At 68.0% G+C, this 55,438-nt stretch carries 49 protein-coding genes and 1 pseudogene; 33 read left to right on the forward strand and 17 right to left on the reverse strand.

Annotated elements, in window-relative coordinates:
• The 4 genes from lpxK to AC3WLN_RS11580 all read left to right on the forward strand — a co-directional run.
• The coding region (gene lpxK, locus AC3WLN_RS11565; RefSeq protein ID WP_492481281.1) for a tetraacyldisaccharide 4'-kinase at nt 1-912 on the forward strand (912 nt) is incomplete at its 5' end.
• A gap of 391 nt (nt 913-1,303) precedes the next feature.
• The gene (locus tag AC3WLN_RS11570; protein ID WP_492481283.1) at nt 1,304-3,394 is read left to right on the forward strand and encodes a hybrid sensor histidine kinase/response regulator; all 2,091 of its coding nucleotides are present in this window, start codon (nt 1,304-1,306) and stop codon (nt 3,392-3,394) included.
• 67 nt (nt 3,395-3,461) lie between these two features.
• The gene (locus AC3WLN_RS11575) at nt 3,462-3,650 is read left to right on the forward strand and encodes a type II toxin-antitoxin system ParD family antitoxin (protein ID WP_492481285.1); all 189 of its coding nucleotides are present in this window, start codon (nt 3,462-3,464) and stop codon (nt 3,648-3,650) included.
• Complete coding sequence (locus tag AC3WLN_RS11580; RefSeq protein ID WP_492481287.1) at nt 3,647-6,154, forward strand: PAS domain-containing protein; 2,508 nt, start codon at nt 3,647-3,649, stop codon at nt 6,152-6,154. The genes AC3WLN_RS11575 and AC3WLN_RS11580 overlap by 4 nt, the downstream gene beginning before the upstream one ends.
• A 216-nt stretch (nt 6,155-6,370) precedes the next feature.
• On the opposite strand, the gene AC3WLN_RS11585 is transcribed toward AC3WLN_RS11580, so the two are convergent.
• The 3 genes from AC3WLN_RS11585 to AC3WLN_RS11595 form a co-directional block, all read right to left on the reverse strand.
• Nucleotides 6,371-7,282: a flagellar motor protein MotB gene (locus tag AC3WLN_RS11585; RefSeq protein ID WP_492481289.1), complete on the reverse strand. Its 912-nt coding sequence runs from the start codon at nt 7,280-7,282 to the stop codon at nt 6,371-6,373.
• A 34-nt stretch (nt 7,283-7,316) separates the two neighbouring features.
• The gene (gene motA / locus AC3WLN_RS11590; protein WP_492481291.1) at nt 7,317-8,174 is read right to left on the reverse strand and encodes a flagellar motor stator protein MotA; all 858 of its coding nucleotides are present in this window, start codon (nt 8,172-8,174) and stop codon (nt 7,317-7,319) included.
• Between the two features lie 481 nt (nt 8,175-8,655).
• The gene (locus tag AC3WLN_RS11595) at nt 8,656-8,790 is read right to left on the reverse strand and encodes a hypothetical protein (protein ID WP_492481293.1); all 135 of its coding nucleotides are present in this window, start codon (nt 8,788-8,790) and stop codon (nt 8,656-8,658) included.
• 72 nt (nt 8,791-8,862) lie between these two features.
• Between AC3WLN_RS11595 and AC3WLN_RS11600 the strand changes: the two are divergent.
• The 4 genes and pseudogenes from AC3WLN_RS11600 to AC3WLN_RS11615 all read left to right on the forward strand — a co-directional run.
• Nucleotides 8,863-9,096: pseudogene (locus tag AC3WLN_RS11600) on the forward strand (hypothetical protein); the annotation flags it as partial.
• A gap of 632 nt (nt 9,097-9,728) precedes the next feature.
• Nucleotides 9,729-10,679, forward strand: coding sequence for a HamA C-terminal domain-containing protein (locus tag AC3WLN_RS11605; RefSeq protein ID WP_492481294.1), 951 nt, complete (start codon nt 9,729-9,731; stop codon nt 10,677-10,679).
• Complete coding sequence (locus tag AC3WLN_RS11610) at nt 10,676-13,294, forward strand: DEAD/DEAH box helicase (RefSeq protein ID WP_492481296.1); 2,619 nt, start codon at nt 10,676-10,678, stop codon at nt 13,292-13,294. The genes AC3WLN_RS11605 and AC3WLN_RS11610 overlap by 4 nt, the downstream gene beginning before the upstream one ends.
• Nucleotides 13,263-13,604 (forward strand): DCL family protein, encoded by a 342-nt coding sequence (locus AC3WLN_RS11615; RefSeq protein WP_492481297.1) that lies wholly within the window; start codon nt 13,263-13,265, stop codon nt 13,602-13,604. The genes AC3WLN_RS11610 and AC3WLN_RS11615 overlap by 32 nt, the downstream gene beginning before the upstream one ends.
• Nucleotides 13,605-13,834: 230 nt before the next feature.
• Here the strand turns inward: AC3WLN_RS11615 and AC3WLN_RS11620 are convergent, their stop codons facing one another.
• Nucleotides 13,835-14,056: a DUF2093 domain-containing protein gene (locus AC3WLN_RS11620; RefSeq protein ID WP_463776078.1), complete on the reverse strand. Its 222-nt coding sequence runs from the start codon at nt 14,054-14,056 to the stop codon at nt 13,835-13,837.
• 162 nt (nt 14,057-14,218) lie between these two features.
• On the opposite strand from AC3WLN_RS11620, the gene AC3WLN_RS11625 reads away from it, so the two are divergent.
• The 5 genes from AC3WLN_RS11625 to AC3WLN_RS11645 all read left to right on the forward strand — a co-directional run bounded on the left by AC3WLN_RS11625 (nt 14,219) and on the right by AC3WLN_RS11645 (nt 17,898).
• Nucleotides 14,219-14,644, forward strand: a complete 426-nt coding sequence (locus AC3WLN_RS11625) for a cytidine deaminase (RefSeq protein WP_492481299.1) — start codon at nt 14,219-14,221, stop codon at nt 14,642-14,644.
• Nucleotides 14,637-15,470, forward strand: coding sequence for a purine-nucleoside phosphorylase (locus AC3WLN_RS11630; protein ID WP_492481301.1), 834 nt, complete (start codon nt 14,637-14,639; stop codon nt 15,468-15,470). Before AC3WLN_RS11625 ends, AC3WLN_RS11630 begins: the two co-directional genes overlap by 8 nt.
• Complete coding sequence (gene deoC / locus AC3WLN_RS11635; protein WP_492481303.1) at nt 15,467-16,210, forward strand: deoxyribose-phosphate aldolase; 744 nt, start codon at nt 15,467-15,469, stop codon at nt 16,208-16,210. The genes AC3WLN_RS11630 and deoC overlap by 4 nt, the downstream gene beginning before the upstream one ends.
• Nucleotides 16,207-17,520, forward strand: coding sequence for a thymidine phosphorylase (gene deoA, locus AC3WLN_RS11640; protein WP_492481305.1), 1,314 nt, complete (start codon nt 16,207-16,209; stop codon nt 17,518-17,520). Before deoC ends, deoA begins: the two co-directional genes overlap by 4 nt.
• A gap of 93 nt (nt 17,521-17,613) precedes the next feature.
• A complete protein-coding gene (locus tag AC3WLN_RS11645; RefSeq protein ID WP_492481307.1) occupies nt 17,614-17,898 on the forward strand; it encodes a hypothetical protein in 285 nt (94 codons plus the stop codon).
• Nucleotides 17,899-18,028: 130 nt separating this feature from the next.
• Here the strand turns inward: AC3WLN_RS11645 and AC3WLN_RS11650 are convergent, their stop codons facing one another.
• The 3 genes from AC3WLN_RS11650 to dnaK form a co-directional block, all read right to left on the reverse strand.
• The gene (locus tag AC3WLN_RS11650; protein WP_463776073.1) at nt 18,029-18,664 is read right to left on the reverse strand and encodes a class I SAM-dependent methyltransferase; all 636 of its coding nucleotides are present in this window, start codon (nt 18,662-18,664) and stop codon (nt 18,029-18,031) included.
• 178 nt (nt 18,665-18,842) lie between these two features.
• The gene (dnaJ, locus tag AC3WLN_RS11655; protein WP_492481309.1) at nt 18,843-20,006 is read right to left on the reverse strand and encodes a molecular chaperone DnaJ; all 1,164 of its coding nucleotides are present in this window, start codon (nt 20,004-20,006) and stop codon (nt 18,843-18,845) included.
• Nucleotides 20,007-20,160: 154 nt separating this feature from the next.
• On the reverse strand, nt 20,161-22,074 hold the full coding sequence (gene dnaK, locus AC3WLN_RS11660) for a molecular chaperone DnaK (RefSeq protein ID WP_492481311.1): 1,914 nt from the start codon (nt 22,072-22,074) through the stop codon (nt 20,161-20,163).
• A gap of 428 nt (nt 22,075-22,502) precedes the next feature.
• Here dnaK and AC3WLN_RS11665 point away from each other — a divergent pair, with 428 nt between their 5' ends.
• A complete protein-coding gene (locus AC3WLN_RS11665) occupies nt 22,503-23,474 on the forward strand; it encodes a hypothetical protein (RefSeq protein WP_492481364.1) in 972 nt (323 codons plus the stop codon).
• Between the two features lie 10 nt (nt 23,475-23,484).
• Here the strand turns inward: AC3WLN_RS11665 and AC3WLN_RS11670 are convergent, their stop codons facing one another.
• On the reverse strand, nt 23,485-24,093 hold the full coding sequence (locus AC3WLN_RS11670) for a YqgE/AlgH family protein (protein ID WP_492481313.1): 609 nt from the start codon (nt 24,091-24,093) through the stop codon (nt 23,485-23,487).
• Between the two features lie 218 nt (nt 24,094-24,311).
• Between AC3WLN_RS11670 and AC3WLN_RS11675 the strand changes: the two genes are divergently transcribed.
• Nucleotides 24,312-24,794 (forward strand): peroxiredoxin, encoded by a 483-nt coding sequence (locus AC3WLN_RS11675; protein WP_492481315.1) that lies wholly within the window; start codon nt 24,312-24,314, stop codon nt 24,792-24,794.
• 90 nt (nt 24,795-24,884) lie between these two features.
• On the opposite strand, the gene thrB is transcribed toward AC3WLN_RS11675, so the two are convergent.
• From thrB to AC3WLN_RS11690, 3 genes are all read right to left on the reverse strand, one after another.
• Complete coding sequence (gene thrB / locus AC3WLN_RS11680) at nt 24,885-25,865, reverse strand: homoserine kinase (protein WP_492481317.1); 981 nt, start codon at nt 25,863-25,865, stop codon at nt 24,885-24,887.
• Nucleotides 25,866-25,955: 90 nt separating this feature from the next.
• Nucleotides 25,956-26,957 (reverse strand): 4-hydroxy-3-methylbut-2-enyl diphosphate reductase, encoded by a 1,002-nt coding sequence (gene ispH, locus AC3WLN_RS11685; RefSeq protein WP_492481319.1) that lies wholly within the window; start codon nt 26,955-26,957, stop codon nt 25,956-25,958.
• A 136-nt stretch (nt 26,958-27,093) separates the two neighbouring features.
• Nucleotides 27,094-28,518 (reverse strand): aminotransferase-like domain-containing protein, encoded by a 1,425-nt coding sequence (locus AC3WLN_RS11690; RefSeq protein WP_492481321.1) that lies wholly within the window; start codon nt 28,516-28,518, stop codon nt 27,094-27,096.
• A gap of 119 nt (nt 28,519-28,637) precedes the next feature.
• Here AC3WLN_RS11690 and AC3WLN_RS11695 point away from each other — a divergent pair, with 119 nt between their 5' ends.
• The 5 genes from AC3WLN_RS11695 to AC3WLN_RS11715 all read left to right on the forward strand — a co-directional run bounded on the left by AC3WLN_RS11695 (nt 28,638) and on the right by AC3WLN_RS11715 (nt 33,907).
• A complete protein-coding gene (locus AC3WLN_RS11695) occupies nt 28,638-28,964 on the forward strand; it encodes a YjiS-like domain-containing protein (protein ID WP_492481322.1) in 327 nt (108 codons plus the stop codon).
• Between the two features lie 199 nt (nt 28,965-29,163).
• Nucleotides 29,164-31,077, forward strand: coding sequence for a monovalent cation:proton antiporter-2 (CPA2) family protein (locus AC3WLN_RS11700; protein ID WP_492481324.1), 1,914 nt, complete (start codon nt 29,164-29,166; stop codon nt 31,075-31,077).
• Nucleotides 31,070-32,506, forward strand: a complete 1,437-nt coding sequence (locus tag AC3WLN_RS11705; protein WP_492481326.1) for an MATE family efflux transporter — start codon at nt 31,070-31,072, stop codon at nt 32,504-32,506. The genes AC3WLN_RS11700 and AC3WLN_RS11705 overlap by 8 nt, the downstream gene beginning before the upstream one ends.
• A gap of 147 nt (nt 32,507-32,653) precedes the next feature.
• Complete coding sequence (locus AC3WLN_RS11710; protein ID WP_492481327.1) at nt 32,654-32,809, forward strand: hypothetical protein; 156 nt, start codon at nt 32,654-32,656, stop codon at nt 32,807-32,809.
• A gap of 378 nt (nt 32,810-33,187) precedes the next feature.
• Nucleotides 33,188-33,907, forward strand: coding sequence for a spermidine synthase (locus AC3WLN_RS11715; RefSeq protein WP_492481329.1), 720 nt, complete (start codon nt 33,188-33,190; stop codon nt 33,905-33,907).
• A 29-nt stretch (nt 33,908-33,936) separates the two neighbouring features.
• Here AC3WLN_RS11715 and AC3WLN_RS11720 read toward each other — a convergent pair whose 3' ends face one another.
• On the reverse strand, nt 33,937-34,224 hold the full coding sequence (locus tag AC3WLN_RS11720) for a hypothetical protein (protein ID WP_463776061.1): 288 nt from the start codon (nt 34,222-34,224) through the stop codon (nt 33,937-33,939).
• 257 nt (nt 34,225-34,481) lie between these two features.
• On the opposite strand from AC3WLN_RS11720, the gene AC3WLN_RS11725 reads away from it, so the two are divergent.
• Nucleotides 34,482-35,555: a DUF6662 family protein gene (locus AC3WLN_RS11725; protein WP_492481331.1), complete on the forward strand. Its 1,074-nt coding sequence runs from the start codon at nt 34,482-34,484 to the stop codon at nt 35,553-35,555.
• 25 nt (nt 35,556-35,580) lie between these two features.
• Here AC3WLN_RS11725 and AC3WLN_RS11730 read toward each other — a convergent pair whose 3' ends face one another.
• Complete coding sequence (locus tag AC3WLN_RS11730; protein WP_492481333.1) at nt 35,581-36,396, reverse strand: oxidoreductase; 816 nt, start codon at nt 36,394-36,396, stop codon at nt 35,581-35,583.
• 109 nt (nt 36,397-36,505) lie between these two features.
• Nucleotides 36,506-39,541, reverse strand: a complete 3,036-nt coding sequence (locus AC3WLN_RS11735) for an FAD-binding and (Fe-S)-binding domain-containing protein (protein ID WP_492481335.1) — start codon at nt 39,539-39,541, stop codon at nt 36,506-36,508.
• Nucleotides 39,542-39,673: 132 nt separating this feature from the next.
• Between AC3WLN_RS11735 and AC3WLN_RS11740 the strand changes: the two genes are divergently transcribed.
• Nucleotides 39,674-40,720: a threonine aldolase family protein gene (locus tag AC3WLN_RS11740; RefSeq protein ID WP_492481337.1), complete on the forward strand. Its 1,047-nt coding sequence runs from the start codon at nt 39,674-39,676 to the stop codon at nt 40,718-40,720.
• Between the two features lie 40 nt (nt 40,721-40,760).
• On the opposite strand, the gene AC3WLN_RS11745 is transcribed toward AC3WLN_RS11740, so the two are convergent.
• Nucleotides 40,761-41,489, reverse strand: a complete 729-nt coding sequence (locus AC3WLN_RS11745; RefSeq protein ID WP_492481339.1) for a GntR family transcriptional regulator — start codon at nt 41,487-41,489, stop codon at nt 40,761-40,763.
• 249 nt (nt 41,490-41,738) lie between these two features.
• Here AC3WLN_RS11745 and AC3WLN_RS11750 point away from each other — a divergent pair, with 249 nt between their 5' ends.
• The 10 genes from AC3WLN_RS11750 (at nt 41,739) to AC3WLN_RS11795 (ending at nt 51,626) form a co-directional block, all read left to right on the forward strand.
• Nucleotides 41,739-42,914: a pyridoxal-phosphate-dependent aminotransferase family protein gene (locus AC3WLN_RS11750; protein ID WP_492481340.1), complete on the forward strand. Its 1,176-nt coding sequence runs from the start codon at nt 41,739-41,741 to the stop codon at nt 42,912-42,914.
• Between the two features lie 287 nt (nt 42,915-43,201).
• The gene (locus AC3WLN_RS11755; protein WP_492481342.1) at nt 43,202-44,494 is read left to right on the forward strand and encodes an MFS transporter; all 1,293 of its coding nucleotides are present in this window, start codon (nt 43,202-43,204) and stop codon (nt 44,492-44,494) included.
• A 67-nt stretch (nt 44,495-44,561) separates the two neighbouring features.
• Nucleotides 44,562-45,797, forward strand: coding sequence for a CaiB/BaiF CoA transferase family protein (locus AC3WLN_RS11760; RefSeq protein ID WP_492481344.1), 1,236 nt, complete (start codon nt 44,562-44,564; stop codon nt 45,795-45,797).
• Nucleotides 45,794-46,579 (forward strand): enoyl-CoA hydratase, encoded by a 786-nt coding sequence (locus AC3WLN_RS11765; RefSeq protein WP_492481346.1) that lies wholly within the window; start codon nt 45,794-45,796, stop codon nt 46,577-46,579. The genes AC3WLN_RS11760 and AC3WLN_RS11765 overlap by 4 nt, the downstream gene beginning before the upstream one ends.
• Nucleotides 46,580-46,592: 13 nt before the next feature.
• Nucleotides 46,593-47,123 carry a gamma carbonic anhydrase family protein gene (locus tag AC3WLN_RS11770; protein ID WP_492481348.1) on the forward strand — a complete coding sequence of 177 codons (531 nt, stop codon included), beginning with the start codon at nt 46,593-46,595 and terminating at the stop codon, nt 47,121-47,123.
• 249 nt (nt 47,124-47,372) lie between these two features.
• Nucleotides 47,373-47,942, forward strand: a complete 570-nt coding sequence (locus AC3WLN_RS11775) for a helix-turn-helix transcriptional regulator (protein WP_492481350.1) — start codon at nt 47,373-47,375, stop codon at nt 47,940-47,942.
• A 259-nt stretch (nt 47,943-48,201) separates the two neighbouring features.
• Nucleotides 48,202-48,444: a hypothetical protein gene (locus AC3WLN_RS11780; RefSeq protein WP_492481352.1), complete on the forward strand. Its 243-nt coding sequence runs from the start codon at nt 48,202-48,204 to the stop codon at nt 48,442-48,444.
• Nucleotides 48,445-48,739: 295 nt separating this feature from the next.
• Nucleotides 48,740-50,161, forward strand: a complete 1,422-nt coding sequence (pyk, locus tag AC3WLN_RS11785; RefSeq protein ID WP_492481354.1) for a pyruvate kinase — start codon at nt 48,740-48,742, stop codon at nt 50,159-50,161.
• Between the two features lie 299 nt (nt 50,162-50,460).
• The gene (locus AC3WLN_RS11790) at nt 50,461-51,114 is read left to right on the forward strand and encodes a FecR family protein (RefSeq protein WP_492481356.1); all 654 of its coding nucleotides are present in this window, start codon (nt 50,461-50,463) and stop codon (nt 51,112-51,114) included.
• Nucleotides 51,115-51,230: 116 nt separating this feature from the next.
• Nucleotides 51,231-51,626, forward strand: a complete 396-nt coding sequence (locus AC3WLN_RS11795) for a DUF3307 domain-containing protein (RefSeq protein ID WP_492481358.1) — start codon at nt 51,231-51,233, stop codon at nt 51,624-51,626.
• 28 nt (nt 51,627-51,654) lie between these two features.
• On the opposite strand, the gene AC3WLN_RS11800 is transcribed toward AC3WLN_RS11795, so the two are convergent.
• The gene (locus AC3WLN_RS11800; RefSeq protein WP_492481360.1) at nt 51,655-53,781 is read right to left on the reverse strand and encodes a CHASE2 domain-containing protein; all 2,127 of its coding nucleotides are present in this window, start codon (nt 53,779-53,781) and stop codon (nt 51,655-51,657) included.
• A 176-nt stretch (nt 53,782-53,957) separates the two neighbouring features.
• Between AC3WLN_RS11800 and AC3WLN_RS11805 the strand changes: the two genes are divergently transcribed.
• Nucleotides 53,958-55,226 (forward strand): EAL domain-containing protein, encoded by a 1,269-nt coding sequence (locus AC3WLN_RS11805; protein WP_492481362.1) that lies wholly within the window; start codon nt 53,958-53,960, stop codon nt 55,224-55,226.
• A 41-nt stretch (nt 55,227-55,267) separates the two neighbouring features.
• Here the strand turns inward: AC3WLN_RS11805 and AC3WLN_RS11810 are convergent, their stop codons facing one another.
• On the reverse strand, nt 55,268-55,351 hold the full coding sequence (locus AC3WLN_RS11810; RefSeq protein WP_492481366.1) for an MFS transporter small subunit: 84 nt from the start codon (nt 55,349-55,351) through the stop codon (nt 55,268-55,270).
• Nucleotides 55,352-55,438: the final 87 nt, after the last annotated feature.

Raw genomic sequence — 55,438 nt, forward strand, 5'->3', positions numbered from 1 at the left:
CTCTACGGCCGGCACACCGCCGCGCGCATGGACCGCCCCGGCGCCGCGCCCCCCTGCCCCGTCCTCTGTATCGGCAACTTCACCCTGGGCGGGGCCGGCAAGACTCCCACCGCCCTGGCGCTCGCCGCCCTGCTGCGGGACCTCGGGGCGAAGCCGGCCTTCCTCACCCGGGGCTATGGCGGGCGCCTCGCCGGGCCGGTGCGGGTCGACCCGGCGCGCCAGTCCGCAGCCGAGACCGGCGACGAGCCGCGGCTGCTGGCGCGGGCCGCCCCGACGGTCCTCGCCCGCGACCGCCTGGCCGGCGCCGCGCTCTGCCATCGCGACGGCGCGGACGTCATCGTCATGGATGACGGCCTGCAGAACCCGAGCCTCGCCAAGACGCTGTCGCTGGCCGTGGTCGATGCCGGCGCCGGAATCGGCAACGGGCTGCCCTTCCCGGCCGGCCCCCTGCGGGTGCCCCTCGCCCGGCAATGGCCCCACATCCACGGCCTGGTGCTGATCGGCGAAGGCCCGCGCGGCGGGCCCGTGGCCGAGGAGGCGGGCGCGCGCGGCCTGCCCGTCCACCGCGCCCGCCTGGTCCCCGGCGCCGACCTGACGGGCCGCCGCGTCCTCGCCTTCGCGGGCATCGGCCGCCCCGAGAAGTTCTTCGCCAGCCTCGAGGAGGCCGGCGCCACCCTCGCCGGCCGCCGCGCCTTCCCGGACCACCACCCCTACACCGCCGCCGACGAGGCCGCCCTCGCGGCCGAGGCGGCCCGCCTCGGCGCCGCGCCGATCACCACCGAGAAGGACCACGTCCGCCTCAGCCCGCGCTTCGCCGACCGCGTCGCGACCCTGCCCGTGACCCTCGTCTTCGCCGACGCGGCGCCGCTGCGGGGGCAGTTGCGCAGGCTCCTCGCCGGAGCGGCGGGCTAGGGAGAGGGCCCGCGCCGCAGCTTTCGCCGGCCTCTCGGTCGGGCGCTCTCGGGCGGTGACCCCGGAGGCGGGTCGTCGCGGGAAACCCGGTCGTCCGCGACCCCGCCGCTGCGACCGATCGGTCGCTTGTCATCTCCGGAAAGACGCGCCATCAGGCGTCCATGACCGTACGCAACGCCGCGTCGATCTCGCTCCGTCCCGAACGGCAGCTCCGTCCCGTGCGGCATGCCGTCGCCGAACGGATGCTGGCCTTCGGGCGCGACGGCACCCTCGGCGCGGTCGTGCGTGGAGGCCCGTGCCGCCTCGACGCGCGTGAAGGGGACGTCCCTCGACATCGGACCGCCCCGAGGACCGGACGCCCCATGGAGGCGACGGAAGGATTCCTGGTCGCATGAGCGGTTCGCGCGCTCCGTCCCCGGCCGATGCGCCGGCCGGCGCGGTCATGGACCGATCGATCGGTTCGTTCGACTGGTCGGCCACGCCCCTCGGGCCTCGCGAGGCCTGGTCCGCCGGTCTCACGGCCATCTACGAGATGATGATGGCCTCCCCGCTCGCCATGTGCGCCGCCTGGGGGCCGGACCTGACCCTGATCTACAATCGGGCCTACGTGGACTTTCTCGCGTCCCGGCATCCGGCGGCACTCGGTCGACCGCTGAAGGAGGTGTGGCACGACGTCTGGAACGACATCGAACCCTTCGTCGCGCGGGCCCTGGCGGGGGGGCACGTCCAGCGGACCGACATGCACCTCGTCATGACACGCAGGGGCTATGCGGAGGACACCTACTGGACCTTCGCCTACAGCCCCCTGCGCGACGGGGCGGCGACGCCGGGGTTCCTCAACATCGCGTTCGAGACGACGGCGGGCGTCCGCGCGCAGCAGCGGCGCGATGAGGCCGAGACCCGCCTGCGGCGCCTGAACGCGACCCTCGAGCAGCAGGTCGCGGACCGCTCGGGCGAGCGCGACCGTCTCTGGAACCTGTCGGCCGACATGCTGGCCCGCGCCGACTACGAAGGCATGATGTCGGCGGTCAGCCCCGCCTGGACCCAGGTGCTCGGCTGGTCCGAGACCGAGCTCCTGTCGCGCCCCTACGCGACCTTCATGCATCCCGACGACATGGACCGGACGCTGGCCGCCCTCGCCCGCATGGGCGAGACCGGCCTGCCGGCCCGGTTCGAGAACCGGATCGCCACCCGCGCGGCGGGGTGGAAGCCGATCGAATGGACGGTGACGCCCGAGCCCGGCGGCCGCAACTTCATCGCCGTCGGACGCGACCTGAGCCTCGCGAAGGCGCGCGAGGCCGAGCTCGCGGTGGCGCAGGAGGCCCTGCGCCAATCGCAGAAGATGGAGGCGGTGGGCCAGCTCACCGGCGGGGTCGCCCACGACTTCAACAACCTGCTGACGATCATCCGGTCGTCGGTGGATTTCCTGCGCCGCCCCGAATTGCCGGACGAGCGCAAGCGGCGCTACCTCGATGCCGTCTCCGACACCGTGGACCGGGCCGCCAAGCTCACCGGGCAACTCCTCGCCTTCGCCCGGCGCCAGACCCTGAAGGCCGAGGTGATCGATGTCGGGCAGCGCCTGCGCACGATCAGCGACATGCTCGATCCCGTCACCGGCGCGCGCATCCGCCTGGTGACGGACCTGCCGGACCGGTCCTGCTTCGTCCGGGTCGATCTCAATCAGCTCGAGACCGCGCTCATCAACATGGCGGTCAACGCCCGCGATGCGATGGAGGGCGAAGGGACCCTGACCCTGCGGCTGGCCTGCGGCAGCGCCATGCCGTCGATCCGCGGGCACCGGGGCAGCAAGGGCCCCTTCGCCGCGATCGCGCTGCAGGACACCGGCTCCGGCATCGCCGCCGACCAGCTCTCCCGGATCTTCGAGCCGTTCTTCACCACGAAGGCCGTGGGCAAGGGCACCGGCCTCGGCCTGTCGCAGGTATTCGGCTTCGCCAAGCAGTCCGGCGGCGACGTCGACGTCGACAGCACCCCGGGCGTCGGCACCACCTTCACCCTGTACCTGCCCGAGGTCCTGCCGGAGGAGCCGCCGCGGGACGAGGCCGGCCCCGGCGAGGGGCCGGCCCCGCTGGGGCGGGGTCAGCGCATCCTGGTGGTCGAGGACAATATCGGGGTCGGCCAGTTCGCCACGCAGATCCTCGACGATCTCGGCTACCAGCCGACCTGGGTCGCCAATGCCGAGGAGGCGCTGGACCGGCTCGGCAGCGACGGCGCCGGGTTCGAGCTGGTCTTCTCCGACGTGGTGATGCCGGGGATGGGGGGCGTGGCGCTCGCCAGGGAGCTCCGGCGCCGGCTGCCCGAGCTGCCGGTGGTGCTCGCCTCCGGCTACAGCCACGTCCTGGCGCAGGACGGCCGCCACGGCTTCGAGGTGCTGCACAAGCCGTATTCGGCCGAGCAGCTGGGCCGCATCCTCCAGCGGGTCTCGCACCAGCGGGCCTCGGGCGGCAAGCCGGGCCGCGCCTGACGCCGCCCGCGCGCCGGGTCGGTCGGCGAGGTTTGACAAGCGGCACACGCCATGGAACGGCTGGGCGATGCCCGCCGCGCCGCCCCGCACCATCGCCCTGACGCAGGAACCGGAAAGCTCCATCCGGGCGCGGGCCGCCAGCGGGCACGACGACCGCGCCGGCGAGGTCGCGCGGGCCGCCCCGCGCCTCCCGGTCGAGCGCGACCACCGGGTGACCCGCGAGGGCGCCGCGCCGAAGGCGGCGGACGGCCGATGAGCGGGTCGCCCCCGCCCGCCGCGGCGGCGCCCGCGTTCGCGGCCGACCTCCTGGCCGTCGAGAGCATCGCGGCCGTGCCCACCATCCTCGACGTCGTCTGCCGGACGACCGGGATGGGCTTTGCCGCCATCGCCCGGGTCACCAGCGACCGCTGGGTGGCCTGCAGCGTCCGGGACGAGATCGGGCTCGGCCTGCGGCCGGGCAGCGAGCTGGAGATCGCCACCACCCTCTGCAACGAGATCCGCGACAGCGGCACGGCCGTGATCATCGACCACGTGGCCGAGGACCCGGACTATTGCCGGCACCCCACGCCGGAGCGCTACGGCTTCCAGAGCTACGTCTCGATGCCGATCCGGCTGCCGGACGGCAGCTTCTTCGGGACGCTCTGCGCCCTCGATCCGCGCCCGGCCCAGGTCAGCACCCCCGCGGTCGTGGGCATGTTCCGGATGTTCGCCGACCTGATCGGCTTCCACCTCGATGCCCATCGGCGCCTGGCGGACGGCGACACCCTCCGGCGCAGCGAGAGCTTCGTCAGCGGCATCCTGGCCGCGAGCCCGGACTGCGTGAAGGTCCTCTCGGTGGACGGCGTGCTCGAGTTCATGAGCGCGCGCGGAATCGTCCTGAACCAGCTCGAGTCCGTGCAGGACGTGCTCGGCCGGGAATACGCCTCCCTCTGGCCGGAGGCGGAGCGCGGGAAGCTGCGCGAGGCGGTGCGCGCGGCGGCCGCCGGGCGGACCACCCACGTGGTGGGCTTCGGCCCCACGGCCAAGGGGGAGCCGCGCTGGTGGGAGGTGAGCTTCGCCCCGTTCCAGCCGGAGGGCAGCGCCGCGCTCAAGCTCGTGGGCATCTCGCGGGACATCACCGAGCGCTACGAGGCCGAGGCCGCCCGGCGCGGTGCCGCCGAGGCGCTGCAGACGCTCAACGACAGCCTGGAGCGGCAGGTCGCCGAGCGCACCGCCGAGCTGCGGCTCTCGCGCGACATCCTGCAGTCGAGCGCGGAGCCGATCTGCGCCTTCGACACCGCCTACCGCCTGATCGCCTTCAACCAGGCGCACAGCGACGAATTCCACCGGATCTTCGGCCGCCGGGTGCGGCTCGGCGACGTCTTCCCCGATCTCTTCCCGGAGGATCAGGCCCCGGTGATGCGGGGCTTCATGACCCGGGCGCTGGCCGGCGAGATCTTCACGGTCACCGAGGAGTTCGGGGACCCGGACCTCGCCCGGCCGTACTGGGAGGTGTCCTACTCGCCCCTGCGCGACGACGCCGGGGCGATCGTCGGCGCCTTCCACTTCGCCAAGGACATCTCGGAGCGGCTGCGCGCGGAGGCCGAGCTCGCCCAGACGCAGGACGTGCTGCGCCAATCGCAGAAGATGGAGGCGGTGGGCCAGCTCACCGGCGGCGTCGCCCACGACTTCAACAACCTGCTCACCATCATCCGGTCGTCGGTGGATTTCCTGCGGCGCCCGGAATTGCCGGAGGCGCGCAAGCGGCGCTACCTCGATGCGGTGTCCGAGACCGTCGACCGGGCCGCCAAGCTCACGAGCCAACTGCTGGCCTTCGCGCGCCGCTCCGCCCTCAAGCCCGAGGTGTTCGACCTGCGCGAGCGCCTGCGCGCCGTCGCCGAGATGATCGACACCGTCACCGGCGCGCGCATCCACGTGGAGGTCGAGACCCTGGACGAGCCCTGCTTCGTCGAGGCGGATGTCAGCCAGTTCGAGACGGCCCTGATCAACCTGGCGGTGAACGCCCGCGACGCGATGGAGGGCGAAGGCACCCTCAGCCTGCGGCTGCACCGGACGCAGCGCCTGCCCCCGATCCGGGGCCACGCCGAGGCCCGGGGCGCCTTCGCGGCGATTTCGCTCGGCGACACCGGGTCGGGCATCGAGGCCGAGCAGCTGGAGCGCATCTTCGAGCCGTTCTTCACCACCAAGGCGGTGGGCCGGGGCACGGGGCTCGGCCTCAGCCAGGTCTTCGGCTTCGCCAAGCAGTCGGGCGGCGACGTGGACGTGGAGACGACGGTCGGGGCCGGAACCACCTTCACGCTCTACCTGCCCGAAGTCGAGGCCCGGCCCGCCGCGCCGGCGCCCGAGAGCCCGCCGGTCGAGGCCGGCTCCCCGATGGGGACCGGACAATGCGTGCTGGTGGTCGAGGACAACCTGGAGGTCGGGCGCTTCGCCACCCAGATCCTGGAGGACCTCGGCTACCGGACGATCTGGGCCGTCAACGCCGAGGAGGCCCTGGACCGGCTCGGCCCCGAGGGCGGCGGCTACGATGCCGTGTTCTCGGACGTGGTGATGCCGGGCATGGGCGGCATGGCCCTCGCCCGGACGGTGCGCCGCCGCTTTCCCGGCCTGCCGGTCCTCCTCGCCTCCGGCTACAGCCACGTCCTGGCCCAGGACGGCGCCGAGGGCTTCGAGCTGATCCACAAGCCCTATTCAGCCGAACAGCTCGGACGCATCCTTCGCCAACTCACGGCCCGCCGGCCGGACAGCCCCGCCCGCTGAGAGCGGGGACGGCGGGTCGCCGCGCTCCCGACCTGCATCATCCTCATCTAATGGCGTGGCGCATGCGTGAAGAACACGGCGGTGCCGCGCGACCCGCGAACCGATCGGCGCCCATCGCGGGACGCGGTGCGGACCTGCGGCGCACCGGTCTGTGACCGACGCCGCTTCCGTCCCGGTTTGCGACGAGCCCCCCGAAGGCGGCGAGGCGCCTCCTCGTCAGCGAAACGGGTTCGGGGGCGCCGAGGGGCTGGCGTTCAGCAGCGTGATCGTGACCCGCTGGTTCGGCGCGATGTAGGGATTGTCGGCGAAAACCGGCTCGGTGTCGGCGCGTCCCACGATGGACGTGAAGTTGTCGTCGGGAACCCCGGCACCCGCCAGGATCGCGCGCACGGCGAGCGCACGCCCGGCGGTCAGGCCCCAAGGTTCGCCGGTCCGCGCCGAGCCCGGGCGCGTGGCAGCCGTGTGGCCGGTGATGGACAGGTTGTTGGGCAGCCGGCGCAGGGCGGGCGCGAGGGCCTCGAGCACGCGACGGGTGCGCTCGTAGGGGTCGACGGAACCCTCGCGGAACATGGAGCGGCCGTCCTGGTCGACGAGAGAAACGTTCACGCCCTCCCGGGTGGGCTCGATCACGATGTTGCGCGACAGTTCGGCAACGTCGGGCATCTTCTGGAGCGCCTGCCGGAGGCTGGCAGCGGCACTGGCATTGGCCTGGTCGCGGACGGCCGGACGGCTGGCCTCGCGATCGCTGGGCCTGGTCGGGCGCGTTCCGTCCTCCTGCTCGGCGGAGCCCCTGGCTGCGTCGCGCGGCGAGGACGCCTTGTCGCCCGAACTGTCGGCCGAGCCCGAAGCGGCCTCGCGCGGCGTGGCCGCCTTGTTGCCGGAGGTGTCCAGGGCGGTGCCGTACAGCAATCCACCCGCGCCGCTGGTTTGAGGGCTCAGGGCCGCCGGCGCGAAGTATTCCGCCAGGCCGATCTTCTGCTCCTCCGTCGTCATGCTGATCAGCCACATCAGCAGGAAAAACGCCATCATGGCGGTCACGAAGTCCGCATAGGCGATCTTCCAGGCCCCGCCGTGGTGCGCATGAGAGGCCTTCTTGACCTTCTTGATGATGATCGGCTGGATGGCCATGGCCAACGTGTCCCTGCTCGAGATGGCGTCAGATCTAGGCGGGCAGAGCGGCGGTTGCCGTTTCCACTTCGTTGAAGGTCGGGCGGACGTCGCTCATCAGGGCTTTGCGGGCGAATTCGACCGACATCACCGGCGGCTGACCGCTGATATGGGCGATGAGACCCGCCTTCAGGGACAGATAGTACTTGGATTCGGCCTTCAGCAGGCTCTTGAGCGACTGCGCCATGGGCCCGAAAAAGCCATAGGCGACGAACACGCCGAAGAAGGTGCCGACCAGCGCGCCGCCGATCAGGTGTCCGAGCACCTCCGGCGGCTCTTTGATGGCGCCCATCGTCTTGATCACGCCGAGCACGGCGGCGACGATGCCGAGCGCCGGCGTTCCGTCGGCGAGCGCTTGCATGGACGAAACGACCTGCTCCTGCTCCTCGTGGTGCGTTTCCAGCTCCTCATCCATGAGCGCTTCGATCTCGTAGGCGTTGTTGGCGCCCAGCATCACCATCCGCATGTAGTCGCAGACGAACTCGACCGCGTGATCGTTCGCCGCAAAGGTCGGGAAGGCGTTGAACAGCGTCGACTCGCTCGGATTTTCGATGTGCGGCTCGAGGGCCATCATGCCCTTCTGCTTCACGAGTTTGTACAGGGAATATTGCATCCCGAGCAGTTCGACGTAGCATTGCTGCCGGTATCTGGGTCCCTTCACGATCGTGCCCAGCATGGCCGGCACGGCCCTGAGCACCGACCCGGTGTTGCCGATGATGAAGGCCCCGATCGCCGCGCCGAGGATGATGACGAACTCGAACGGCTGCCAGAGGACTTCCAGGTGGCCACCCATCGCTGCGTAGCTGCCGAAGACGCAGGCGAAGACGACTATTGCGCCGATGAGCAACCGCATGATGTGCCATTCCCGCGCGGCGGCGGGTACAGCCCCGGCGAAGCCACGAATGACCCAACAAATCAGTGATTAAGATTAACAGCGCGTTTAGAGCCGTGTCCGGAGGATCATCACATAGTTGGTCCAAGCAATGGGTCGAGCGGGTTCGACCTGACGCACGGTGCTCGGCGCACTCACGTGGCCGACGACCCCGCGGGACGTGAGGCCGCGGGGCCTCTCGCGGCGCCGGCCCGCCCTCACGCGGACTCGGCAAGTCCCAGCGGGATGGCATCCTCTGCCGTGTGCGTCGAGCCTCTGCGAACCGGACGCAACCCTCCGCGGACAATGCTGATCGATGACCCAGCCCCGGGCGACGCCTGAGCGTCGAAGCCGCTCAGACCCGAGGGTTCGGCGCATCGGCCATGGTGCACGACGAACACGTGTTTCCGAACGATCAGGTGGCTCCCGCTTTCGACGCGTCGCAGAGTCCGGCGGCACGGTGTCACGGCGCCTGGACCATCACCCCCGCACCGACATCGCCGGGTGCGGGACGGTGGAAAGCGCGTGGCGACCGCCCGACGATCTCGAACCCGAGCTTCTGCCAGAGGCGCACCGCCCGCGCGTTCGTGCTCACCACGACGGTGAACGGCCTGCCCCGGGATCTGCGAGACCGGGCGTGCGCGCGGGCAGGCTCGCCCCTACGCCCTGCGATGCCGTGTTCTCGGACGTGGTGATGCCGGGCATGGGCGGCATGGCCCTCGCCCGGACGGTGCGCCGCCGCTGTCCCGGCCTGCCAGTCCTCCTCGCCTCCGGCTACAGCCACGTCCTGGCCCAGGACGGCGCCGAGGGCTTCGAGCTGATCCACAAGCCCTATTCGGCCGAACAGCTCGGACGCATCCTGCGCCAACTCACGGCCCGCCGGCCGGACAGCCCCGCCCGCTGAGAGCGGGGACGGCGGGTCGCCGGGTGGCCGGTGTCGGCGCTGCGGGTGCTGCGACGGGAGGGGGTTGGGCGGTCTGCCCCGGTCTGCCCACTACGGATGCCAAGGCCTGGCCCTCGTCCGACATATACCGCCTTGACGCTGATCACGTCTCCGCCGGTAATGTCCATGTGCGCTTGGTCCCATATTTCGCCGCCGGTGCCGTACTCAGCCCGAGGCCCTCGTGTTCGTCGCTCAAGCGCTAGTTCAGGGGCAGTTGCGATACCTTCTTGTCGAGCAACGAACTGACCGGAGCGCTTCAGGGTCGCTCCCGAAGGGCCTGACGAGCAATGCGGACTTATATCGCAAGGCAAGTCGCTAGCCGCCATTTCTTCGACTCATGCATTTCTTCGACCCCTTGAGTCGGTGGTGAGCGGCCAAATCACCGAAACCGTCTGGGAGCATTCTCCAATGTGGTGAAAGCGGCTGTGGACTATCTTTTAAGTTGCGAAAATCCAGGTGTCGCCGCGCAATTGTGGGCCTAAGCTTACGTCTGTCACTGACGTCTAAATTCGATGGAGGTTGCCTCGCGAACTGCTCGGCAACTTCCAATCAGAAGTGCAATGCAAAGCGGGCCGGTCTCGATGAAAGGAGGGATGACATCCACGATAAAACAAGAGGACTTGGAAGATGCTTTGACAGGTGATCCTGATGCCTTGGATGTTCATCTGACAAATATTGAGCGCGACATCTGTGTATCTGGATATCTAGTAAAAATTCACTGCCATTGCCTGGCGGTTGATGGAAACAATCGCATACAACTTCGCCGCTTAGCAGAATTTATGCGAAACGCTGCAGCAGATTATGCGATGCCGAGGTCCAAAGTCGCGGAAGCTAAAGCACGCGACGCCAAATTTAACAGTACTGAGGCAATCGCTGAATTAGTCGAACGGGCAAAGCGCTCTTTTACTGATCTCGCAAAGACGGGCGAGGGCGGAGAAATGCTTTTATTCATGTTGGCAGAGCGTTTTCTACGGCTTCCACAAATCTTATGTAAGATGGATTTAAAAACCGATGACCGTTTGCACTACCATGGTGCAGATGGCGTGTATGCAGGCGTCACAGAAGAGGGTCTCCTGAAACTCTACTGGGGTGAGTCTAAGATCTACGAGGACGCGGGAGATGCAATCCGCGCCTGTTTAGCCTCGTTAACACCATACTTAAAAGAAACAGAGCATGAAGGCGCTGAACGTGAAAGAGATCTTCTACTATTAAGTGACAAAGCGGATTTGAGCGATCCGACTTTGACATCCGCTTTACGACGGTACTTCGACCGGTCGTCGCCTCAATCAAGACGCGTGCGCTACTGCGGGTTAGCGCTAGTAGGCTTCGAGGTTGCTTTCTATCCACAGAACGATGCCGAGGCTATAGCCGACGAAATCGCAAAATCCGCACGAGAAGCTATTGTCGATTGGCGTGATAAAATCAGTAAAAATCTGCTAGCAAACAAATTAGAAAGATTAGAAATTCAATTCTTCTGTATACCTTTGCCATCCGCACAGGGTTTCAGGGATGCGTTTCTTGAAGCGATGGGATTGAAGAGATGACTCTCAAAGATCTCCAGACATGGCTTGTCGACGAAGGAGTGCGCGATGACTTAAACAAAATTATACGAATAACGGTCCGGTCTGAACTCGACAATCTTATGCCGGAGGCCGGACCCGCGTTAGCAGACAGTATAGATTGGCAGCGCCTAGTGCTCGCGGGAAGTATCCTTGCTCGATCGGAAACAAGGGAAGATCAAGAATTTGCTCTTAGGATTGCGGTTGCCACGATCGTTTTCGGTGGCGACATTCTTATTAAAGACGCAGGGGCGATCCTGCTCGGAAAATTGTCTAACTTTCGAGCTGTTTCACTGGCGATCGATCGGGGACTCGTAGCGGATGATCTCGACAAAAGGTTGGGGATCGCGCTCCGTCTAGAAGCCCAGAGGCGCGAAATGGACCGCTCAGTCCTTATCGAGACCACTGGTACATGGATAGAGGTCAACGACTTTCAGCAGCGTTTTTGGACGAATGCTTCGCGGACCCAATGGCTGTCGGCCTCGGCACCGACGGCTTCGGGGAAAACATATCTGGTCTTACAATGGCTTCAAGATCAAATCAGTTCTTCTAATGCAACGGTTGCCGTTTATCTTGCTCCAACTCGAGCGTTAGTCTCAGAAATAGAGACAACATTTAGTAAAATTATTGACAGAAATAAAAATATTGAAGTATCTTCTTTGCCTTTACGCGGCAAATATGACTCTGCCCGCATCGGCGGTCGTCGACTATTATTAGTACTTACGCAAGAAAGAATACATCTTCTGGCGAACGTGTTGGGTGATTCCTTTCTGATTGACCTTCTTATTGTGGATGAGGCACATAAAATCGGCGACAATGGCAGGGGAATGATTTTGCAAGACGCTATTGAGCGAGCGTCACGCATAAATCCTAACCTTAAGATAGTATTCCTTAGTCCTGCAACTCAAAATCCAGAGGAGCTTCTGGCTGATGCTCCGTCCGGAGTAAAGACTGTTGCAGTGAATAGCGACGCCCCCACCGTTTTACAGAATCTTCTGCTCGCTCGGCAAGTTCCTGGAAAACCGAAGCGATGGTCATTAGAAATTAGACAAGCCGAAAAAAACATTCCGATTGGAACTTTGGAGCTTCCAAGTACTCCCGCGAGCTTCATCAAACGCTTAGCTTTCATTGCCGCTGCGGCAGGCGAACGTGGCGGCACACTCATTTATGCAAATGGCGCCGCCGATTCGGAGGACATTGCTGCTCTTATTTGTCAACTCCGGCCAAAATGCGATCCGAAATCTGTCGATCCTGAACTTGCGGCTTTGGCTGAACTTGCTCGCAAAGGAGTACACCCGAAGTTTCGCTTAGCTTCTATAGTCGAGCAAGGTGTAGCATTTCATTTCGGCAATATGCCGTCGCTACTCCGGCTTGAGATCGAACGACTCTTTCGATTGGGGAAGATTAAATTTCTAGTCTGCACATCAACTTTGGTCGAGGGCGTCAACTTGTCGTGCCGCACGATCGTCGTACGTGGTCCGCGTAAGGGTAAGGGAAACCCGATGGAGCCACACGACTTTTGGAATTTGGCGGGCCGAGCCGGTCGATGGGGTGACGAGTTTCAGGGAAACATAATTTGTATTGATCCACACGATAGATCTGCGTGGCCCAATGGAGTTCCGGTTCGCTCAAAATATCCAATTAAGCGAGAAAGCGACGCGGTGCTTGAACTTGGCGATGGGCTAATCGATTATTTGGCCAAACGTGGTAATCAATCACTTGCCGACTTAAAGGGCGGTGAGGAGTTTGAGCAGGTCGGCGCTTATTTGCTAACGTCCCATATGCGACTAGGATCAATTTCTCAAGCAAATCTTGCAAAACGTCACGACCCCGTCTTCATAGCTAAGCTCGATCATTTGCTTCGCACGCTTGCAGAAAAAATAGATATTACAGTCGACTTAGCTGCCCGGCATCCGGGCGTCAGCCCGGTTGGAATGCAGCACCTACTACAGGCGTTTCGGGCCTATGAGCGCGAGCCAGAGAATTTGATTCCGGCAGATGTTGCCAGTGACGATAGCTATGATCGCTTTGTAACTATAATGCACCGAATAAATTCAAATATTTATCCCGTATTCGAGCCTGAGACACGGATAAATTTATATGCCTTGATTGTCTTCCGGTGGCTCAAAGGACAATCTCTTGCTGAAATAATTCGCAGGAATATCGAGTGGCACGAAAAGGTAAAGCGATCTTTTGAGTTGCCGACGCTGATTCGGGAAACGATGGCATTGATTGAGCAAATTGCGCGTTTCAAGGCACCGAAGTACCTATCCGCCTATATGGACGTTTTGCATCTACATTTTAAAAATATTGGTCGAGAGGATTTGATTGAGTATGGACTGGATATAGGGACTCAGCTAGAGTTTGGCGTATCCTCTCGGACGCTTATATCGCTAATGGAGCTCGGTTTATCTCGTATGAGTGCCGTCGCGTTATACGAAAAAATTTCCTATGACGATCTTAGTCAAGAAGAATGTGTTGATTGGATTATCGAGCGTATAGATCAGTTTGATGATATGGGTATTCCTAAAGTAATCATACGCGAACTGCGGAAGGTGTTGCTTTCAATTGAGGCTGCCGGACAGGCAGACGGTAATTGATGATATTGAAGAGAGATTAAAAATGGGCGCAAAAATTCCCGTAACGCTAGGTCCTGAGCATTTTGAAAAAAAGGGAGATGCAATTGCATTTCTAAATGCAATGCTTAACCGCTATGACGTTGGGGACCGTGTTAGTGCATCCGATGCTGTTATTCTTGAGGCCGCTTTAGCCCGGCATCCAGAAGCGAAAGATAGGATTGGCAGCGGCATAAAAGATTTCAGTGTACGTAGTGCAGAATTTGGAACTAAGTGTTTTTGGGTTAATAGAACAGATGGCAGTACAGTAAAATTTTCACATAAGGCGATTTAGGTCAAACACGGTGATTAGTAAGTATGACTGGCATGTTACTCATTGCTCTCCGTTCGATGTCCGAATCTACTTAATATTTTTCAAAATTTATTGTTAATAGGGATTTTTATAGATCCAATTCTTTCTATGTATGGCATCTAAACTGATAATATTCTCGCTGGTCATAACGCAATGCTAACAAGCATGATTGCCGGGCACATGTCCGAAAACGGTTATAGGCATCGGGAACCCTAACCCGGCCGTCCGGTCTCGGCGAGGCGCTTCATCACCGCTTCGGGGCTGGCATAGGCTTCCTGCAGCGTCGCGCTCCAGTAGCGCAGGGCGTCGAGGGTGATCGCCTCGCCGGTGACGGCGCAGCGCACGAAGCTGCCGGGCTTGATCACCCGCATGGTGCCGTCGCCGTACTCCACCACCGCCTCGCCGGAGGCGCCGCGCTCGAACCGTCCCAACATCTGTCCGCCTTCCGGTTTCGGTGTCCCTTCGCCCCGTCTTAGGAGGCCGGCGGCGCGCTGTCGATGCGCGGCCCCCCGGCGGGGGCGCCGACGCGGCCGGGCCCTCGACAGGTCCGCCACTTGGTGCCTAAGTCGCGGGATGCCGCGCCGTGTCCCGCCCCGATGACCCCGGACCTGTCCCGCCTGTTCGAGGCCGCCCGGGCGGCGCAGGGGCGCGCCTACGCCCCCTATTCGCGCTTCCCCGTCGGCGCGGCGCTCCGCGACGACTCGGGCGTCGTCCATGCCGGCTGCAACGTCGAGAACGCCGCCTATCCGGTGGGCACCTGCGCCGAGGCCGGTGCCATCGCCGCCATGGTGGCGGCCGGCGGGCGCCGCATCGCCGCCCTGCTGGTGCTCGGCCCGGGGCCCGGCCTCGTGACCCCCTGCGGCGCCTGCCGCCAACGCATCCGCGAATTCGCCGGACCGGAGGTCGCGGTCCACGTCGCCGATCCCGCCGCGATCCGCGCGGTCTTCACCGTCGCGGCCCTGCTGCCCGATTCCTTCGGACCGGCCAACCTGGTCCCCGACCCGCCGGTGCCCCATGCGTGAACCGGAGCCGGGCGTCCAGGCCGCCGCCGGCCTGCTGCGCGCGCAGGGGTTCGACGGACCCTTCGCCTGCGCCCTCGTCACCGGGACCGGACTGGGCGGAATCCTGCGCGACCTCGACGCGACCCTCTCGGTATCCTACGCGCAGATTCCGGGGTTTCCGGCGCCGCGCGTGAGCGGTCACGGCGGCCGCCTCCACGCCGGAACCCTCGCGGGGCGCCGGGTCCTGGTCTTCGAGGGCCGCGCCCACGCCTACGAGACCGGGGACGCCGCGGCGATGCGGGTGCCGCTCGGAGTCGCGCAAGTCCTTGGGGTGGAAGCGCTTCTGCTCACCAACGCCGCCGGCTCCCTGCGGCCCTCGGTCGGTCCCGGCAGCCTCGTGGCGCTCACCGACCACCTCAACCTCTCCGGCCTCAACCCCCTGATCGGCGAGGCGAGCGAGGCCCGCTTCGTGCCCATGGTCGGGGCCTACGATGCCGGTCTGCGCGCCCATCTCCTTGAGGCATCACGCGAATCCGGAATTCCGCTGCACCAGGGGATCTACGCCTGGTTCTCCGGCCCGAGCTTCGAGACCCCCGCCGAGATCCGCATGGCCGGCCATCTCGGCGCCGACCTCGTCGGCATGTCGACGGTCCCCGAGGTCATCCTCGCCCGCTTCTACGGCCTGCCCGTCGCGGCCCTGTCGGTGGTGACCAATCTCGGCGCCGGCATCGGCGACGGCGATCCCCATCACGACGAGACCAAGGCCGCGGCGGCCCGGGCCGGCGACGATCTCGCCCGCCTCGTCGCCGCCTTCGTCGCCCGCCTGCCCGCGAGTGCTCCCCGATGACCGACGACGCCTCCCTCGCCCGGCGGGCCCTGCCCCTGCTCGACCTCACCGACCTCGGCGATGCCTGCTCGGAGGGGGCCATCGACCAGCTCTGCCGCGACGCCCGGGCGAGCGCGGTCGCCGCCGTCTGCGTCTGGCCGCACTACGTGAGCCGCGCCGTCCGCCTCCTCGCCGGCTCGCCCGTCCGCGTCGCCACCGTCATCAATTTCCCCGCCGGGGGCGACGATATCGAGCGCGCGGTGGAGGATACGACCGAGGCGCTCGCCGACGGCGCCCACGAGATCGACCTCGTCCTGCCGTACCGCAGCCTCCTCGCCGGCGAGACTGGCACGGCGCGGGCCATGGTCGCCGCCGTCCGCGAGGTCTGCGACGGCGGCCGCCTGCTGAAGGTCATCCTGGAGACGGGCACGCTGGCGACCCCGGAGGCGATCACCGCCGCGAGCCGCCTCACCATCGAGGCCGGGGCGGATTTCCTCAAGACCTCCACGGGCAAGAGCCCTGTCTCCGCCACCCCGGAGGCCGCCGAGGCGATGCTCCGCGCCATTCGGGAGCACGGCGCGGGGCACCCCGTCGGTCTGAAGGTCTCGGGCGGCCTGCGCAGCGTCGCCGATGCCGGAACCTACCTTGCCCTCGCGGACCGGATCATGGGCCCGGACTGGGTCTCGCCCCGGACCTTCCGCCTCGGCGCCAGCAGCCTGCACGCGGCCTTAGTCGTGGCGTTCGGCCCGGTCGCCCCATGAGGCTCCCGCAGGAACTCATCCGCACCAAGCGCGACGGGGGCGAAATCCCTCCGGACGCAATCGCGGCGTTCGTCACCGGCCTCACCGACGGTCGGGTCACCGAGGGCCAGGCCGCCGCCTTCGCCATGGCGGTGTATTTCCGAGGCCTGTCACGGTCGGAGCGCGTGGCACTGACGCAGGCGATGACCGAATCCGGCACCGTCCTGCACTGGAATCTGCCCGGACCCGTCCTCGACAAGCACTCGTCGGGCGGTGTGGGCGATGCGGTCAGCCTCGCCCTCGCACCTATGGTCGCGGCGTGTGGCGGCTACGTTCCGATGATCTCGGGGCGCGGTCTCGGGCATACCGGCGGCACCCTCGACAAGCTTGCGAGCATCCCAGGCTACGACGCGATGCCGGGGCTCGACCGGTTCCGGCGCGTCACCGCCGAGGTGGGCTGCGCCATCATCGGGCAGACCACCGACCTGGCTCCAGCCGATCGGCGCCTCTACGCCATCCGCGACGTGACGGGTACCGTCGAGTCCCTCGACCTCATCACCGCCTCCATCCTGTCGAAGAAGCTCGCTGCCGGCCTCGACGGCCTCGTGATGGACGTGAAGACCGGCTCGGGCGCCTTCATGGCCGAACAGACGGAGGCTCGAGGTCTCGCGCACAGTATCGTCGACGTGGCGGGCGGCGCGGGATTGCGCACGGTGGCGCTGATCACCGACATGGACTCGCCCCTCGCCTCAGCCGCCGGCAACGCCCTGGAGGTCGCCTATACCCTCGACTACCTGACCGGGCGTGCCCGCGAGCCGGCCTTCCATGCGGTCACGCTGGCGCTCGCCGCCGAAATGCTGGTCGTCGGCGGCCTCAGTCCCGACGTCGCCGACGCCTCCGCCCGATTGGAGGCGGCACTGGAGTCGGGACGCGCGACCGAGATCTTCGCCCGCATGGTCGCCGGGCTCGGAGGTCCAGTCGATCTCGTGGAGCGGACGAGCCATCATCTGCCGGTGGCGCCTGTCGTCCGCACCGTTCCGTCCGAGGCGGACGGCTTCGTCGCTTCCGTCGCCACGCGGGACCTCGGGATCGCAGTGATCGGCCTCGGTGGCGGGCGGACCCGCCCCCAGGACGAGATCGATCCGTGCGTCGGTCTTACCGGATTGCCACGCGTGGGTGCCAAACTCACGCGAGGGCAGCCGCTCGCGACGATCCATGCCCAAGACATGGCTGCGGCCGACCGGGCCGAAGCCGCTCTGCGATCGGCCTACCGCATCGCTCCGACACCGCCCGAGCCGAGGCCCGCGATCCTTGAGCGGATCGCGGGATAGGCCGGCTCCGATGTCTCGATGCGACGACGAAGGCCGGGGACGAGCCGATCAGTAATCGTAGCGGCCGTGACCACGGTGATGATGATGGTGGTGATGCCGCTCCCAGCCGCGGTGACGATCCCAGCCATGGTGGCGGTGCCCCCAGCCGTGATGGCGGCCATGGTGGCCATAGCCACGGTCGTGGTGGTGATGCCGGTGATGGCCCCAGTCGCCGTGACCGCCCCAATACTGCGCGGTCGTGATCGTGCTCTGCGGATCACCATGAAGGGGCGCGGCCAAGGGGGCGGCTCCAGCGGTGGTCGCGGCCGCAGCAAGGCCGCCGGCGATAGCCATCGCACCGAGCAGGGTTCTCAGTGCTCGCGCAGGGCTCGTGCGTGAAGTGGTCATCGATCAGATCTCCTGTCCCGGACGCCGTGGCGGGCCATGCCCGTTGCATCAGGGATAGGACAGCGGCACTGAACGCGATCTGAGATCGCCCTTCAGGTCGCGTTCGGAAAGCGTTCCGACTTCAGGGCCGGCGGTAGACCCAGACCCGCGCCGGTGGCAGATTGAGCCAGACCCGGTTCGAACGACTGGCCGTGTAGGTGCCGGCATCGCAGCGAGCCGGGATCGGCGGGACCACCGCGTAGGTGAACTGTACGAACGGCGCGCTTGGATGCATCATCTCGTGGGCGGCGTTCAGCAGGTCGAGGCGCTGTTCCAGGGGCTTCGTGAACAGCGGCAGGCTCGAAACCATGGCGGCTGCCTTCTCGGTCAAGCGTGTGCCGAAGGTCTCCCGGATGTTATAGGCGTCGCCCCGCAAGATGGTTGCGCGCGGGAAGCGCTTCTGCAGCAGCTTGCAGAAATCGGGATTGTACTCGACCAGGATCAGCCGCTCCTGCTCTACGCCGCGTCGGATCAAGGCCTCGGTGACGGGGCCGGTGCCCGGACCGAGTTCGATCACGGGACCGCTCACGCGCGGATCGACGTAGGACGCCATCGTGCGGGCAAGCATCTTGCCCGAGGGCGTCACCGCTCCAGTGACGAGCGGGCGCTCGAACCACGAACGCAGGAATCGCGCCTCGTCCTCCAGCGGGTCCCGCCGGGTACGATCGGCACCGGAAGCGAGGTCGGCTTTTGCGCTGGAGCGGCGTAGCGGCGGCAAGACCCTATGTCCTCAGATCACGGGTTGGGAGAGAAAGGCTAGACGACGAAGCTCTCCGGCAGTCAAGCTTGCACCCTGCGAACACCGCTTGGCGCGCACAATGATCTCCGAGGCGGTGCCAGCCCGCCACATGCGATAACCGTGGCCGACGGATTTTGATCCGGAGGGTATTGCAAGTCTAGGTCCTGGCGGCTCCGCCGAGCCCATCGAAGAAGTCCTTGACCTTCGAGAAAAAGCCCGCGCTCTCCGGATGGTTCTCGTCGGAAGCCGACTGGTCGAACTCCTGAAGCAATTCGCGCTGGCGCTTGGACAGGTTCTGCGGGGTTTCGACAAAAACCTGGATGTAGAGGTCGCCGACATCCCGCGAGCGCAGCACCGGCATGCCCTTGCCCTTGATGCGGAACTGCTTCGCCGTCTGGGTCCCGGCGGGGATGCGCACCTGCGTCTGGGAGCCGTCGATGACCGGGACGGTGATCTCGCCGGAAAGCGCCGCCGTCACCATGGAAATCGGCACGCGGCAGAACAGGTCGGCGCCGTCGCGCTGGAAGAACTCGTGCGGCTTGATCGAGAGGAAGACGTAGAGGTCGCCCGCCGGCCCGCCGCGCAGGCCGGTCTCGCCCTCGCCGGCCAGGCGGATGCGCAGGCCGTCATCGACGCCCGCCGGCACGTTGATCGAGAGGGTGCGCTCGCGGGTGACCCGGCCAGCGCCGCTGCAGGCGCTGCAAGGATCGTCGATCATCTCGCCGCGTCCGTGGCAGTTCGGGCAGGTGCGCTCTATGGCGAAGAATCCTTGCGCCGCCCGTACCCGGCCGTAGCCGCCGCAGGTCTGGCAGGGGCGCGGCTTCGAACCGGCCTTGGCACCCGAGCCCGAGCAGACCTCGCAGGTGACCGAGGTTGCCATCTTGATGGTCTCGGCCTTTCCGCTGAAAGCCTCCTCCAGCGAGATCTCGAGATTGTAGCGCAGATCGGCGCCACGCTCGCGGGTCGGGCCCCCGCGTGCACCGCCGCGCCCGCCACCCGCTGCGCCGGCCCGACCGTCGCCGAAAAAATTGTCGAAGATATCCGACATGAAGTCGCCGAACTCGTTGCCGAATCCGGGACCGCCGCCGCCACCTTGCTGGAAGGCGGCATGACCGAAGCGGTCATAGGCGGCACGCTTCTGTCCGTCGGAGAGGCACTGATAGGCCTCGTTGATTTCCTTGAACTTGAGCTCGGCCTCCGCATTTCCCGGATTACGGTCGGGATGATAGGTCATGGCGAGCTTGCGGAAGGCGACTTTCATCTCGCCGTCGGACGCGGTCTTGGAGACGCCCAGGATCTCGTAATAGTCCCGCTTCGACATTCCCGTCCTCAAAGTCCCCCGGCGCGTCGATCCAACGAGATCGCGCCGTCCTCGTCATACGCGGTGGTCTTGAAACCCACTCGACGCCGGTCGTGGCGCCAGCCGGACATGGCACGGGGCCGGATCGCTCCGGCCCCGTCCTCAGATGCAGGCGTTATGCCCGCTTCTTCTGGTCCTTGTCATCGACTTCCTGGAAATCGGCGTCGATGACATCGTCCTTCTTCGCTTCGCCGGTGCCGGCCTCGGCACCGGCCTCACCAGCCTGATTGGCGGCGTACATCGCTTCGCCGAGTTTCATCGAGGCCTGCATCACGTCGGTGGTGCGCGCCTTGATGACCTCCACGTCGTCTCCCTCCAGGGCGGTGCGAAGAGCGGTGATGGCGGTCTCGATGGCACCCTTGTCGTCGGCCGAGACCTTGTCGCCATACTCCTTCACCGACTTCTCGGTGGCGTGGATCAGGCTCTCACCCTGGTTCTTCACCTCGACGACCTCGCGGCGCTTCTTGTCCGCCTCGGCATTCGCCTCGGCGTCCTTGACCATCCGCTCGATGTCGGCATCCGACAGCCCGCCAGAGGCCTGGATCCGGATCTGGTGCTCCTTGTTCGTCGCCTTGTCCTTGGCCGTGACGTTCACGATGCCGTTCGCATCGATGTCGAAGGTCACCTCGATCTGCGGCATGCCGCGCGGGGCCGGCGGAATGCCCATCAGGTCGAACTGGCCGAGCAGCTTGTTGTCGGCCGCCATCTCGCGCTCACCCTGGAAGACCCGGATGGTGACCGCGTTCTGATTGTCCTCGGCCGTCGAGAAGGTCTGGGACTTCTTCGTCGGGATCGTGGTGTTGCGGTCGATGAGGCGCGTGAACACGCCACCCAGCGTCTCGATGCCGAGCGAGAGTGGGGTGACGTCGAGGAGCAGCACGTCCTTGACGTCGCCCTGGAGTACGCCGGCCTGGACCGCCGCGCCGATGGCAACGACCTCATCCGGGTTGACGCCCTTGTGGGGCTCCTTGCCGAAGAAGGACTTCACGACTTCCTGGATCTTCGGCATGCGGATCATGCCACCGACCAGCACCACCTCGTCGATCTCGGAAGCCGAGACACCGGCGTCCTTCAGCGCCTTGCGGCAGGGCTCGATCGTGCGTTGGACGAGATCGTCGACGAGGGACTCGAACTTGGCACGGCTGAGCTTGAGCGCGAGATGCTTCGGGCCCGTGGCATCGGCCGTGATGTAGGGCAGGTTGATCTCGGTCTGCGTCGCCGAGGACAGCTCGATCTTGGCCTTCTCAGCGGCCTCCTTGAGACGCTGGAGGGCGAGCTTGTCCTTCGTCAGGTCGATACCCTGCTCGCGCTTGAACTCGCTCGTCAGGTACTCGACCACGCGGTTGTCGAAGTCCTCGCCGCCGAGGAAGGTGTCGCCGTTGGTGGATTTCACCTCGAACACGCCGTCGCCGATCTCGAGGATCGAGACGTCGAAGGTGCCGCCGCCGAGGTCGTAGACCGCGATGGTGCCGGCCTTCTTCTTGTCAAGGCCATAGGCGAGGGCCGCAGCGGTCGGCTCGTTGATGATGCGCAGCACCTCGAGACCGGCGATCTTGCCGGCGTCCTTGGTGGCCTGGCGCTGGGCGTCGTTGAAGTAAGCAGGCACCGTGATGACGGCCTGCGTCACCGGCTGGCCGAGATGCGCCTCCGCGGTCTCCTTCATCTTCTGCAGGGTGAAGGCGGAGATCTGCGAGGGCGAGTACTTCTTTCCGTCCGCCTCGACCCAGGCGTCGCCGTTGTCGCCACGGACGATCTTGTAGGGCACGAGGCCCTTGTCCTTCTGCGTCATCGGGTCGTCGTAGGTGCGACCGACGAGACGCTTGATCGCGAAGAACGTGCGCTCGGGATTCGTGACCGCCTGGCGCTTAGCCGGCTGGCCGACGAGGCGCTCGCCCTCGTCGGTGAACGCGACGATGGACGGCGTGGTACGCGCGCCTTCCGAGTTTTCGACGACCTTGGGCTGCGTGCCTTCCATGACGGCCACGCAGGAATTGGTGGTGCCGAGGTCGATACCGATTACCTTACCCATGGTGGGATCCCTCTGTTGTCGTTTGGTCAAGCAGACCGCCGAGCCCCGAAGCAGCTCGGCCCATGGCTGTGCAAAACTGATTGTGTGAGAACGGGTTTGGGCACCGGTTCGCACCCCGGAACGGTGCAGAGCCGGGTCTTAATCCCGCGTCTCGGCCGATATAAGAAGGGTGTCGCGACGCCGCAAGGCGAAGCACTCCGACGAGATGCATCGGAACCTCTCGGACCGCGTTGTCCCCTTCATCACCCTCGCCTTCGGGCAGTCGTCGGACGCCTGGACGCTGCGGCTGCCATAAGTGGCCACCGAGACTTGATGGACGATAATCTCTGATGCCGCTGTGGCGGGCTGGTTCGCGCATGGTAAGTGGTGTGTGAACGTGCTTGGCTGCGCATCTCGCCGCCTTCACGGAAACAGGCCTGAAAGTTTCGATGCGTCTGACCCGCGTACTCCTTCTCCTGCCGGTACTGGCATCGATCCCCCATCCGGCCTGTGCGCAGTCGTTCTTCGAAGAACTGTTCGGGATCGGGCGTGCGGCCAAGCCTCCCGTACCGCCGCGCGGCGTCCCGACGGCGCCGTCCGCGCCAGTCCCAGGCGCGCCGGGTGAGGCCGCCCCGCCCTCGACCGTCGAGGCGCCCAAAGCACCCCCTGTGCCGCGCCAACCCGTCGTCCTGAAAGCGCCGTCCGAGGACAACGTGATGGGGCAGGAATTGCAGCTGAACGGACTTAACGGCAGTCTGAAGCTGGAGCGTGCGGGCGCCGGCACCTCCGCCCGCGTCGTACTGCCGGGCAACAAGATTTCCCAGCCGGTCGAGACCTGTAAGGTGCCGCTGAACGGCGGATCGCCGGTGGCCCTTTCGTCCGAGGGGCGCCCCGAGGGCGTCGGCCGGTTCGAGGTCTCCGGAGGCGAATGTCCCCTGCGCTTCGACGTGTTGGACGGGGCCGTACTGGTCCAATCGCTTTCTGGCCCGGTCTGCACCTTCGCGGCAGCAGATTGTGCGACCACGCCGACCGGCCTCTGGGGACCGGCCGCCGCGACCCTCATTCCCCGGGCCGGAGAGTTCGAGGGCGCACGCGGTGGGGCCGACCGCGCGGTGCGCGAGAACTACAAGCTGATGAGCCAGCGCCTGCGGGGTCCTGAACTGCGCCCCGTCGTAACGGAGCAGGCGGCGTTCTCATCGGACCGTGAGCAGATGTGCCGAACCTATGCCCGCGAAGGCGCTCACGGATTCTGCAACCTGCGCTTCACCGAGGCGCGTGCCCTGGCCCTGGCCACTCGCCTCGGTGTGAATACCGGCACTGCGGCGCCGAGCGCTTCGGCGGCTCCGCCTCGCCCGCGTCGCAAGCCGCCGGTCGAGGGGATGAACCCGGATACGGGTGGTCCACCCTTCGCCGATCAGTAGCGGCGAATGATCAGCCGTGGCCGGCGCTGACGGAGAGCATCGCCAGGTCGATGCCGTTGTTACGCAGCGTGCGCTCGTATTTGGCATCGAGGGCCGTGTGGAAGATCATGTCCGGGTCGGCCGGGCAGACCAGCCAGCCATTGGCCAGGATCTCGTTCTCAAGCTGTCCAGCTTGCCAGCCGGCGTAGCCCAGGGCCAGGACGGCGCTGGCTGGACCGTCGCCGGCCGCGATCGCCCGCAGGATATCCACCGTCGCCGTGAGACAGATCCCGTCATCGATCATCAGCGTGGACTGGTCGATATGGAAATCGTCGGTGTGGAGCACGAAGCCGCGCTTGGCATCCACCGGTCCCCCCATCAGTACCGGCATGTGCCCGACCCGCTCGCGCAACCGGATCGCGTCGGTCTCGCTGGCGATATCGAGCTGGATCAACAGATCCGGCATGTTCAGGTCGGAAACGGCCTTGTTGAGGATGATCCCCATCGCACCGTCCGCGGAGTGCGCGCAGAGGTAGATCACCGACCGGGCGAAGCGCGAATCCGTCAGGCCCGGCATCGCCACGAGGAACTGACCGTCGAGATAGGCGGGGTCGCCCGCGCGGGCCTGAGAAGTCTGCATCGCCGCATGCTACGCGGGCCGGCGACATTGTCCAGGGTACGGCGTGTCGTTCGAGGGATATCCGACTCGCGCGCGGAGGTTGGAAACTCGACAGGCAAACCCCTGCGAGCTAGACGGTTTTCCGCGGGCCGGGCTGGTTTGACGGCCGGGCGTGATCACGTGGCAGCGCCAAGGGGTCCGATGGTTCGGAAGCCCCGGCGATCTTCAGGAGACGACGGATGACCATCCAGGTTGGCGACCACCTCCCCCAGGTCACGTTCCGTGTGAGCGGGGCGGACGGCCCGGAAGCCAAGACCACCGATGACCTCTTCAAGGGACGCCGCATCGTTCTCGTCGGGGTCCCCGGCGCCTTCACCCCGAGCTGCCACCGCAATCACCTGCCCGGCTTCGTCGAGAAGCAGGCCGAGATCAAGGCGCATGGCGTCGATGCCATCGCGGTCACGTCGGTGAACGACGTGTTCGTGCTCGATGCCTGGCAGAAGGCGAGCGGCGCCGAGGGTATCGAGTTCCTCGCCGACGGCAATGCCGAGTTCGCAAAGGCTGTCGGCCTCGACATGGACGGGGCCGGTTTCGGCCTCGGCACCCGGTCGAAGCGCTATGCCATGCTCGTCGAGGACGGGGTCGTACGCGTTCTCAACGTGGAGGACTCACCGGCCAAGACTGAGCTCTCCGGCGCGGAGGCGCTCCTCAAGGTCCTCTGACGGATGCGCCGGCGGGTGCGGCGCATCCGTCGGCTGTCGACGAGAGGGACCCCCGTCGTATGTCGGGGCGAATGCCGGTGAAATCCCTATTCAGAGACAGCGTTCCGAAGGGGCCCAGCCATAATCCCGGGCATCCGTCACGGTGCGATGGAAGGTCAGCCGACGATCGTATTCGAGGGGGTCCTTCGGCTGGACCAAAGCGCCGGCCGGCACGTTGAGCCAGTCCACGAGGCGGGTCAGCATGAAGCGCAGGGCCGCACCCCGGCACAGGATCGGCAACGCCGCGATCTCCGCGGGAATGAGCGGACGCACCGCCTCGTAGCCAGCGATCAGAGCCGCGCCCATGTCGCGGTGGAAGGTACCGTCGGCCTCAAAGCACCAGGCGTTGATGCAGATCGCCAGATCGTAGGCGAAGGCGTCGGTGCAGGCGAAGTAGAAATCGATCAGGCCCGACAATTCGTCGCCGATGAAGAACACATTGTCGGTGAAGAGGTCGGCGTGGATCACGCCGGACGGCAGGCCCGATGGCCAGGAACGCTGCAAGACGGCGAGGTCGCCCAGAACGCGGCCGGAGAGGCCCGGCGACACGGTGTCCGCCTGGGGCTCGGCGAGCCGGAAAAGCGGCTCCCATGCCTCGACCGACAGATTATTGGCTCGCTGCATGCCGAAATCGGCGCCGGCGGCATGCAGTCCGGCGAGGGCACGACCGAGGGCGCGACAGTGATCCAGCCCAGGCCGCTTCACCGAAACGCCGTCGAGGAAGGTGACGATCACCGCGGGCCGGCCACAGAGTTCCCCGAGCGCCATCCCCGCGCGGTCTCGGATCGGCAGCGGGCAGGCGAGCCCCCGCGCGGCAAGGTGTTCCATCAGGTTGAGAAAGAACGGGAGGTCGTCGGCCCTGACCCGCTTCTCGTAGAGGGTGAGAATAAAGGAACCGCCGGTGGTGTGCAGATAGAAGTTTGTGTTCTCCACGCCCTCGGCGATGCCCTTGTAGGAGAGCAGCGTGCCGATCTCGTAAGCGGAGAGAAAGGCGGTCAGCGCCGCGTCGGAGACCTCGGTGTAGACAGCCACGTCGCGTTCGCTTGAGTTCTCGGGGACGAAATGGATAGGGGCGCCGAACGGCGCCCCTGCTGAAGGCTGGAATTCAGAAGTGGTGAAGGCCTATTCGGCAGCTTCGCTGCGGAGTTCCCGCGGCAGCGGGAAGGACATGTCCTCGACCACCGTCGAGACCGTATCCACCGTCACGGTGTAACGGGCGGCGAAGGCATCGATGATTTCCTCCACCAGCACTTCCGGAGCGGATGCACCAGCCGTGAGGCCGAGCTTCCGGATGCCCTCGAAGGCGGGCCAATCGATCTCCTCGGCGCGGAGCACCAGCCGTGTGATCGGGCATCCGACGCGCTCGGCGACCTCGCGCAGGCGCTGCGAGTTCGAGGAGTTCGAGGAGCCGACCACGATGACCGCATCGACGAGCGGTGCCACCTGCTTCACCGCCTCCTGGCGGTTGGTGGTGGCATAGCAGATGTCGTCCTTGTGCGGACCCGTGATGGTCGGGAACTTCTTCTTCAGTGCCTCGACGATGTGGTGCGTGTCGTCCACCGACAGGGTCGTCTGCGTCACCCAGGCCAGATTGTCCCGGTTCTCAGGCTCGAGGGCGGCGATCTGCTCCAGATCCTCGACCAGAGTGATGGAGCCCTTGGGCAACTGGCCCATGGTCCCGACCACCTCGGGATGACCGGAATGGCCGACGAGCAGCACGTGGCGGCCGCGCTTGTGATGGATCTCTGCTTCGCGGTGGACCTTCGTCACCAGCGGGCAGGTGGCGTCGATGGTGGTGAGTCCGCGGGAATCAGCGTTGTGCGGCACCGTCTTGGCAACACCGTGTGCCGAGAAGATCACCGGCGCGGAGCCGTCTGGAACTTCGTCGAGTTCGCGCACGAACACGGCGCCCTTCCGCTTCAGGCTCTCGACGACGTACTTGTTGTGGACGATCTCGTGGCGGACGTAGACCGGGGGTCCGTAGATGGCGAGGGCCCGCTCCACAACATCGATCGCCCGCACGACGCCGGCGCAGAATCCGCGCGGTGCGCAGAGCAGAATTTCCAGGGGCGGCTTGGCCGCATCACCGGGGGCGGGGGATGTCGTCAGATTCGCGTCGCTCATGATAGCCGGGATGTGGCGAGGCGGGGACGCCCCTGTCAACCTGTCATAGCGGAAAACTCCTGCCCGGGCACCTGTGGTCCCGCAAAACCGGGCCCACGTGGCATACACACCCCGAAACGTGCGCAGACGAACGGTTTCAGGCCGCTTGAACGGGCCGCGCCGCTGCACAATCCTCCAGGACGGCCTGAAGCATGGGGATCATGCGCGGATCGGTGCATTGGGCGACGTTGAAGCGCAGGAAGCTGTTGCCGAGCGACGACGGACTGAAGGCGCCGCCCGGGGCGAGCACGAGCCCGCGTGCCAGGGCACGCCTCGCGACATCCGCCGAATCGAGGCTATCGGGCAAACGCATCCATAGGAAGAACCCGCCCGACGGTTCCAGCCATGCCGTCAGTCCACATCCCTCAAGCCGGCGCAGGGCCGGCGCCATGGCGCGTCCCAACTTCTCCCGGACGTCCGCGAGGTGCCGGCGGTAGGTCCCGTCGGTCAGGAGGCCGTGCATCAGGCTCGCCGACAGGTGGCTGTTGCCCAGGCTCATGGCGAGCTTGAGATCGACAAGCGGCTCCACCCAATCCTCACGCAACGCGATGAACCCGCAGCGGATCGCCGCCGAGAGCGTCTTCGAGAAGCTTCCGATCTGGATCACGCGCTCCAGCCCGTCGAACCCTGCGAGCCGCGGGGACGGATCACCCTCGAAATCCCCGAAGATGTCATCCTCGATGATGAGGGTGTCATGCGCCTCGGCGAGCTTCAGGATGCGGTGTGCGATCGTCGGCGCCAGTGTCGAGCCTGTCGGGTTCTGGAGCGCGGAATTGATGACGTAGAACCGGGGCCGATGCTCGGCGAGTTGCGTGGCAAGGGCGGTGAGGTCGGGTCCGGTCGGTGTCATCGGCACCCCAACGATCCGTGCCCGCTGCGCTCGAAGCAAGCCATGATAATTGAAGTAGCAGGGGTCATCCACCAGCACCGTGTCGCCCGGTTCGATGAGGAACCGGACGAGGAGGTCGAGGGCCTGCGTCGCGGAATCGACCAGTACGATCTGGTCGGCGCCGGCCTCGACACCCTTCTCCGCCAGGCGTCGGGCGATCTGCGCACGCAATGGCGGAAAGCCGAGAGGTTGGTCATGTGAGACGAGGTTCGCCTCCGAGCCGCGGGCGAGCTGGCGCAGGCCGCGCCGGATCGCCTCGTCCGGCATCCAGGACGGCGGCAGCCAGCCCGAGCCGGGCATCACGAGATCCGGGCCGGCCTGCATGGATTGCCGGGTGATCCAGAGGGGGTCCACCGCCCGGTCCAACTGCGGACCTACCGCCTTCAGGCACAGCGGTCGCGTCTTGCCTGCCACGTAGAAGCCGGAGCCGCGCCGCGCAACGATGGCGCCTTCGGCCCCAAGTCGGTCGTAGGCTTCCACCACGGTGGATTTCGACACGCCCATGGCTTCCGCGAAGGCCCGGACGGACGGCAGGCGCGCGCCCGGCATGAGCTGGCGGCTGGCGATCCGCTCCGTGATCGCCGCCGCCACGGTCTCGACCAGGGTTGGTACGCACGACAGGGAGGTCTTCATCTGTGCTGCTCTTCGTACCGGACAATTCAATCCAACCGTACTGGATTGTCCCTGTCGCGGACAGCCCTCGTCACTCATCCTTCCTGCATCGACACGCGCTTCGAGAAAGGATGCGCATCATGGACGGCATCACCACTCCCACCGCTACATACGCCGCCGGCAACGCCCGGGGCGCCATTGCGTCGGCGAAGGCGCGGCTGTCGGGTATGCTCGCGGCCGCGGCCGCCGCGGTGTCACGTGCCGCGATCAACCGCCGGGTCGTTCGCCAATTGTCGGTGATGTCGGACCGTGAGCTCCGGGATATCGGCCTCGTTCGCCAGGACGTGCTCGACGCCGAAATCCTGCTCCTGGACGGCGACGCGTCGACCTTCTTGATAAATCGCCAGAGCGAGCGCCGGGCCGCCCGGCGCGTCCCGCGCGGGCAATGGCCGCCGCGGCGCGAGTGAGGGAGATCCCCGAAGGTTCGATCAGGTGCCGATGCGCACTACGGGAGGCTCCCCGAGGCGTTTGCGGGAGCTTCGCCTTCGGCCTGGGCGTGACGGCTGGACTCCTGCTGGTTAAGACGGAGCCGTCTGGCACTCTATGGATCGCTCCACACGGGGTCGGCCATCGCCGTCTTGGATATTGATCCAACCTCGGATTCTCATGGCAAGCGCCGCGACCCACGTCAGCTTCCTGCCCCCCGTGCTGACGTTCCTGTCGGCGGCGGTGATCGGTGTGCCGATTTTTCGCCTCATCGGCCAGAGCGCGGTGCTTGGTTACCTCGTGGCCGGGGTGGTGATCGGGCCGTTCGGTTTCTCCCTGATCGCGGAGCCCGAAACGGCGGCGAGCGTCGCCGAACTCGGCGTCGTGCTGCTGCTTTTCATCGTCGGCCTCGAGCTCCAGATCTCCCGCCTCGTTTCGATGCGGCGGGACATTTTCGGCCTCGGCACTGCGCAGCTGATCGTCTGCTCGGCGGCCCTGGCGGGTGTCGGCATCCTCATGGGCGCCAAGCCTTCGGCGAGCCTGGTCATCGGCATCGCACTGGCGCTCTCGGCCACCGCCGTTGCCCTCCAGCTGCTGGAGGAGCGTGGCGACATGGGAACGCCCTATGGCGGGCGGGCCTTCGCCGTCCTCCTTTTTCAGGACATCTCCGTGGTCGCCATCCTGGCCCTGATGCCCCTGGCCGCCTCGTCCGGCACGGGAGGCGGCGACGGCTGGCTCCTCTCGGCCCTGCAATCCACCGGCACGGTGGGTGCCGCGATCCTCGCCGTCGTCTTGGTCGGGCGCTACGGACTCAATCCGTTCTTCGGCCTCCTGGCGGCCAGCGGTGCGCGCGAAGTCATGACCGCAGCCGCTCTCCTCGTGGTGCTCGGCACCGCGATGCTGATGGAGCATGTCGGGCTGTCGATGGCGATGGGCGCGTTCCTGGCGGGCGTTCTGCTGGCCGAATCGAACTTCCGTCACCAGCTCGAGGCCGATATCGAGCCATTCCGCGGCATGCTGCTCGGCCTGTTTTTCATGAGCGTGGGGATGTCCATCGACGGCGGCCTACTGAAGGCCGAATGGCCGACCCTCCTCGGGGCGACGGCTGGTGCGATCCTGCTCAAGGTCGCCCTCGTCGCCGGCCTGTTTCGTCTGTTCGGATCGCCCTGGCTCGACGCCGTACGGGGCGGGGCCATCCTGGCACCGGCCGGTGAATTCGCCTTCGTGCTGTTGCCGGCGGGGGGCGAGCTCGGTCTCGTCGATTCCGCGAGTACCCGCTTCGCCGTGGCCCTCGCGGCCTTGACCATGCTGGTCGGCCCCGTGGCGGCCAAGGCCCTCGATGCCGTGCTCGCGAGGCGTCCCGAAGGCCCCGAAGCAATGCCGGAGGCCATCGAAAGTACCGAGGCCCGCGTCCTCGTCATCGGCTTCGGCCGCTTCGGACAGATCCTCACCCAGGTGCTGCTCGCCGAGGGCATCAGCGTCACGGTGATCGACAAGGACGTGGAGCAGATCCGCAGCGCTGCACGCTTCGGTTTCCGCATCTACTACGGCGATGGCACTCGCCTCGACGTGCTGCGCGCCGCCGGGATCGGCCGGGCCGAACTCGTCTGCGTCTGCGTCGACGACAACGAGGCCGCCCTGAAGGTCGTCGACATCGTGCATGAGGAATTCGCGAGCGTGCGCACCTATGTGCGGGCCTATGATCGCATGCACGCCGTCGAGTTGATGAACCGGGACGTGGATTATCAACTGCGCGAAACGGTGGAGTCCGCCCTCGCCTTCGGACGCGCGACCCTGGAGGGGCTCGGCCTCAGTGCCGAAGCGGCGGCGGCCACTGCCGAGGACGTGCGAAAGCGCGACGTCGCCCGCCTCGTGTTGCAGCAGGCGGGCGCTCTGCCGGACGCGATGACATGGGCCCGCGGCCTGAACGAGATCAAGCCTGAACCCCTGACCGAGCCGAGGCGGCCTTCGCGTGCCCTCAACGCCGAGACCCGTGATATCATCGGATCACAGAGGCGGGAGGCGGCGACCCGCACCCTGGAGACCCACGAGACGCAGCCGGAGCAACCGCAGGATGCCCGCACGGATGCCTGAGGCGACATCCGGTTCGGCGCGGTTCGTCGAGGGGTCTATCCTGCGCCATGTGGTGACGATGAGTGCCACCGGCTCGATCGGGCTGATGGCGATTTTCGTCGTCGACTTTCTGTCGCTGCTCTACGTCTCCAAGCTCGGCGATCCGACGCTGACGGCGGCCGTGGGCTTTGCCACCATCATTCAGTTCTTCGCCATCGCCATCAATATCGGCTTGATGATCGCGGCCGGTGCTCTGGTCTCACGGGCGATCGGGGCCGGCGACGCGGAAGGCGCGCGCCGCCTCGCGACCTCGGGCACCATTCAGGGCATCATCGTCTCCGGCCTCCTCGTTGCGGCAATGCTGCCATGCCTGCCGACCTTGCTCAGGTGGATCGGCGCGGATGCCGAGACGCTGCCGGTGGCGACCCGCTTCCTCTGGATCACCCTGCCGTCGAACCTGCTGATGGGCCCGGGCATGATGTTTTCCGGGCTGCTTCGCGCGGTCGGAGCCGCACGCCAGGCCATGTATGTCACCCTTGGCGGCGCCATCGTCACCGCCGGCCTCGACCCTCTGCTGATCTTCGGGGCCGGCCTCGGCGTCGACGGGGCGGCCATCACCACCTGCTTCGCCCGAGCCACCTTCGTCGTGATCGGTCTGTGGGGCGTTCGCCAGCACCGGTTGCTCACCCGTCCGAGACTCGCGAACGTCATCGCCGACGCGCCCATTGTCATGCGGATCGCCCTGCCGGCGGTGCTGACGAACCTTGCGCCCTCCATCGCAAGTGCATTCATCGCCCATGCCCTCGCGCAGTTCGGCGCCGTGGCGGTAGCCGGCAACGTGGTGGTCGACCGCCTCACTCCCGTGGCCTTCGGTGGTCTCTTCGCCATGTCGGGCTCGATCGGGCCGATCCTCGGCCAGAACTGGGGAGCGGCTCGCTTCGATCGGATGCGCGGCGTCCTGCGGGACGGGACGCTCATCACCGCGGTCTATGTGCTCGTCGTCTGGACAGCCCTGATCCTGGGTGCCGGTTCCCTCACCCGCCTCTTCGCACTCGAAGGCGTCGCGGCGGACCTGTTCGGCTTCTTCTGCCTCGTCAGCGGCGGCGTCTGGTTCTTCACGGGGCTGCTGTTCCTGGCCAACGCCGCGTTCAACAATCTCGGCTTCCCGTTCTACTCCACAGCCCTGAACTGGGGGCGCGCCACCCTCGGGACCGTGCCGCCGGCCCTGATCGGTGCACAGGTCTACGGCCCGAAAGGCGTCATCGCCGGCGTCGGCCTCGGCTCCGTCCTGTTCGGCTTGGCCGGAATCGCCCTCGCCTTCCGGACCGTGGTCACTCTCGAGCGGCGTGCCGGCGTCGCCGCCCGGGAAACGGATCCCGTCGAGGCGCCCAATCCCGGCACGGACGCCACCCGTGCCGCTGCACCGGCACAATCCGGCGCTCTGGTCTGAGCACTGCCCGCGCGGGCTCTCGAGGACGTTGCTTCAGGATCACGCGGAATCCGTTCCCTGGATGGTGTCCGGGCGACAGTTGCGAAGACGTCTTGCGCGGGTTCACCGATCTCAGCATCCGCCGCCGCAGCGTTGCAGAGATGGCCGGTGATCGTCGAGACCATGGCCGCCGGCTTCGTGACCTCATGCTCGGCGGCCGGACCGATCTGCCGGTCGGGGTCCGCGGGGGCTGTGGCCGCCGCCATACGGCTCCCGCTCATCAGAACGGCGGTCGAGGACGAGAACGCCTTCACCGCGTACTGAATGACCGAGGTTCGCGTAGCCCCCGCTCCACCGCAGCGGCACCGGAAGCAGGCTGGTGCTGATCAGCATCCACAGGTCGAGTAAAACCACGCGTGGGACGACAAAGGTCCTGCCGCCAGCGAGGCAGGCGATTCCCTCAGTAATGCGGTTCGTAGGGCTCGCGCGCTGCACATCCTGCGCTTGTCGTTACCGCGGCGCTTGGATGCTGCGTGCAAGCTCCGATGGAGAGCCTCTGCAGTTGCGCTGGTCGGGAGGTCGCACGTAGCCGAGTGGCGCCGTACGGGGCGGATGCTCGTCGTACGGTTGACCCGCGGGGCGTTTCGGATGAGGCGGTGACAGCCGCGGCCGAACGGAGCTGTGGACGGAGCCCCTGCGTCGATGTCCTCTCCTCCCTGGGTCCTGTGCGACACCAGCGCGATTCCCGGTAGCCCCGCGCGCCTGAACCTCCTGAAGCAGGGGGACGCCTACTCGATCCAGGTCGGGAGCGCGGAACTCATGACGAATCTCGATCGTCGCTCCGAGCAGGCGCTGGCGACCATCGCCTGCGAACGCCTCGAGGGCCGCCCGGCGCCGCGTATCCTCATCGGCGGCTTGGGCATGGGCTTCACGCTCCGTGCCGCCCTTGGCGCACTTGGGCCGGACGCGAAGGTCGTCGTCGCCGAACTAATCCCGGCCGTGGTGGCATGGGCGCGCGGCCCCCTCGCCCATCTCTTCGGCGACAGTCTGGACGACCCCCGGGTCGAGATCGCGGAGACGGACGTCAATCGGCTGATCCAGTCGGGGCCCGAGCAGTTCGACGCTATCCTCCTCGACGTGGACAACGGCCCTTCGGGCATGACCCGGCGGGAAAACGACCGACTCTACGATGCCTGGGGCCTCAAGCGCGCGCATTACGCACTGCGCAGCGGCGGCATCCTCGCGGTCTGGTCCGGCAAACCCGACCGACGTTTCAAGGCGCGCCTGCGCCTGCACGGCTTTGAGGTCGAGGAATTCCGCATCCGTGCCAAGGGCGGCGCCGACGGTCCGCGCCACGTCCTCTGGATGGCGACGCGACCCGCGCGAGCGCTGCGGTTCGCGTCGCTGGAGCACAAGGCCTGACGCAGGCAGCGACGGCCTCGGGTCATGGTTCAGTAGCTGTAATTGCGGCGTCCGGGACCCTGGACCTGACCGTACCCGGCGCCGCGCGGCTCGACGCGCGAGCCGTAGTCGATCTCGCGCTGCCGCTTGGCCTGACGGTTCGCCAGATAACGGCCGCCGAGGCAACCTGCGACCGCACCGACCACTCCCCGCTCGGCGAGGTAATGTCCCGCGATCCCGCCGATGATGGCGCCCTTGATGCACCCCTTGGCCTCGGCCGCACCGACGCTGCCGAAGGTGAGGAGGGCGAGGGCCGACGCTGTCGCAATGATTCGCATGTTGGATCTCCGGGCTGATGCGTCGAGGAAACCATCCCACCCCCTACCCGTTCCGGCGATCGGTGGAGGATTGGAAATTTCCCGATGCGATTCACGCCGAGGCTCGCCTGGCCCGGAACTGTGTTCTTAATCCATGGGCGTCGTCATTTTCCGGGTTTGTGTCTCATCCGCAGCAGGCAGGACAAGCGCCGCCGTGTCTAAGGTGAAGAACAGGTCCGCCACTCATCGCGTCGAGGGCCGCAACGGGATTTCGCCTGATGCTTTCGGGGTGCGTGCGTCCGGTCGTGGCCATCATCGGTATCGTCGGGACACTGGCCTCAACCATCGCCGACGCCGTCGAGAAGGACGATCCGGCCGCCGCCAAGCCTAGCGTCCAGGCGTCGAGGGATGGACGATCCATCCGGGCGCGCAAGGGCGCTCCGGTGAAGAGGGATCAGGCGGGCGAGCGGGACTCCAGGACGGACAGGGCGTCGAAAGACGACAAAACGGGCGGGGACGACGGCAAGTCCAAGGATGTCGACACCGAGCATCTCTTCGGCTTCACCGAAGGCGCGGATGCGGGCGAGAAGGGCGAGCAGGAAGCCGTCGTCGATACGATCTCGCGCCTCGGCAAGCGGCTCTCCGGGCCGGGGAAGGGATACTACCGCGTCCTTGATACCAAGCTCGGTTACCAGTTCGATCCGATCGATCGCCTGAGCATCGAGTTCGGTGCGTTCGGCACCTTTCGTCAAGTCCGCAACATCGTCGATCTCGACGACAAGTCCTACGGCACGTTCGATGGGGTCTCCGTCGAGGTGAAGTACCAGTTCCTAAAGGGCGACAAGGACCAGCCACTGGGGCTCGCCCTCGAACTCCGGCCGCGCTTCACCCGCGTACTGCCGATCGAAGGGAATGGTGCCGACATCTTCGACATGGAGACCGTGCTCCAGCTCGATTTCCAGCTCGTGCCGGACAAGATCTGGTATGGCAGCAACATCAGCTTCGAGCCTGCCGCCGGTCGCCAGCGCGGCCCGGACGCACCGGGTTACCGTTCATCGACCTTCCTCTGGTCGAACGCCCTGATCGCCCGGGTCGGGGAAAGCACCTATCTCGGGCCGGAGGTCCGCTACCTCCGGGGCTACAACGGTACCTTCCTCAACGCGCTGGAGAGCGAGGCCCTGTTCGTCGGTCCCGCCCTGCACCACCGGTTCACCGAGAAGATCTGGCTGACGGTGGCGTATGCGGGACAGGTCTGGGGCCGCGATGCCGACCCGACCCTGGCCGGCCGTGCCCTCGGGCTGAACCAGTTCGAGCGGCACAACGTGCGGGTCAAGTTCGGCATGGAGTTCTGAGCACCGGCGCGGGGAGTCCGACGCCTCAGTTCGGCAGGTGCATCTGCTTCCGCAGGCTCTTGTCGAAGAGGTGGGCGGGGGCGAAGCGCCGGAGCAGACTGATCTGGCGCGCGACCTTGCCGGCGGTGTAGCGGCGGCGCGGGAGAGTGGCCTCGGCGGCGGCGAGCACGGTATCGGCCACGATCTCCGGAGCATCGGCGGTGGCCATGGCCTCGCGCATCGTCCGTTCGGCACCGGCCCTTGCCTCGGCGTAGAGGCTCAGCTGAGCATCGGGAACCTGCAGGTTCTGGTCGAAGGCCGTGCGCGTATAGGCCGGCTCGACCAGGACGACGCGGATGCCGTGGCCGCGGATCTCATGGTCGAGCGATTCCGAATACCCTTCCACGGCATGCTTGCTGGCCGCATAGAGCGCCATGTAAGGCGCCGGAATCAGACCGAGCACGGAGCTGATATTGACGATGCGACCGCTCTTCTGGGCGCGCATCGTCGGAAGCACTGCACGGATGGCACGGATCAGGCCGTACAGGTTCACGTCGAACAGGTCCTGCGCCTGGGCGATGGTGGATTCCTCGGCCCCACCGCTGATGCCGAAGCCGGCATTGTTGACGAGGAGGTCGATGCGGCCGGTCTCGTCGAGCACGGTCTTGACCATGGCGGCGACGGAGGCGTCGTCGGTGATATCGCAGGTCAGCAGGGTGCCGGCGTCGCCGAGGACGTCGCTGCTGCGGCGGCTCGTCCCGAAGACGCGGTAGCCGGCCTTGTGAAGGGCCCGCACCGTGGCGAGACCGATGCCGGAGGAGGCACCGGTGACGATGGCGGTTTTGCGAATGGCTCGATTCATGACGATCTCCCAGCGGGTCCGATCCGCCGGCCCCTCCCGTTTTAAATGACGTACATCATCTAAAACGGCAAGCGGAAGCGGGTGCCGTGGCACACCCGCGCCGCGCCGATCAGAGCGGTAGGAACGGTTTTCCGTTTCGCAACGCGCGCGAGGGTCGTGTCGACGTCACGAGGGTTTCGTCGAGCACGCGCGCCACGTGACGCGCGTCGAGGCCGAGGCCGTCATGGATCTGATGGCGGCAGCTCGTCCCGTCCGCCACGACGAGATCGTCGGGGCCCGTCTTGCGAAGGGCCGGGAACAGAGACAGCTCGGCCATGGCCAGGGACACGTCGATGGTGTCGGCGCCGTAGCCGAAGGCGCCGGCCATGCCGCAGCAGCTCGACTCGATCGGGCGGACGTCGAGGCCGGGGACCGCGCGCAGGACCGTCTCGACGGCGCCCATGGCCGCGAAGGCCTTCTGGTGGCAGTGGCCGTGGAGATGGGCGACCCGGCCGCCCTGGTCGGCGAGGGGCAGGTCGATCCGCCCGGCCTTGAGGTCGGCCGCCAGCAACTCCTCGAACAGGACGCTCGCGCGCCCGAGTTCGGCCGCCTCCGGCCCGGGCAGGAGCGAGGCGAACTCGTCCCGGAAGGTCAGGAGGCAGGAGGGCTCGAGGCCGACGACCCGGGCGCCGGCCCGGACGAAGGGCAGCAGCGCGGTCAGCGTCCGCCGGGCCTCGGCCCGGGCCCGGTCGGTCTGTCCGGAGGCGAGGTAGGTGCGCCCGCAGCAGAGGGGGCGGCGGCCGCGCTGGGGGAAGACCCGGTGCAGGCGGTAGCCGGCCGCGATGAGCACCCGCTCGGCCGCCTCCAGGTTCTCGCGCTCGAAGGCCCGGTTGAAGGTGTCGCCGAACAGGACGACGTCGCGAAAATCGCCGGACACGTCGGCCGGATGGGCGGGCTCCCCGGATTCGCGCCAGGGCCGGCGCCATTGCGGCAGGGTCCGGCGGGCCGAGAGGCCGACCCAGCGCTCCGAGAGCCGGGCGAGCGCCGGCAGGCGGTCGCGCAGGTTGAGGAGGGGCGCCAGCCTCGCCGCTGTGGCGGCGTAGAGCGGGAGCGCCGCCACCAGCCGCTCCTTCAGGGGCAGCCCGTGCCGGGCGTGGTAATGGTGCAGGAATTCGATCTTCATCTTGGCCATGTCGACGCCGGTGGGGCATTCCCGCCGGCAGGCCTTGCACGAGACGCAGAGGTCCAGGGTCCGCTTCATCTCGGGGCTGGTGAAGGCGTCCGGACCGAGCTGGCCCGAGATGGCGAGCCGCAGGGAATTGGCCCGGCCCCGGGTGAGGTGCTGTTCGTCCTTGGTGACACGGTAGGACGGGCACATGGCGCCGCCGACGAGCTTCCGGCAGGTGCCGTTGCTGTTGCACATCTCGACGGCCGGGCCGAACCCGCCCCAGTCCGACCAGTCGAGGGCCGGGGTGCCGGGCTGCGTCACCGCGTAGCCGGGCTGGAAGCGCATCAGCGTGCGGTCGTCCATGCGCAGGGGGCGGACGATCTTGCCGGGGTTCAGGCGGTTGTCGGGGTCGAAGCCGTCCTTGACCGTCTCGAAGGCGCGGGCGAGCCGGGCCCCGAACATCGGCGCGATGTATTCCGAGCGCGAGATGCCGTCGCCGTGCTCGCCGGAATAGGAGCCCTTGAAGCGGCGGACGGCGGCGCTGGCCTCCTCGGCGATGGCCCGCATCTTGGCGACGTCGCCGCCCTGCTTCATGTCGAGGATCGGGCGCACGTGCAGGCAGCCCACCGAGGCGTGGGCGTACCAGGTGCCGCGGGTGCCGTGCCGGGTGAAGACCTCCGTGACGGTGTCGGTGTAGTCGGCCAGGTGCTCCAGGGGCACCGCGCAATCCTCGATGAAGGAGACCGGCTTGGCGTCGCCCTTCATGGACATCATGATGTTGAGGCAGGCCTCGCGCACCTCCCAGACCGATGTCTGGCGGACGGGCTCGGGCACCTCCACCACGGCGTTCCGGAAGCCGTGGTCGCTCATGCAGGCGTCGAGGCGCCGGAGGTCGGCGAGCAGCGCGTCCCGGTCGTCTCCGGCGAACTCCACCAGCAGCAGACAGTTCGGCGTGCCGCGGGTGATGTCGGCCAGCGTGGTGCGGAACAGCGGGATGTCGGCGCCGAGCACCAGGACGTTGTTGTCGACGAGTTCCACCGCCACCGGGTCGAGATCGACCAGCGCCTTCGTGGTCTCCATGGCCGAGCGGAAGGACGGGAAGTGGCAGACGCCCATGACCCGGTGGGCTGGCAGGCGCGACAGCTTCAGGGTGACGCCGGTGGTGGCCGCCAGGGTCCCCTCGGAGCCGACGAGGAGATGGGCGAGGTTCGGCCGGGGCTCGATCAGGGCGTCGAGGTTGTAGCCGCCGACCCGGCGCTGGACACGCGGGTAGCGCGCCAGGATCTCGTCGCGCTCGGACTCGGCCAGCGCCCGCATCGCCGCGGCGAGGTGCTCGGCCCGTTCCGGGCCGGTGACGCCGGTGCTGTCGTTTCCGGTCAGGCCGAAGCCGAAGGGGGTGCCGTCGGGAAACAGCGCCTCCATCGCCAGGACGTTGTCGCTCATCTTGCCGAAGCGCAGCGAGCGGGCGCCGCAGGAATTGTTGCCGGCCATGCCGCCGATGGTGCAGCGGGTGGCGGTGGAGGGCTCGACCGGGAAGAACCAGCCGTCCGCCTTCACCCGGGTGTTGAGGCGCTCCAACACCATGCCGGGCTCGACCGTGACGGTGCCGCCCTCGGGGTCGTAGGCGGTGATGCCGTTGAAGTGGCGCGAGCAGTCGACCACGAGCCCGTGCCCGATGGGCTGGCCGTTCTGCGAGGTGCCGCCGCCGCGCAGGATGACGGGCACGTCGTGCTCGGCCGCGATCTTGAGCGTCGCGGCGATGTCGGCGGCCGAGCGCGGCAGCACCACGCCGGCCGGCACGATCTGGTAGATCGAGGCGTCGGTGGCGTAGCGTCCGCGGGTGAAGGGATCGAAGCGGGCCTCGCCCTGCAGGGCCTCGGCGAGGCGGCGGGCGAGGCCGGCGTTCTGGCGGTTGGCCGCGCGGGGCGTAGGGTCGGCCTCGCGGGGCGTAGGATTGGCCTCGCGGGGCGTGGTCGATGGCTCAGCCGTGGCGGTCATGCGTCATCGTCCTCGCGTGGCGGATGGGCATCCGGGTCGGAATGCCGGAGTGCGGCGGGCCGGATGGGGTGGCGGCCGGGGCCGCCGAAGCTAAGATACCGGTGATATTTTGAATGCAAATGGGCTTGCAAGATGATCGACCTGTTCAGCGACACCCAGACGCGGCCCACGGCGGGGATGCGGGAGGCCATGGCGCGGGCCGAGGTGGGGGATGAGCAGTCGGATTCGGACCCCACGACCCTGGCGCTCTGCGCGCGGGTGGCCGACCTGCTCGGCCAGGAGGCCGGCGTGTTCATGCCCTCCGGCACGATGTGCAACCTGGTGGCGATCCTGGTCCAGACCCGGCCGGGGGACGAGATCATCGTCGACGACCAGTCCCACATCTACAACACCGAGGCCGCGGGCTCGGCCGCCATCGGCGGCATCTCGGTGGCGGCCCTGAGGACGCCGGCGGGGGTCTACACGCCGGAGGCCTTCGAGGCCGCGATCCGCCCGCCGGCCCGCACGGCGCCGCGTTCGGCCCTGGTCTCGATCGAGCAGACGACGAGTTTCTCCGGCGGATCGGTCTGGGCGCTCCCGGACATGCGGCGCATCCGCGACATCGCCCAGGCGCGCGGCCTGCGGGCGCATATCGACGGGGCCCGGCTCCTCAACGCGGTGGCGGCCACCGGCATCGCCGCGCGGGACTACGCCGAGGGCTTCGACAGCGCCTGGATCGACCTCAGCAAGGGGCTCGGCTGCCCGGTCGGCGCCGTCCTGTGCGGGCAACAGGACTTCATCACCGAGGCCTGGCGCTGGAAGTACCGCCTCGGCGGGGCCATGCGCCAGTCCGGCATCCTGGCGGCGGCGGGCCTCTACGCCCTCGATCACCACATCGATCAGCTCGCCCGCGACAACGCCCACGCGGCCCTGCTGCGCGACCGGATCGCGGGCGCGCCCGGCCTCGCCGTCGAGGCCGGCGCCGCGCAGTCCAACATCCTGTGCTTCTCGGTGGCGCCCCTCGGGGTGACGGCCGCCGCCTTCGCCAAGGCCTGCCTCGCGCAGGACGTCCGGGTCCGGGCGATCGGTGCGCATCAGATCCGCGCCACGACCCATCTCGAGGTGGACGAAGCCGGCATCCTGCGGGCGGCCGCGGTGATCCGCGCCGAGGCCGAGCGCCTGTCGGCGCGCGCCGGCTGATCCGCCTCGCGGCCGGTCCGCGTGGGGGCCAGCACCGCCATCAGGCCTCGGCCGCCACGCTCTCCCGCACAGCGGCGGCCCGGCGCTTGTTGCGCAGGTGGCGGAACAGGATGTCGCTGAGCTCCGGGCCGGCCCGGCGCCGCAGGGCATCGAGGATCTCCTCGTGCTCGCGCATGGCCTCGCCCCAGCGGTCGCGGTCCTTGTCGAGGTTGGCCGCGTAGCGCACCCGGCGCAGGCGCCCGGCGAAGTTCGCGTAGGTCGTCGCCAAGGGCTCGTTGTCGGCGGCCTCGACGATCCGGTCGTGGATCGCCTGGTTGCCGATGAAATAGCCGTGCAGGTCGCGCCGTAGGTAGGCGGCGTACATCGCGTGGTGCAGGCGCTCGATCTCGGCGAAGGCCGCCTCGGTGATCTTCTCGCAGGCGAGCCGGCCGGCCAGGGCCTCGAGGCCGCCCATCACGTCGAACAGCGCCACCATCTCGTCGGCGCCGAGCTGGCGGACCCGGGCGCCGCGGTTCGGCAGCAGCTCGATCAGCCCCTCGGAGGCCAGCACCTTGAGCGCCTCGCGCAAGGGGGTGCGCGAGATCCCGAAGCGCTCGCAGAGCAGGCGTTCCGGCACGCGGGCGCCGGGGGCGAGGTTGCCCTCGACGACGTAGTCGCGCAGCTGCGCCAGCAGGGTCCCGTGCAGCGACGCGGCCGCCGCGCCCGAGACCCGGGGCTGGGACGCGACCTCCGGGTCGATCGCGGTATCCGGGGCGGGGTCGAGCATCATCGTTCCAGAATTACCAGCGGTTGCGCCCAGGGTCGAGGGCGATCGCGAGCAAAATAATGCTTGTGTCGCGCAAAAATGAATGCAAATTTTTGGTCGACCAAATCGGATACGGACCCTATCGACGACAATCCTGTGCCGCTCGCGATCCGATTCCGCGGTGCCGCCCCCGTTCCGCGACCCGTCAGCACCGTCTGACGTACCCGCCTGCCAGCTTCGTCTGGCGCACCTGAAACGCCTGCGAGGCCCCCGATGACCACACGGACCGGACGCCACTTCCTGCATATTCCGGGCCCGAGCCCGGTGCCCGAGCGCGTCCTGCGCGCCATGGACATGCCGGTGATCGACCATCGCGGCCCCGACTTCGCCAAGCTCGGGCGGGCGGTGCTGGAGGGCGCGCAGGCCGTGTTCCAGACCCGCGCCCCGGTGATCCTCTATCCCGGCTCGGGCACGGGGGCCTGGGAAGCCGCCATCGTCAACACGCTCTCGGCCGGCGACCGGGTGCTGATGTTCGAGACCGGCCACTTCGCCACCCTGTGGCGCCAGATGGCGGCGCGCTGGGGCATCGAGGTCGAGTTCGTGCCGGGCGACTGGCGCCGGGGCGTCGATCCGGCCAAGGTCGAGGCGATCCTGGCCGAGGACCGCTCCAAGTCGATCAAGGCCGTGATGGTGGTCCACAACGAGACCTCCACCGGTGTCACCAGCCGCATCGCCGAGATCCGCAAGGCCATCGACCGGGCCAACCACCCGGCCCTGTTCCTCGTGGACACGATCTCGGGCCTCGGCTCGGCCGAGTACGCCCACGACGCCTGGGGCGTCGACGTCTCGGTGAGCTGCTCGCAGAAGGGCCTGATGCTGCCCCCGGGCCTCGGCCTCGTCGCCCTCTCCGACAAGGCGCTCGCCGCCACCAGGACCGCCACCCTGCCGCGCTCCTACTGGGACTGGCAGGAGATGCTGAAGCCGAACGCGGCGGGCTACTTCCCCTACACCCCGGCGACCAACCTGCTCTACGGCCTGCGCGAGGCCATCGCGATGCTGCTGGAGGAGGGCCTGCCCCAGGTCTTCGCCCGCCACCAGCGCCTCGCCGCCGCCACCCGCGCCGCCGTCGAGGCCTGGGGCCTGGAGGTGCTGTGCCAGGAGCCGTCCGAGTATTCGCCCGTGCTCACCGCCGTGGTGATGCCCGAGGGCCACGATGCGGACGCCCTGCGCACCCTGATCCTGGAGAAGTACGACCTGTCGCTGGGCACCGGCCTCGCGAAGGTCGCCGGCAAGGTGTTCCGCATCGGTCACCTCGGCGAGACCAACGACCTCACCCTGATGGCCGCCCTGTCCGGCGTCGAGATGGGCCTGAAGGCCGGTGGCGTGCCGCATACCCGCGGCGGCGTGCTGGCGGCGATGGACGCGCTGCGCTCCGGCCTCGACGACTGAGCGACACCTCCCGGCGGACCCCGCAGATCGGGTCTGACACACCGTCATTCCGGGGCGCCGAAGGCGAGCCCGGAAGCCAGATCCGCCGACGGTGCCGGACGCGACGAGACCTGCGGTTCTGGGTCCCGGGCTCCGCTGCGCGGCCCCGGGATGACGGAGCGCCAAAGGCGAACACCTCGGAGAAGCGAAGACCCCGACGCCCTCGTTACACCCACCCCCCGCGTGACCCCAAGAACAACCGGCGCTCAGACCGGGCGGGGTGGCGCGTTCAACCGGAGGAAACCCCGATGACGCCAGCCAAGAGACGCGTCTCCGCGTCGAACATGGTGCTGTTCCTGCTCTGCCTGATGTACTTCGTCACCTATCTCGACCGGGTGAACATCGCCACGGCGGGCGGCGAGATCATGAAGGATCTCGGCATGTCGAACACCCAGTTCGGCCTGATCCTGTCCGCCTTCGCCTATCCCTACGCCATCTTCCAGGTCATCGGCGGCTCGGTCGGCGACAAGTTCGGCGCCCGGCGCACGCTCCTGGTCTGCGGCCTGATCTGGGCCTCCGCCACCATCCTCACCGGCTTCGTGGGCGGGCTGGTCAGCCTGTTCCTCGCCCGCGTGCTGCTCGGCTTCGGCGAGGGGGCGACCTTCCCCACCGCCACCCGCGCCATGCAGAACTGGACGGCGCCGGGCAAGCGCGGCTTCGCGCAGGGCATCACCCACGCCTTCGCCCGGCTCGGCAACGCGGTGGCGCCGCCCATCGTGGCCTTCCTGATCTACCAGTTCGGCTGGCGCCTCGGCTTCGTCATCCTGGGCGTGGCGAGCTTCGCCTGGGTCATCGTCTGGTACCTGTATTTCCGCGACGACCCGAAGGACCATCCGGCGATCACCCCGGAGGAACTCGCCGTCCTGCCGCCGCCGAGCAAGGTCGGGGGCAAGCAGTCCGTGCCCTGGGGCCGCCTCACCCGGCGCATGCTGCCGGTGACGCTGACCTATTTCTGCTACGGCTGGACCCTGTGGCTGTTCCTCGGTTGGCTGCCGAGCTTCTTCAAGCTCAACTACGGACTGGACCTGAAGAACTCGGCCCTGTTCGCCTCGGGCGTGTTCTTCGCCGGCGTCGTCGGCGACACCCTCGGGGGCGTCTTCAGCGACCGCATCCTGAAGAAGACCGGCAACCTTAAGCTCGCGCGCCTGAGCGTCATCGTGGTCGGCTTCCTCGGCGCGGCGGCGAGCCTGACGGGCGTGTTCTTCACCCGCGACCTGACCCTGGTGGCGCTGCTGCTCAGCTCGGGCTTCTTCTTCGCCGAGCTGGTCATCGGCCCGATCTGGTCGGTGCCGATGGACATCGCGCCGAAATACTCGGGCACGGCCTCGGGCCTGATGAACACCGGCTCGGCGGTGGCGGCGATCATCTCGCCGATCGTCTTCGGCATGATCGTGGATGCCACGGGCAGCTGGACCCTGCCCTTCGTCGGCTCGATCGGCCTCTGCCTGCTCGGCGTCGGCCTCGCCTTCACCATGCACCCCGAGCGCCCCTTCGTGGAGGAGACGGAGGTGCCGCTCGGCCGGGCGGTACCGGCGGAGTGAGGCCACGCACCACCACCCTCCCCCGCAGAGGGGGAGGGTTACGCGAGCAAATCAGGACCTGAGCACGATGGACGAACCCGTGCACGACACACCCCATTCCGATTCCCGTGCCCTCCCCCTGGCGGGCCTGCGCGTCCTCGACGTGACGCAGGTGATGGCGGGACCGGTCTGCAGCATGCTGCTGGCCGATCTCGGGGCGGACGTGATCAAGATCGAGCCGCCCGGCACCGGGGACCAGACCCGGGGCGCCATGGGGTTCAAGATGAAGGGGCCCGACAGCATGGGCTTCCTCAACATGAACCGGAACAAGCGCAGCCTCGCCCTCAACCTGAAGAGCCCGGCCGGGCGGGACCTCCTCCTCCACATGGCCGAGACCGCCGACATCGTGGTCGAGAACTACCGCCCCGGCGTGATGGCCCGGCTCGGCCTCGGCTACGCGGCGATGCGGGCGCGCAACCCGGGCCTGATCTATGCCAGCATCTCGGGCTTCGGCCAGACCGGCCCCTGGGCCAAGCGCCCGGGCTACGACCTCATGGCCCAGGCCATGTCCGGGGTGATGAGCGTCACCGGCCATCCCGGCGGGCCGCCGGTGAAGGCCGGCGTGCCCGTGGCCGATATCGGCTGCGCGCTCTTCGCCGTCTACGGCATCCTCAGCGCCTATATCGGCCGGCAGACCAGCGGCGAGGGCCAGTATGTCGACGCCTCCCTGTTCGATTCGGCGCTCGCCTTCTCGATCTGGGACGTGTCCGAATACTGGGGCACCGGCCGGGTGCCGGAACCTCTGGGCACCGCCAACCGCATGAGCGCGCCCTACCAGGCGGTAAGGGCGGCGGACGGCTACTTCGTCATGGGCGCGACGAACCAGAAGCTCTGGCGCCTGCTCTGCGAGGTGCTCGGCCGCGCGGATCTCCTGGCCGACGAGCGCTTCCGCGACATCGCTGGGCGGCTCGCCCATCGCGAGGCCCTGATCGCCGAGCTGGAGACGAGCTTTGCCGTCAAGGACGCCGAGACCTGGGTGACGGATCTCCTCGCCGCCGGCATCCCGGCGGGCCGCATGAACACCTATCCGGAGGCCTTCGAGAGCGAGCACGGCCGCCACCGGGAGATGCGCATCGAGGTGCCCCATCCCATCGAGGGCAGCGTGCCCAACATCGGCTTCCCGGTAAAGCTCTCGGGCACGCCCGCCCGGGTGCGCCGGCACGCGCCGCTGCTCGGCGAGCATGCCGGCGAGATCCTGGACGAGCTCGGCCTCTCGGACGAGGCGGTGGAGCGCCTGCGCGCGGAGGGGGCCTTCGCCGCATGAGCGCCCCGATCGACGACGGCGCCGTCCGCTACCGCGTCGCGGACGGCGTCGCCCACCTGACCTTCGACCGCCCGGCCGCCCGCAACGCGCTCACCTTCGCGATGTACGACGCCCTGGCCGAGAGCCTGGCGCGGATCGAGGCCGACCCGTCCGTGCGCGTCGCCGTGCTGCGGGGCGCCGGCGGCAAGGCCTTCGTGGCCGGCACCGACATCGAGCAGTTCGTCGGCTTCACGGGGGCGGACGGCGTCGCCTACGAGGCCCGCATCGAGGGCTACGTCGCCGGTCTGGAGCGGTGCCGCGTGCCGACCGTGGCGGCGATCGAGGGCTTCGCGGTGGGCGGCGGCCTCGCCATCGCCAATGCCTGCGACATCCGGGTGGCGGAGGCCGGCGCCCGCTTCGGCGTGCCCATCGCCCGCACCCTGGGCAACTGCCTCTCGCCGGCCAACCTGCGCCGGCTGACCGCGACCCTGGGCCAGAGCCTCGTCGCCCGGATGCTGCTGCTTGCCGAGATGCCTAACGCCGAGACCCTGGCACCGCTCGGCTACCTCGCCGCCGTGGTCGAGCCCGGCCGGCTCGACGCCGAGGTGGCGGCGATCTGCGAGCGGCTCCTCGGGCACGCGCCGGTGACCATGCGGGTCACCCGCGCGATGCTGCGCCGCCTGGAGCTGGACCCCCGGGCCGAGGCGACGGACCTCATCGCGGAATGCTATGGCAGCCGGGACTTCGCGGCCGGCGTCGAGGCCTTCCTGGCCAAGCGGCCCGCCGCCTGGACCGGCACCTGAATCGAGACGCCTCATGACCCTCTACGCCCTCGGCCCCGATCGGCCGCAGCTCGCCGACGCGGACAGCGTCTGGATCGCGTCGGGCGCGCACGTGATCGGACGGGTCCATCTCGGCCGCGACGTCTCGATCTGGTTCGGCGCCGTGCTCCGCGGCGACAACGACGAGATCCGGATCGGCGACCGCACCAACATCCAGGACGGGGCCGTGCTGCACGCCGATCCCGGCTTTCCGCTGCATCTCGGCGACGATGTCACCGTCGGGCACCGGGCCATCGTGCACGGCTGCACCATCGGGGCCGGAACCCTGGTGGGCATGGGCGCCACGATCCTCAACGGCGCCCGCATCGGCCGCAACTGCCTGATCGGCGCCAATGCCCTGGTCACCGAGGGCAAGGCGTTTCCCGACGGCAGCCTCATCGTCGGTGCCCCCGCTAGGGCCGTCCGCGCCCTCGACGCGGAGACGGCCGCGCGGCTCGCGCAGACCGCCGGCAACTACGTCGCCAACGGCCGCCGCTTCCGCCGGGACCTGCGCGCCCTCGATTGAGCCGTGCCTCCAGTCCGGCGGGCCGGGCGCCCGGCTCGGAACGCGGTCTCGATCCTGATCAGAAGAGGCGCGCCGCGCGCCGGATGTTCCGGCGCCTCTATCAATCCTGCGCATGCGGGCTGGTGCCAGGACAAGTATCCACGGCGATACCGGCGTGTTGACCGTCCGCGAATATTGCTTAACGTGCCGTCCGACAGGCACTGCGCCGGATCGGCATGCGAGGGATGTGTCGCGACTATGCTTGTCGGAATGCCATTCTTGCGGGTTTTCGACAGGATGGGCTACGGCGGGCTCGTGCTCTCGACGAGCGGCCACGTGCTGGCGATGAACGACAGCGCCCGGCGCATCTTCCAGACCATGTTCTGCCTCAGCCGCTCGGAGGTCGAGGTCGACGTCCTGAACGGTCTCGGGCGCGGCATCGTCAAGCGGCTGCTCGGGCAGGGCCAGGCCCGCTTCCAACTCGACAGCGAGCACTGGATTCTGGTCGAGCGCGCCGAGCAGCGCCCGCTGATCATGAATTCCGTCCCGTTCGCCGGCGACGGCGAGGACGGCCCGCACTCGGTGCTGCTCCTGATCGACCTCGACGCGACGCCGGCCCTGAACTGCGGCGCCCTGGAGCAGGTCTTCGGACTGACGCCGACGGAGGCGAAGCTCGCCACCCTGATGGCGAAGGGGGCGACCCTGACGGAGGCGGCCGCGCTCCAGGGCGTCCGCGTCGCCACCGTGCGGGCCCAACTCCGCGCCATCTTCACCAAGACGCACACCCACCGGCAGGCCGAACTGGTGATGCTGGTCTCCCGGCTCTCGACCCTGAGCTGAAGACGCGCGGATCGGCCGGGTCGAACTTCCGACGCGGCGCTGCAATTCCTGATCATAATGCTCGATCTCCGTGCGATCTAAAGTGTTCTCTCGACATGCATCTCGGATATTTTGTATTCAAGCATTGATATGCAAGAAAACGATAAATTGATATGGGGAGCTAATTTATGAATATTGATGAAACGTAATTCAAATGAGGGATGACGGTTCTCTGGATTGGACGATCATCGAGCCGTCGCAAGGACGACGGGAGGAAACGATGAAACATTCAGTTCCTGTACTCGTATTGGCCGGCCTGACCCTGACCCTCATGGCCGCCGGCCCCGCTTCGGCCGCCTCGAAACACCAGCGTCCCCCGGCGAAGTACACCGCCCTGAACGCCGAGCGGCCGATGCCCACCGTGCCGGTCGAGTCCACCGCCGCGCGCACGGATTTCGGGGGCGACGGCACCGAGATCGCGATCCGCCTGCAGGACGACCATCACGGCGACGGAAACCTCTGACCTCGCACGGCCCGGTCGGGCCGAAACGCCGCCGCCACGGAGGCCTGCGCCCGGGCGATCGGGTGCGGGCCTCTGCGCGCGGCCGCTCCTGCGTGCCGGAGACATCCCGCATCGTCCCCGCCGGCGGTTTACATCCGGGCAGGCTTCCGGGACCATGGCGGCGTGTTCGGTCGCCGGGACCTTCGGGCCCGGCCCGGACGCGCGGAAGGCCCCTGCGCGGATGCGGGATCGACGCGCCGACGCACGCCTCCGCCCTCGAGTCCACGGAGGCGGTCGCTCGGCGGCCGGATCAGCCATGCGCCGCAACCGCCACGCCAAGATCGTCGCCACCGTCGGCCCGGCCTCGTCGACGCCGGAGATGCTGCACCGCCTGTTCCTGGCCGGTGTCGACACCTTCCGTCTCAACTTCAGCCACGGCACCCAGGACGATCACGCCCGGGTCCACGGGGCGATTCGCGCTCTGGAGCGCGAGACCGGTCGGCCGATCGGCATCCTGCAGGACCTGCAAGGGCCGAAGATCCGCCTCGGCACCCTGGCGGGCGGGCGCCTCGACGTCGCGCCCGGCGAGACGCTCCGCTTCGTTCTCGAGGGCGCCGAGGGCGACCGGAACGCCATCCCCCTGCCCCATCGCGAGATCTTTCTGGCGGTGGCGCCGGGGCAGGACCTGCTCATCGACGACGGACGGGTGCGCGTGCGGGTCACCGGTCTGACCGGCGACAGCCTGGAGGCCGAGGTGATCACCGGCGGGACGCTCTCGAACCGCAAGGGCGTGAACCTGCCCGGCACCCTCCTCGACCTCTCGCCGCTCACGGCGAAGGATCGGGCCGACCTCGCCTTCGGGCTCGAACTCGGGGTGGACTGGGTCGCGCTCTCCTTCGTGCAGAAGCCGGGCGACCTGATCGAGGCCCGGGCCCTGATCGGCGACCGGGCCGGGCTGATGACCAAGGTCGAGAAGCCCCAGGCCCTGGAACGCATCGACGACATCATCCGGCTCTCCGACGCCGTGATGGTGGCGCGCGGCGACCTCGGGGTCGAGATCCCGCACGAGGACGTGCCCGGGCGCCAGAAGGAGCTGATCCGCGCGTGCCGGCTGGCGGTCAAGCCGGTCATCGTGGCCACCCAGATGCTCGACTCGATGGTCTCGGCCCCCACCCCGACGCGGGCGGAGGCCTCGGACGTGGCGACCGCGATCTACGATGGGGCGGACGCGGTGATGCTGTCGGCGGAATCGGCCACGGGGCAGTTCCCGGTCGAGGCGGTGGCGATGATGGCGCGCATCATCCACAGCACCGAGACGCACAAGCTCTACCGCTCGCTGATCACCGCCACCGATCCGGGCGAGGAGGAGACGCCGCCCCACGCGGTCGCCAGCGCCACCGCCGCCCTCGCCGACGCGGTGGAGGCGGCCGCCATCGTGGCCTACACCCTGAGCGGCACCACCGCGGCCCGGATCGCCCGGCGCCGGCCACAGGTGCCGATCCTGGCGCTGACCCCCGATCTCGCGACCTCGCGCCGGCTGTGCCTGCTCTGGGGGGCGCACAGCCTGCGGGCCGACGAGGTCTCCTCCTACGAGGCGATGGTGGAGAACGCCCTCGCCCATGCGGTCGAGGAAGGCTTCGCGCTGCCCCATGCCCGCGTGGTGATCGCCGCCGGCATCCCCTTCGCCGTCGCCGGCACCACCAACAACATCCGGGTCGCGCAGGTCCCGGCGCGCTGAGTGCGGGCCGGCGGGGGATGCGCGGGTGCGGCCGGGATGGTCGAGCCGGCGACACAACTGGTACAGCCCCGACGACAACCTTGCCTTGTTCTTGACGGGGCCGATCACTAGCCTGTGTTTTCTCGGTGCAGTCCTGGGAATGTCTCGGGACCGGCCGGCTATTTAGCGATGCTTTAAGGTCGCGGCTTCTACGCCTTTCCGGGCGTGGACGGCGCCGTCGCGCCGTTCGCCCGGGGCGGAGGCCAGCGCATCCCCGTCCGCCCGACATGCCCCCGACCCCTCCCACCTGGACGATAACCGTGACGATCAGAACCGCCGGCGCCTTCGCGGCCCTGTCCCTTGCCACGCTCGCGCCGGCCCTGGCCGCGCCCCGGGAGGTCGGCGTCGTCGCCAAGGTCGACCGCCAGGCCGTGGCCCTGCAGGCCGGACAGTCCCGCGACATGGCTCCCCAGGGGCCGGTGTTCTTCAAGGACATGATCCGCACCGGCGCCGAATCCCGGCTCGAGGCGAAGCTCGCGGACGACACTGTCCTGACCCTGGGCGAGAACGGTAAGATCACGGTGGACGAGTTCGTCTACAAGCCCGGCGCCGAGGGCGGAAAACTCGCCCTCTCGGTGGCGCGCGGCGCCTTCCTCTTCGTCGGCGGCAAGATCGAGAGCCCGACCGGCGGCAACGTCGCGATCAGGACCGCCGTCGGAACCCTCGGGGTGCGCGGGACGACGGTCTGGGGCGGCGCCATCGACGGCGGCTACGGCGTGCTCGTCCTCGACGGCGAGGTGGTGCTGCGGACGAAGCGCGGCAGCGTGCTGATGCGCAAGGGCCAGGGCACCATGGTGTATGGCGGCCGGGCACCCGAGGCGGCCGCGCCCTGGCCGGAGGACCGGACCAAGCGCGCCGTGGCGACGATCACGATCAGCGAGCAGGCCCGCTTCGTCCCGACCCTGGGACGTTGAGGCCCGGCGCCGCTCCGGCCGGACCGGTGGGCTTCCGGGCGCCGTTCCGGTAGCGTCCGGTTCCGCCCGCGCGGCCGCGAGGGTCCCGGTTCACCCGATTTCTGGAGTTCGCCTCGGTGCAGGCCTTCGACACGCCCGTCCCCCTGGCGACGCTGGCCGCCCTCATGGTCACGATGGCGGCCAAGCACTACCTGATCGACTTCGTCGCGCAGACCGACTGGATGGCCCGCGGCAAGGAGCGGGTCACCGGCTGGGCCGCGCCGCTCGCCGTCCATGCCGGCACGCACGCCCTCGGCACCCTGGCGATCGCCCTGCTCTACCAGCCGGCCCTGTGGCGGCTCGCGCTCCTCGACTTCGTGGTCCACGGTCTGATCGACCGGGCCAAGACCCTGGTGGCCCACCGCACGCGCTGGCCCATGACCGATCCGCGCTTCTGGTGGCTGATGGGCTTCGACCAGTTCCTGCATCAGGTCACCAACATCGCCCTGGTTGTGCTGCTGGTCCTCGGCTGACCCCTCGGCGCCGCTCCCCCGAGGGCCCTCAGGCCGCCATGCTGACCGAGCGCTCCCCGGCGCGGATGCGGCGGGCATGCAGCGCCAGGATCGGATCGTGCGGGTCGGCCTCGTGCAGGCGCAGCAGGGCCTCGGCGCCCCCCGCCTCCCCGCGCACCAGGCGGCCGAAGGCCTCGCGATAGGCGTCCGGCGCCTCGGCACCCGCCCTGACCGGCTCGAACACCTCGACGCCCACCGACTTGCCCTTCAGCATCAGCGTCCCGATCGGACGGAAGCCGACGCCGGAGACCCGGTCGCAGGTGGCGCGGGCGATGCAGATCCGGGTGCCCAGAGCCTTGTTGGCGGATTCGAGCCGGGCGGCCGTGTTGATGGCGTCGCCGTGGGCCGTGTAGTCGAAGCGCCGGGTGCCGCCGAAATTCCCGACCACGGCCCGCCCGGTATTGATGCCGATGCGGGTCGCGCCGAAGGGTACGCCCCCGGCGCGCTGATCCTTCCGGAACGCCTCCGCGAAGGCGTCGAGGGCGAGTGCGCAGGCGACCGCCCGCTCGGCATGGTCGGGCTGGTCGAGGGGCGCGTTGAACATCACGTGCACTGCGTCGCCGACGATCTTGTCGACGGTGCCGCCATGGGCCATCGCGATGGAGCACATCCCGTCGAGATAGGCGTTGAGCAGGGCGACCAGGGCCTCGGCGCCCGAGGCCTCGGTCATCGCGGTGAAGCCCTCCAGATCGGTGAACAGGAAGGTCATCTCGCGGCTCTCGCCGCCGAGCTTGAGCCGGCCGGGATCGCTCGCCAGCACCGCCACGAGGTCCGGCGAGAGGTAGTGCGTGAAGGCCGCGCGCAGGCGCTGGGCCGAGCGCTCCGAACCGGCGTAGCGGACGAGGCTGCCGCCCGCATGGGCCACCAGGAGACCGAGGGTCGGCAGGGTCGGGTCGAGCAGCAGGCCGCCCCGGGCGAACAGCGCCACGGCGGCGAAGGCCGGCACGGGCGCCAGGAAGGCGATGCCGAGGCCGGCGTTGCGCAGGCGGGCGAAGCCGCAGGCCAGGGCGGCGGCGAGCCCCAGCAGCAGCGCCGCCACCACCTCCGCGCCGAGCGCCCAGGCCGGCCGGATCAGCGCGTGTCCGGCGAGCGCCTGGTCGAGACCCATAGCGTGCAGGTTCACCCCGGGCTCGAACGCGGTCATGGGCGTCGGGCGCAGGTCCGACAGGCCGAGGGCGCTGGTGCCGACGAAGACCGCCCGGCCCTGGATCGCGCCGCGCAGGCCGGCGCGTCGCTCGGGATCGAGTAGCGTCCAGGCGGGGATCGTCGGCGTCGAGCGCGCGGCCGGAAAGTGCAGCGCGAGGGCGCCGGTGGCGTCGACGGCGAGGTCGACCGCGCCGACGCGGATCGTGTAGCCCGTGAGGGTCGCGCCGTCGCGCTCGGCCCGCACCTTGAAGGTCTCCTCGTCCTGCATCACCCGCAGGGCGTCGAGGGCCAGCGACGGCACCAGGCGGTCGCCGACCACGGCGAGGAGCTGCAGGCGCCGGTTGATCTCGTCGCTGCCCGCCGAGACGCTGAAGCTGCCGTGGCCGGCGGCCGCCGCGTCGAGGACGGGCAGGTTGGGAACGGCACCCGGGTAGTACGGGACCGTGAGCCGGGGATCGCCGTCGATCGTCGCGAATCCTGCGCTCCGCGGGAGGGGCGCGGCGCCGGGTTCGGCCGTGGGCACGAAGCCGGCCACGACCCGGCCGCGGGCGAAGACCGCCGCCAGGGCGGCATCGTGATCCGGCAGCTGCCCGCGGGCCCCGGCCGCGCGAAAGCCGAAGCGCCGCTCCCAGTCGGGAACCAGCAGGGCCGGCGAGGTGCGGTCGGGCTCGGCGAAGACCATGTCGAGGGCGATCACGCCGGCGTCGAGATCCTGCAGCGCCGCGACGAGATCCGCCACCACGTGGCGCGGCCAGGGCCACTGGCCGTGCCGCTTCAGGCTCTCCTCGTCGATGTCGACGACCCGGACCGCGTCGCGCTGCGGGACCCGGGGGCTCAGCCGCTGGAAGCTGTCGAAGGTGGCCTGGCGCAGGCGTTCGAACGGCGCCGGGGCCGCGGCGCGCAGGCCGAGCAGCGCCAGCACCAGGGCAAGGCCCGCGCCCACCGGGACGAGGCGTCGTGACAGGGACATGCGGGGACCGGGCTCCGGGCGGGGCGTCTTCCGGGACAGTCTCGCGCCGGCGTGCTGAGATCCCGTTAAGGATAGGACGCGGAGCGCGCGGGAACGCGTCCGCCGTTCGCCAGCCCTTAACCGATCGCAGCCACGGTCCGCCTCGGGCCAGCCCTGTGCCCAGCCTGGAACCTTCCGTGCCGAGTTCCCAAGCGCCGAGCCTCGACCATGTCCACCTGCCGGCGGGCGCGCGCCTGTTCTCGGCCGGCGATCTGGGCGACGCCGCCTACCTGATCGTCAGCGGCCGGCTGGAGGTCGTCATCGAGCGCCCGGACGGCGACCTCATCCTGGCGCATCGCGGCCCCGGCGAGATCGTCGGCGAGATGGCGATCCTCGACCACCAGCCGCGCTCGGCCGCGGTCCGCGCCCTGGAGGACAGCGAACTCGTCGTCATCACCGAGGAGCAGCTCTCGCACCGGATCGCCCAGACCGACCCGATCCTGCGCATGTGCCTCGGCGTGGTGCTCGCCCGCTACCGCCAGACCGTGACGATCCTCGAGCAGATGAAGGGGGCCGCGCCACAGCCCGTCCTCGGCGCCGATGCGCCTCCCTCCGAGACCTTCGCGGCGGCCCTGGGCGCCCTGTCGCTGGAGCGCGAGATCCGCGCGGGCCTGCGCAACGGCGAGTTCGAGCTGTTCTTCCAGCCCATCGTGCGGCTGTCGTCGCGGCGGCTCGCGGGCTTCGAGGCCCTGATGCGCTGGCGCCACCCGACCCGCGGGCTGGTGCCCCCGATCGAGTTCATCCCGGCGGCCGAGGCGTCGGGCCTCATCGTCGAGCTCACGGCGCACGCCTTCGACGAGGTCGGGCGCGTCTTCCCGGAACTGCTGCTCGCCGCCCAGCAGAATGCCGGCGCGCTGGACGGCCCCCTGTTCATGACCGTGAACGTCTCGGGGCGCGACCTCGCCGGCGCCTCCTTCCCGGAGATGATCGCCGATTTCCTCGCCCGCACCGAGATCGCCCCCGCCAGCCTCAAGATCGAGGTGACGGAGAGCATGCTGATGGACGATCCCGAGCGCGCCGCCGCCGCCCTGACCCAGTGCCGCACTGCCGGCCTCGGGATCGCGATTGACGATTTCGGGACGGGCTATTCCTCCCTGAGCTACCTCAGCACCCTGCCGGTGACGACGCTGAAGATCGACCGCGCCTTCGTGCGGACGCTCCTCGCCGACCAGACCAGCCGGGGCATCGTGCAGACCATCCTGCGCCTGGCCGACGACCTTGCCGTCACCGTGGTGGCCGAGGGCATCGAGGAGGCGGCCGAGGCCGATCTCCTGTCCGGGATGGGCTGCGCCTTCGGCCAGGGCTTCCATTTCGGGCGCCCGGCGCCCCTGGCCGGGGCGCTCGAGGCCATCCGCGACTGGCCGGAGGCGGAGCCGCCGCCCGCCGGTCTCCGGCTGATCGCCTGACCGGCACCGCGGCCTGACAGCGGCCGCCGCCCGGCGCGTGATCAGCCGAAGAGGATCATCGCCTTCGACACGGTGCTCCAGATGCCCCAGGCGATGGGCAGGCCGACCGCGACCCAGGCCAGCACCGCGAGGGGCGTGACGCCGCCGCGGCCGATGCCGTGGTCGCCGGACCGAACGGAACGCTCAGGCGGCCAGGGACAGGGCCGCCGCGA

Source organism: Methylobacterium sp. FW306-05-D (assembly GCF_058782155.1).

Coding starts and splice junctions, on each gene's coding strand:
- AC3WLN_RS11725 (WP_492481331.1), top strand. CDS start 34,482: ATGCTTTCGGGGTGCGTGCGTCCGGTCGTGGCCATCATCGGTATCGTC.
- AC3WLN_RS11770 (WP_492481348.1), top strand. CDS start 46,593: ATGACCCTCTACGCCCTCGGCCCCGATCGGCCGCAGCTCGCCGACGCG.
- AC3WLN_RS11735 (WP_492481335.1), bottom strand. CDS start 39,541: ATGACCGCCACGGCTGAGCCATCGACCACGCCCCGCGAGGCCAATCCT.
- AC3WLN_RS11730 (WP_492481333.1), bottom strand. CDS start 36,396: ATGAATCGAGCCATTCGCAAAACCGCCATCGTCACCGGTGCCTCCTCC.
- AC3WLN_RS11690 (WP_492481321.1), bottom strand. CDS start 28,518: ATGAAGACCTCCCTGTCGTGCGTACCAACCCTGGTCGAGACCGTGGCG.
- AC3WLN_RS11625 (WP_492481299.1), top strand. CDS start 14,219: ATGACCCCGGACCTGTCCCGCCTGTTCGAGGCCGCCCGGGCGGCGCAG.
- AC3WLN_RS11760 (WP_492481344.1), top strand. CDS start 44,562: ATGGACGAACCCGTGCACGACACACCCCATTCCGATTCCCGTGCCCTC.
- deoA (WP_492481305.1), top strand. CDS start 16,207: ATGAGGCTCCCGCAGGAACTCATCCGCACCAAGCGCGACGGGGGCGAA.
- AC3WLN_RS11775 (WP_492481350.1), top strand. CDS start 47,373: ATGCCATTCTTGCGGGTTTTCGACAGGATGGGCTACGGCGGGCTCGTG.
- AC3WLN_RS11605 (WP_492481294.1), top strand. CDS start 9,729: ATGACATCCACGATAAAACAAGAGGACTTGGAAGATGCTTTGACAGGT.
- motA (WP_492481291.1), bottom strand. CDS start 8,174: ATGCGGTTGCTCATCGGCGCAATAGTCGTCTTCGCCTGCGTCTTCGGC.
- AC3WLN_RS11740 (WP_492481337.1), top strand. CDS start 39,674: ATGATCGACCTGTTCAGCGACACCCAGACGCGGCCCACGGCGGGGATG.
- AC3WLN_RS11745 (WP_492481339.1), bottom strand. CDS start 41,489: ATGATGCTCGACCCCGCCCCGGATACCGCGATCGACCCGGAGGTCGCG.
- AC3WLN_RS11665 (WP_492481364.1), top strand. CDS start 22,503: ATGCGTCTGACCCGCGTACTCCTTCTCCTGCCGGTACTGGCATCGATC.
- ispH (WP_492481319.1), bottom strand. CDS start 26,957: ATGAGCGACGCGAATCTGACGACATCCCCCGCCCCCGGTGATGCGGCC.
- AC3WLN_RS11675 (WP_492481315.1), top strand. CDS start 24,312: ATGACCATCCAGGTTGGCGACCACCTCCCCCAGGTCACGTTCCGTGTG.
- AC3WLN_RS11700 (WP_492481324.1), top strand. CDS start 29,164: ATGGCAAGCGCCGCGACCCACGTCAGCTTCCTGCCCCCCGTGCTGACG.
- AC3WLN_RS11695 (WP_492481322.1), top strand. CDS start 28,638: ATGGACGGCATCACCACTCCCACCGCTACATACGCCGCCGGCAACGCC.
- AC3WLN_RS11705 (WP_492481326.1), top strand. CDS start 31,070: ATGCCTGAGGCGACATCCGGTTCGGCGCGGTTCGTCGAGGGGTCTATC.
- AC3WLN_RS11720 (WP_463776061.1), bottom strand. CDS start 34,224: ATGCGAATCATTGCGACAGCGTCGGCCCTCGCCCTCCTCACCTTCGGC.
- dnaJ (WP_492481309.1), bottom strand. CDS start 20,006: ATGTCGAAGCGGGACTATTACGAGATCCTGGGCGTCTCCAAGACCGCG.
- AC3WLN_RS11645 (WP_492481307.1), top strand. CDS start 17,614: ATGCCGCTCCCAGCCGCGGTGACGATCCCAGCCATGGTGGCGGTGCCC.
- AC3WLN_RS11580 (WP_492481287.1), top strand. CDS start 3,647: ATGAGCGGGTCGCCCCCGCCCGCCGCGGCGGCGCCCGCGTTCGCGGCC.
- AC3WLN_RS11780 (WP_492481352.1), top strand. CDS start 48,202: ATGAAACATTCAGTTCCTGTACTCGTATTGGCCGGCCTGACCCTGACC.
- AC3WLN_RS11585 (WP_492481289.1), bottom strand. CDS start 7,282: ATGGCCATCCAGCCGATCATCATCAAGAAGGTCAAGAAGGCCTCTCAT.
- AC3WLN_RS11750 (WP_492481340.1), top strand. CDS start 41,739: ATGACCACACGGACCGGACGCCACTTCCTGCATATTCCGGGCCCGAGC.
- AC3WLN_RS11800 (WP_492481360.1), bottom strand. CDS start 53,781: ATGTCCCTGTCACGACGCCTCGTCCCGGTGGGCGCGGGCCTTGCCCTG.
- AC3WLN_RS11620 (WP_463776078.1), bottom strand. CDS start 14,056: ATGTTGGGACGGTTCGAGCGCGGCGCCTCCGGCGAGGCGGTGGTGGAG.
- AC3WLN_RS11630 (WP_492481301.1), top strand. CDS start 14,637: ATGCGTGAACCGGAGCCGGGCGTCCAGGCCGCCGCCGGCCTGCTGCGC.
- AC3WLN_RS11575 (WP_492481285.1), top strand. CDS start 3,462: ATGCCCGCCGCGCCGCCCCGCACCATCGCCCTGACGCAGGAACCGGAA.
- AC3WLN_RS11670 (WP_492481313.1), bottom strand. CDS start 24,093: ATGCAGACTTCTCAGGCCCGCGCGGGCGACCCCGCCTATCTCGACGGT.
- AC3WLN_RS11610 (WP_492481296.1), top strand. CDS start 10,676: ATGACTCTCAAAGATCTCCAGACATGGCTTGTCGACGAAGGAGTGCGC.
- AC3WLN_RS11765 (WP_492481346.1), top strand. CDS start 45,794: ATGAGCGCCCCGATCGACGACGGCGCCGTCCGCTACCGCGTCGCGGAC.
- deoC (WP_492481303.1), top strand. CDS start 15,467: ATGACCGACGACGCCTCCCTCGCCCGGCGGGCCCTGCCCCTGCTCGAC.
- AC3WLN_RS11755 (WP_492481342.1), top strand. CDS start 43,202: ATGACGCCAGCCAAGAGACGCGTCTCCGCGTCGAACATGGTGCTGTTC.
- pyk (WP_492481354.1), top strand. CDS start 48,740: ATGCGCCGCAACCGCCACGCCAAGATCGTCGCCACCGTCGGCCCGGCC.
- dnaK (WP_492481311.1), bottom strand. CDS start 22,074: ATGGGTAAGGTAATCGGTATCGACCTCGGCACCACCAATTCCTGCGTG.
- AC3WLN_RS11715 (WP_492481329.1), top strand. CDS start 33,188: ATGTCCTCTCCTCCCTGGGTCCTGTGCGACACCAGCGCGATTCCCGGT.
- AC3WLN_RS11570 (WP_492481283.1), top strand. CDS start 1,304: ATGAGCGGTTCGCGCGCTCCGTCCCCGGCCGATGCGCCGGCCGGCGCG.